The sequence below is a fragment of the Vibrio sp. R10-SG3-ISO10 genome (assembly GCF_059834185.1).
Genome location: NZ_JCBDHG010000018.1, coordinates 1 through 57,671, shown reverse-complemented (window position 1 = coordinate 57,671; position 57,671 = coordinate 1). Strand labels below are relative to the sequence as shown.

The following is a 57,671-nucleotide window of genomic DNA, read 5'->3' as shown; positions in this document are numbered from 1 at the left end:
GTTTCTGGGTGCTCGTACATTACCCACATGATCTTAGCCGCATCCATTGGAGAGCCGCCACCTAGCGCTAGGATAACGTCTGGCTGGAAGCTCTTCATTGCTTCAGCACCTTTCTCAACAACAGATAGAGTTGGATCCGCTTCTACGTCGAAGAATACTTGAACTTCGATGCCTTGAGCTTTCAGTAGTTTTACTACTTCATCAGCGTAACCGTTGTTGAATAGGAAACGGTCAGTAACTAGGAATGCGCGTTTCTTACCTTCTAGGTCGCCAAGAGCGATTGGAAGGCTACCACGACGGAAGTAGATAGACTTAGGTAGTTTGTGCCACAACATGTTTTCAGCTCGCTTCGCTACAGTTTTCTTGTTGATAAGGTGCTTAGGACCTACGTTCTCAGAGATAGAGTTACCACCCCATGAACCACAACCTAGAGTTAGCGAAGGTGCAACGTTGAAGTTGTAAAGGTCGCCGATACCACCGTGAGTCGTTGGGATGTTTACAAGAATACGTGCAGTTTTTAGCTTGTCACCGAAGTAACGGATGCGGTCTGCGTTTGTGTCTTGGTTTGTGTATAGGCCAGATGTGTGACCGATACCGCCGATTTCAACCATAGTTACCGCTTGAGCTACTGCGTCTTCGAAGTCGTCAGCACGGAATAGACCTAGCGTTGGAGATAGTTTCTCGTGAGCGAATGCGTCATCGTAAGAAACTTTACCTAGACCTTCACCAACAAGAACTTTAGTGTCTGCAGGAACTTTAACACCTGCTAGCTCAGCGATTGCTGCTGCTGGTTGACCAACGATTTTAGCGTTAAGTGCGCCGTCGATAAGAAGGACTTTACGTACTTTATCTGCGTCAGCTTTGCTAAGTACAACGGCTTTGTGAGTTGCAAAACGCTCTTTCACTTCGTCGTATACTTCGTCAACTACGATTGCAGCCTGCTCAGAAGCACATACTACGCCGTTATCGAAAGTCTTAGACATTAGGATAGAAGCTACTGCTCGTTTAACGTCAGCAGTTTCGTCGATTACTACAGGAACGTTACCTGCACCAACACCGATTGCTGGCTTACCAGAAGAGTAAGCAGCCTTAACCATACCTGGACCACCAGTTGCAAGGATAAGAGCGATGTCGTCGTGCTTCATTAGACCGTTAGAAAGCTCTACAGATGGCTGATCAATCCAACCGATGATGTCTTTTGGAGCACCCGCTGCTACTGCTGCATCTAGAACCAGTTTCGCTGCATCGTTGGTTGAGTTTTTCGCACGTGGGTGTGGCGAGAAGATGATGCCGTTACGAGTTTTTAGTGAGATTAGAGATTTGAAAATTGCAGTAGATGTTGGGTTAGTTGTTGGTACGATACCACAGATGATACCTACAGGTTCTGCGATAGTCATTGTACCAAGGTTGTCGTCTTCTTCTAAGATGCCACAAGTTTTTTCATCTTTGTATTTGTTGTAGATGAACTCTGACGCGAAGTGGTTTTTGATAACCTTGTCTTCAACAATACCCATGCCAGACTCTTCAACCGCTTGTTGTGCTAGCGGGATACGAGCGTGGTTAGCTGCTAAAGATGCTGCACGAAAGATTGCGTCTACTTTCTCTTGAGAGAAGGTTGCAAACTCTGCTTGTGCCGCTTTAACGCGAGCAACCATTGCATCTAGTTCAGCCATATTAGTTACAGGCATAGTGAATCTCCTAAATTGATAAATATTAAAAACTTTTTAGTAAGGCCACTGTGATTGTTAGAACAGAGTTCTTAGTAAATCGCTTTCAGGACTGAGTATATTATTTCAGGTTATGAAAAAAATTGACCCAGATCAGTTCTGAAAAACTATTTACCCACTTAGTGGTACAAGAATCTCAATTTTTCGTTTAAGTCCATATTTTTCATAGACTTAAATCACAAAATATCATTGAGCATTTTTGCATCAATTGAACAACTAAACTTGCAATCTGACCATATTTTGTAAAAAAGTTTCATTTTCTGACCACAGACTTACATGTAATCCATAAACTTTGTGCTACTGAGAGTATATCCAAAGCGAACTATCTCTCTATATTCGGACTTATTTTTTACTGAAAATGTGCGAATGTTAACGTTTATGTAAAACGCTCATTTTTTCAACCACATTCTACGTAACAAAGTATGTCATTAGTATTTACGTTTTTTTCAATAATAAGATTTTCTCAGTAATGGCATCGTTTTAACTTTAGTTTTTTTCATTCGTTCATGGGCAAATTTTCAACTATATTCCGCATGTAATCCGTTTCCTCTTTTACTTGTGTAGGCACACCGAATGCAAACGTTCGAAATCGCAATCTTTTTGCAGTTTTTTCTCGGTTTAGTAGCAGCTGTCAACCCTGTTGGTATCATGCCGGTCTTCGTCTCTCTCACCGGTCACATGACTCAAGAAGAGAAAAACAAAACGGCAGTGACCGCTAACTTGGCTGTGGCTATTATTCTGGTCGTCTCTTTAATGGCAGGTCAGATGCTACTCGATATGTTTAGCATCTCATTGGATTCGTTCCGTGTGGCCGGCGGATTGCTGCTGCTAAGTATCGCGTTCTCTATGATGAGCGGTAAGCTCGGTGAAGATAAGCAGAACAAACAAGAGAAATCGGAATACGTCAGTCGCGAGCAGATTGGCGTTGTGCCACTTGCAATGCCCCTTATGGCAGGTCCAGGTGCGATCAGCTCAACAATTGTTTATGGCTCTCGCTACCCGAGCATGTTTGATACTGTCGGCATTATAGTCACCATCGTACTGTTCGCATTGTGTACGTGGCTTCTATTCCGTTCTGCTCCATTAATTGTGCGCTTTTTAGGACAAACAGGCATCAACGTAATCACGCGTATTATGGGGCTTATTCTGGGCGCTCTAGGCATTGAGTTTATTGCCAACGGTTTGCGCAATTTGTTCCCAGGGTTAGCTTAAGCACTATATTCAAGTATGATAGAGTGACCTAAATAAATATCGCTCTATCATGCCTAGAAACTCTTTAAAACATCATCTCTACGTCATTATCTTTGGTACCCACACAAAAGCGGGCCGAGCATTTGATCTTGCACTCATAGTAGCGATTTTGGCTTCTCTGGTCGTACTGGTCTTAGAATCTATCCCTTCCGTTAGGGCGGTTTGGGGCACACAACTCCGGTATATGGAATACACCTTTACCGCTCTGTTCACACTTGAATACCTATTAAGGCTTTATTGCTCACCAAAGCCGGTGGCATATGCAAAAAGCTTTTATGGTGTCATCGATTTACTTGCGATTCTCCCTACCTATTTAGCCATCTTCTTCCCGTCAGCATCATTTATGGGAGTAATACGGGCGCTAAGAGTCATGCGGATCTTCCGCGTTTTGAAATTGGTTCGTTACCTACAAGACTCGAATATCTTGCTCAGATCTCTGCTGATGGCAAAGCGTAAGATTTTTATCTTCTTTACCACAGTCGCAATTTTGGTCACCATTTTCGGTGCATTGATTTATGTGATTGAAGGACCACAGAACGGTTTTACCAGCATTCCACAAAGCATCTACTGGGCGATTGTGACAATTACTACCGTCGGTTATGGCGATCTGGTTCCTCAGACAGCACTAGGAAAGGCGATCGCCTCGATGACGATGCTGTTAGGTTACTCCATACTGGCTGTGCCGACGGGTATCATTACTGCGGAACTAAACCAAGAGATGAGCTCACATAAAACCTTAGTTAAGTGTCCTAACTGCATGCAAACAGGTCATGACTCGGATGCACTTCACTGTAAGCATTGTGGTAGTGAACTCGCAGACCCAGATATGCGTGTGGTGCCGGTGGAGAAATCGACTTAACTTAGCGTGCCGTATCGCTGGTCTAAGTATTTGACGGTCAGCCACCCGATGAGCAATGCACTAACCCATGAAGATACGGCAAGCCAACTTAACCAGGTGCTTATCACAAGCGCGCTCGCCAGTAACATACCAATGCAGTACGTCACCCTGGACACTCTTTGGCTGTGGCTATTTGCAGCCCACACAGCCGCTAATATGGTTGCACATGCTGACAGACCAACACCGATCACATCAACGACGAACACAACATCGTGCCACCAGCCCACATAACATTCACCACTACTACCAAAGCCTTTAGGACAAAATAATATCGCGGCCAACGAAATGAGCTCGCCGATCAACATATGAGTAACGAGCCATGCCGCGATCGCCGCAACGACAGCAAGAAAGATACGTGGGATACTCATTGATTACCTTAATAAAAAAGACCCTACTAAAAGAGTAGGGTCTTGATTGATAAAGGCAAATCTAATTGAGGTTAAGCTTTTTCATTCAAGATAATACGTAGCGTACGACGTAACGGCTCAGCCGCACCCCATAGCAGTTGGTCACCAACTGTAAACGCGTTTAGGAAATCATCTCCCATTGCCATCTTGCGTAGACGACCTACTGGAATAGACAAGGTACCTGTTACTTTCGCAGGCGTTAGCTCTTGCGCTGTGATATCACGATCGTTCGGGATCACTTTAACCCAATCGTTGTGCGTCGCGATCATCTCTTCGATCTCGTCCATAGGCACATTTTGCTTCAGCTTGATAGTCAGAGCTTGAGAGTGACAACGCATCGCGCCAATACGAACACAGGTTCCATCAATTGGCACTGGTGCATCACTGAAACCGAGAATCTTGTTCGCTTCAACACCAGCTTTCCACTCTTCTTTACTTTGACCATTGTCACGCTTAACATCAATCCAAGGGATCAGAGAGCCTGCTAGTGGCACACCGAATTTATCCGTAGGGAAAGAGCTGCCGCGCATGGTATCAGCGACTTTCTTGTCGATATCTAGAATTGAACTTGAAGGATTAGCAAGTTCAGAGCTGACGGAATCATTGATCACACCCATTTGCGAGATCAGCTCACGCATGTTTTGCGCACCTGCACCCGAAGCTGCTTGGTAAGTCATCGCGCTGGTCCACTCAACCAGACCTTTCTCAAATAGGCCACCTAAACCCATCAGCATCAAACTCACTGTACAGTTACCACCAACAAAGGTATTTGTACCACCGTGGATACCTTGTTGGATCTGGCTTAGGTTGACAGGGTCTAGTGTAATAATCGAATCTTGCGCCATACGTAAAGTTGATGCGGCATCAATCCAGTAGCCTTTCCAACCTGCTTGACGTAGTGCTGGGTAGACTTTTTCCGTGTAGCTACCACCTTGACAAGTGATCACTGCATCTAGCTGTTTTAGGCTCTCAATATCGAAAGCATCTTGAAGTAGGCCTGCCTCTTTACCTAAGTTAGGTGCAGGAATACCGATCTGAGATGTGCTGTAAAAAACTGGCTCAATAAGGTCAAAATCTTTCTCTTCAACCATTCGCTGCATTAGCACAGAACCCACCATGCCACGCCAACCGACTAAACCTACTCTCATTCTCAACTCTCCGTGTATTCAATTTTAAAAAGGGAATAGCTCAATATTCAATTTTCGCAGCAAAATCTCAAGAGAAAATTGCATCAAATCTGTAACTTTTATTTCTTATTTCGTTAATGCCGACCAGAAGCCTTGTTTTGTCGACTTTTTCACCACTTGTTATTTACCTATACAAAAACGCGCCACAGACAAAACAACAACGAAAAGTTCGTGCCACACAATATTTACAATTAGAAACAACTATCGCGATAAGATTTAACGTTTAACCACATTTTTAACTAGCAATAATTTAATCAACAGACACAACTCACACGAAAGCGACAATTTATCGAAATATAATTCTATCTAATGTAGAGTGCCCTACGTCCTTAAAAAGGGGTTAACACTCCTTCGTAAGCAGAATTGTTCCACTGTTTACATTTGCTAATAAACAATTAAGAGGCTCCGTATGACACAACATACTCCCCGTCTGCCAAGCTTGATGCAGGTTGTTGTCTCCCTTGGGTTATTCTTGCTAATGGCGTTTTCGTTCACCGCCAAACTTGATTTACCCATTCAGCTAGCTCTATACATTGGCTGGTTCATTATCATCGTTTTAGGTATCCGTTTAGGTCACAAATACAAAGAGTTAGAAAAAGCAGCTCTGAACGGAATTTCTAACGGACTAGGTGCCGTACTCATTTTACTTGCCGTTGGTGCTCTGGTCGGTACCTGGATCTCAGGTGGTATTGTTCCAACCATCATCTACTATGGTCTGAAAGCTATCCATCCTTCAATTTTCCTTTTAGCCACGATGATCATCTGTTCTCTAACCGCTCTGGCGACAGGTACATCATGGGGCGCTGCGGGTACTGCTGGTATCGCGATGATGGGTATCGGTCAAGGTCTTGGTGTTCCAGCACCAATTACCGCAGGTGCTGTCCTATCAGGCTGTTACTTCGGCGATAAGATGTCTCCGCTGTCAGACTCAGTTATCTTGGCTTCATCAATGTCTAATGTTGAAGTGGTTGAGCACATTAAAGGCATGCTGCCAGTAGCCCTGATCAGCTACATTATTACCGGTATCATGTTTACTGCGTTTGGCTTCCACTACGCGGGTAACGTTGATATGTCTCAGGTGCAATCTGTTATCCAAGCAATGGAGCAGCAATTCTACATTACGCCTTACTCTTTTGTGCCTGTGGTTATCGTGCTCGGCTTACTCGCAATGCGCATGCCTTCTTTCCCTGTTATCAGCTTTGGCTCACTGCTGGGTATTATCTGGGCAGTAATGATTCAGGACGTAGACTTCCTGCAAGCGTTCAATACCGCTTGGGCACCTTTTGAGATTGAATCTGGCGTTGGTTTCATTGATTCGATTCTTAACCGAGGCGGTATGTCATCAATGCTTGGTTCAGTGGCTGTTATCGTATTTGGTTTGGGTTTCGGCGGCCTACTAGATAAGGTCGGTGTATTAGAAACGATTGCTAAACTGTTTGAGCGTCGCGTTCAAAGCGCTGGTTCTCTAGCGACTAGCACCATTGGTACTGCCTTTATGGGCAACGTATTTGGCTCAGCGATGTACGTATCTCTTATCCTAACACCTAAGATCTGTGCTAAGAACTACGACCGTTTGGGTTATAAACGTAAGAACCTGTCACGTAACGCAGAGTTTGGTGGCACACTGACTTCAGGTATGGTGCCTTGGAGTGACAACGGCATCTACATGGCGAGTATTCTTGGTGTCGCAACCCTCTCTTACGCGCCGTTTATGTGGTTGAGCTTCGTATGTATCATCGTCACCATTATCACATCTTACATGGGTTGGTTTGTTGATAAGTGTGAACCGACGGCGACCGCAGAAGTTGCTGACGAAGAAACAGAGTTAGCTAAGCAAACAGCTTAAAAACACTCAACAAATAGCAAAAGCGCCTCAACTGAGGCGCTTTTTTATTGCTTATCGGTCGACCTTCTTGGCCGCACTCCGTTTACCTAACAGGTAACCTAAGCCTAACGGTGCGAAGAAAATAGCAACGATAAACAACACAAAGTAGATGATAGTGCTCTTAATCAATACCACGAGCTTATCCATCGCAAGAGCAACAACGTCTTGCGAAACTTTATCAATATCTTGGGCAAACTTTTCTCTTTCGGCACTGATGATTAAAGCAATTTCAGCCCGTTCACGGGCGACCATCTGCTCCAACGCCTGACGCTCGGAACTTAATTGCTCCAACCTATCCGCAGTACGATTGTCAATTTCTTGCACTAGCGGCTGCAGTTGAATCGACATTTGACGAGCTAGGTCTTCCATATACTGAGGGTTGTTGTTAACGAAATCTTGGAACGACTCAGAGGTGAGCTGAATACTCTTAAGCGTTTCTGTCAGTTGTTCACCGCTGACACTGCTGTTCATCGCGATAAGCTGCGCTTTCCAAGTCATGAGTTTAGGGGTTTGCTCAGAGACTAAACTCAATCGATCAGACACATCCCCTAGCGCTTCTGGCATAGTCCCGAGGGTTGAAACCGCTTCATCTTCACTAATTTCATGCGCTTGTAACCAAGCACGGTAGGCTGGAGTACGGATAAAAGAGAGATCTTCAAATGGATGAGCGCGAGCAAAATCAGTCACAAACTGCTTCGTCGATTTATAGTGCGTCCCTTTGAACAATGATTTCGCCAGTTTATCGATTTCACTGGTTAGCTGATTGGATACCTGCTGCGCATGTGATGTGGTAAATAGCCCTTTACCTGCTCCCGATACAAAAAACTCATCCATCTGTTCAGTAAACACCCAGGCATCCACTAGCGCAGCGGTAGGGTTCACCTGATAGGTCGACTGTTGAATACCCTCTTCCGCATTTATCTTCCATAACAAAACGTAGGATTGGTGCAACTTATCCTGCGCATCATAGCTAGCAGAGATAGCGTCAGCGGCTTGTTCGACTTGAGAAAAAAACTGTTGAGTGTACTCACGCGTCAGCAAACGCATGTTCAGCTCTTGCTGAGTTAGCGGCGTCGTTTGACTGTCAAGCTTAACCTCAAGCAATGAACAACCACCACTTAACAAGATAGCGGTGAAAAGCCAAACCTTTGCAAAACGGCTCATTTGAATGTTTAACCTCAGATAGACATAAAATACGCGCGATATTCTATACCTTAAAAGTCAGAAAACCGTTAACTATTGATAGTATTGCGCTCTTTTAAGAAAACTCTGGCTTCTTCAATCGCTCTATCGAGACGTATTTTAAGCTCTTCGACACTATTTGCGTCAACGTTATTGGTATCCTTGAGGGCGACTTCAACTTTACCAGCCGCTTCGCGTAACTTAGTGGCACCTAGGTTGCCACCCACCCCTTTTAAGCTATGGGCTTTTCGTTGTGCCTCTTCAGGTGATTCGTTAACTAGCTGAACGATTTTATCCGCATCTCCGGTATGATCTTCAATAAAGACCTCAAGCAACATACAAACAGATTCCATGTCGTTGTTTAACGAATCAAGCATCTTATCGAAATCAATTTCACATTCGCTCGTTTCCGTAATTGTGGTCACAGGCTCGGCTTGTGCAGTCTGTTTCTCGATAACAGGCTCAATAGGTGCTTGTGGTGGGACCACTACGCTGTTTGCAGCTGGTGACGAATTTGTAGCAATTTCTTCAGGTTCGGGGACTGATGGCTTTGCTTTAGTATCATCCTGTTGGGATCGCAAAGTAGTTGGTCTAGTGTCACTCGCACGCAGGAGTGATAAATAACCGCCCAGAATACACAAGGTAAGCAAGATCCCGAGGATAACATGACGAATAAGCAGTTGATCGAACTCACCACGTAACACACTGATCTGATTCAGCACATCGTGAGTTTGCAGTTTCTCAACAATATATCGACCTTGCGCGTAGCCACCTAAGGCAGAAGATACTTGTGCCAAAACCTGTTGTAGGTCTTGGCGCTCTTTAGCCGATAATTGATTAGATTGGGAGTATATATTGTCGAGGTCTCGATAAACTTGGGGGCTAGAGGCGCTATCACCAAACACTGCTTCAAGCACGTTGGTACTAAGGCGGAAGTAAACCACTTCTGTGCTCTGTCCCTGATAGCGCTCACGCATGGTACCAATCTGGTCGACCAAGCTCAGGAGATCAAGGTTGTTATCTAGATAGACTTGGGACTGCTCGATAAAACGATCAGTAGTAAACAATAATCGGTTAATGTCTGGCAATAACCAACTGCTTTGATAGTGGGCATCAAGCTGAAGACGCAGCGCGTAGATAAGCTGCAAGTTAAGAGATTGAGAATCCGCCATGTTTTCTCTATATGGCGAATCAAAAGAAAAAGCATCACGCAATTCTTGGATGCTCGTGCCTAATTCATAGACCTGTTCTTTAGTAGCTTCGATTGAACGGTAACTGCTCGCGATTACAGCAATACTCACAACCCATACTGCTAACAATATCCAGCCAATTTTAAGCGTTTTCCCATCCATGCTCTTGCCTGTAGATAAATCCCTAGTAATACAAGAATATACACTATCAAGCAGAAGTGGAGGACTAACTAGCAAAATGTTGCAGTCAGTCCTATTCTAGAGAGGCTATTTATTACGTGTTAACTGGTCACGTAGATTTGGTGGTGTGCCTTTGATCGTTAACGTATCGGTTTCTGGATCGTAAAAAATACGCTCACCAAGCAATAAACTATCAAAACTTACATTCAGGCCACCGCCCGCACCTACATACTTAGTCAGCTTGCGTACGGCAGTGCGATCACCAGGGAAACTCTCTTCTAGTTCGTAGCCTTGTTCTTGAGTGTAATCCAAGAAGCTAGTGCCATCTTGAGAAGGAGGCAGTTCACCAGACAGTTCACGAACTTGAACTTCATCACCTGATTTTATTTGCTCATTGCAGTAATCCGCGACTTGCTTTTTGTAGCTGATAGCTTCGTCTTTCTCTAACTTAGAGTCTGCACAGAAATCTTCGACCGCTTGCATCAACACTTGGTTTTGTACTTTGGTGTCTAAACCAACTTCTGCCTGTAGGAAATCGAGGAAAAAGTCAGCCACTTTACGACCGACACGACCTTTGATGTAAGCTAAGTAACGGTTTGACTCTTTGTCAGTCTCAAAGCTGGTTAAGTCGATTCGCGCTGCAATATCCATCTTGCTTAAGTCAAGGTAGTCCGTTGCGCTGATCTCTAGACCTTCTGTCACCTTAAGGCTTTGATTTGAAGGAATAATTGCGACAAAAAGATAATCTGTTGCCAGTGACTGATATTCAGCAAAGACTAAGATGCCTTCGTCAGCAAACGGGTATTTTGATAATTCATCTTTAAGGCGGTTAGCACTTAACTGTGAGAAATCGTAAAAGTTTTGATTTCCTTGACGAAGATCTTGCAACCAGTTGTTAAATTCGCTGTCAGACTTAAAAGAACCAAAGCCTTTACCGGCTTTCGAGTTGAACACTCTATGAAGCTCTGCAACTAGGTCTTCGGTCGAAGTATCGTTAGATAGAGACTCTGAACGAAAGTTAACAACTAGTTCATCTGCGTCGTTTTTCTGTAATTGATGTAGGATAACGTTTGAAAGATGAAGGCTCATGATGAAATTTATCGCCGCGTAGGTTTCAGTTGCGTGGCATTGTAGGTTATCATAAGCCGCTTTACTATCATCATTAGAGTCTTTATGCCGATTACATCTAAATACAGCGACGAGCAAGTAGAACAAATCCTTACTGAAGTGGCTGCGGTACTTGAAAAACATGCAGCGGGTCCAGAGCTTGCGTTAATGATTGCTGGAAATATCGCTACCAATGTCTTAAATCAAGATGTTGCTGCTTCACAACGCAAAGCAATTGCTGAAAAATTTGCAGAAGCGCTTGTTTCTTCAATTGAAGATAAAAAACACTAAAAATAATAACGGACAATAGAACACTTACATGGTAGATAACGGAAATACATACGGTGAACGCGTATCGCGTTTAGTGGGATGGGGACACTGGTTCGCCTTTTTCAACATCATCGCTGCAATGCTGATCGGTACCCGTTATATCTCTCAGTCTCCGTGGCCAGAGACCCTACTTGGTCAATTCTACTTGATGATTTCTTGGGTCGGTCATTTTGGCTTCCTTGTATTCGCCCTATACCTGTTGGTTCTATTCCCACTCACCTTTGTCATACCGTCACGAAAACTGTTCCGTTTAGTGGCGGTCTGTTTTGCAACTGTAGGGCTAACGATCCTACTTATCGATACGCAAGCCTACCAAACCATTAACTTGCACCTAACGCCTGTTGTTTGGGAAGTGTTGTTTAGTGATGAAGGTTCGACCATCAGCGTCGACCTACAGCATTTGTTTATTGTCTTACCACTGATATTTTTGCTCCAACTCGCGTTGTCTGAATGGGTATGGCGTAAACAACGTAAACTGTCACACAAGCATGTCGGCCGACCATTATCGGCGCTGTTTTTCGTTAGCTTTATTGCTAGCCACCTTATTTATGTGTGGGCGGATGCCTACTTCTACAATCCGATCACCGCTCAGCGTGCCAATTTCCCTCTTTCCTACCCGATGACGGCGAAGTCATTTATGGAAAGACACGGCTTATTAGATCGTGAAGAATACCTAAAACGCCTTGAACAAAGCCAAGATAGCATTGAGTTAGTAAGCTACCCGCTCGAAACCATCGAGTTTAATCGCCGCGCTAATCCGCTTAATATCCTAGTCGTTAGTGTTAACAACCTGCGATCTGATATGCTGACCGAACAGACCATGCCGGCGACTTACAAATTTGCGCAGAACAACCTGAACTTCACCAACCACTACAGTTCAAGCAACGACTCGTTTGGTGTGTTTGGCTTGTTTTATGGTTTACCAAGCAGCTACTCAAGCAGCATTAAAGCTCAAGGTTCAAAGCCTATCCTGATCGATACCTTACTTGAAAAGCAGTACCAATTTGGTCTGTTTAGTGCAGATAACTTCGACGAACCTCTATACGGTGAAACCGTTTTCCGTGGCATGAACTTCAATGGTATCGCTTTTAATGACGCAAAATCGGCAGATAACCAAGCGATAGATGCTTGGTCTGACTGGGTGCAGCAGCAGGGCAAGAAACCTTGGTTTAGTTACATTGAACTAACCACCGTAGATAATTTCAGTGCCTACAACGACAGCGACCAGCAGTTGCCTACTGGCGAGAAGCTAAAAGCGGGATACAAAAACTCGGTTAGCCAAGCAGACACAGAGCTAAATAATTTGCTTGAGCAAGTAAACGCGCTAGAGCTTGATGAGTCGACAGTGATTGTCATTACCTCTAACCACGCCACTGAGTTTAATGAAACTAAGACGAATAGCTGGGGCTCAAACACCAACTACAGCCAGTACCAGTTAAAGGTTCCTATGATTATTCATTGGCCTGGTAAACTCGCCGGTGAATACAAGCACAGAACCAGCCACCTAGATATGTCAGTCACCCTACTGCAAGATTTGCTTGGTGTATCATCTAACCCAACAGACTTTAGCAGCGGCCGAAATCTATTCGATGAGCGCAAGCGTCGTTGGATTCTAGCAGGTGATTCTCGTGAACTTGCTTTGATTACGGCGAAAAACACCACGGTGATTGATAAGTTTGGTAATTACAAACTGTACGATTCCAATTACCAACGCTTAAAAGATGAAAATCCGACACTACCTGTGTTGATGCAAGGTTTGACTGAGCTGCAACGTTTTTACGCAAAAAGTAACTAAATCATAGCCTTATAGGATTGACCCTCTAATCGTTTAGGTTTAGATTAGAGGCATCGGACTGTAGCGCAGCTTGGTAGCGCACCGTCATGGGGTGTCGGGGGTCGCAAGTTCAAATCTTGTCAGTCCGACCATTACACCTAGAGCCTGTTGTTTTTATAAGCAACAGGCTTTTCTTTTGCCTAGTAATTCGCTTCTAGTAGCAATTTACGCCCTCCCCACTCCTCATAAAGGCTTGCTAGCAAATGGCTGTTTTCACTCCGCCAAATGTTATAAAAGTATAATAAATCGTCGTCTATTCAAGTTTTTACCGCCAAACGCTCATTATTAAAGCAAACAGTAAAATTAGGGGTTTACAACTTTTCTCAACCTCTATATTATTCGCTTCAACAACGGAGAGATGGCTGAGTGGTTGAAAGCACCGGTCTTGAAAACCGGCATACGTTAATAGCGTATCTAGGGTTCAAATCCCTATCTCTCCGCCACATTCAAAACCCTAGTCGAAAGACTGGGGTTTTCTCGTTTTAAAGCAGGAAAACTCGATAGGGATTTATTAAATCCCTAGTTGGGCGCAACTCCGCCACATTCAGTAAAAAAGCCGCTAAGTAATTAGCGGCTTTTTCGTTTCAAATCATTCTAAAGATAATCGATATCTTCATTTTCACCCTGGATATAACTGCCAAGGTGAGTAGAGAAGCATTTGGTCTCTATCAATTCGATAAGCTTATCTTTGAGTTCTGCTGGATACATTCTTTTGCCTGTGAGTTCCGTTAGTGATAGCCACTCGACATCCTGAATATAATCCTCATCGTTTAAGCCCGATAGATTATCGAGGTTCGGAACACCGCAATAAGATTCGATCAAATAGAAGAACTCAGCGTGGTAGCGCTGTTTATACGTTTCGAGAAACTCCCTTACGCAGATAAGCTCTCCAACTTGAACATCTATGCCCGCCTCTTCTTTAAATTCACGAACCACACAGGCTTTCGAGCTTTGATCGCTTGGCTCCATACCACCACCGGGTGGAATCCAATACTCACCGGTAAAGTCTTTCACTTTAACAAGTAGCATTGCACCGTCTTTAATCAGTATTCCTGCAGCTCGAATTCTGTGTTCCATGATAATCCTTTAACTTACGTATACGTTCAGTGCAGCGCGAATAAGCTGCATATGGATTGGGACAAGCGCTTGATGCTCTGTACGATACCCACCTCCAACCACACACGCTATCGGTAACTGTTTTTCCTGAGCCAGTTGAAACATAAACACATCTCGCGTGTAGATAGCGTCACTAGAGATATTCAAATACCCTAGCTCGTCATCTTCATGAATATCAACGCCTGCATCATATAGAATGAGATCGGGCTGATGTAGATTAACAGCCATTTCAACCACCGAGGTGAATGCCTCAAGAAACTCAGCATCCCCCGTTTCTCTGCCTAACGGTACATCAAGATCAGAATCTGGCTTGCGTGCAGGGAAGTTCTTATCACAGTGGAACGAGAGGGTAACTATCGCGTCCTCTTCTTCGCACAGTGTTGCCGTGCCGTCTCCATGATGCACATCGCTGTCAACAATCAATACCTTATCTATCCCTTCAAGAGTCAGTGCCCTTTTGGCTGCCAACACCAGATCGTTAACTAAACAGAAGCCACTACCAAAATCCCTGTGCGCATGGTGATATCCGCCGCTTAAATGGATAGCGACACCATGCTTAACGGCCTGATGAACCGTTTCGCACGTTCCACCTGCGGACGTCAGCGTCCGAGTAATCAGTGTTTCGCTCCATGGAAACCCAATTCGACGCATCTTTGGCGCAGGTAGTTCACCTGACGTAAGAAGTTGTATGTAGTCAGGACAATGAACTTGACTCACTTCCACATAATCAACTGGGGCTGGCTGCACATATTGAAAAGCCTGCTGCCATATTGGGTTTACAGCTCGTTGCTGTTCTATTGCTTCAAACAGCAGTCGATATTTATTGATTGGATAGCGATGCCCGTCAGGCAGCGGCAACTCAGAATAGAGAGAGTGGTAAATCAGAGGAATCATAACAACACAAAGTCCATAAGGTTGGATTCATGGTATCAGCTTGATTTGCGGTTGCAAAACAAGTTAAATGATAATAATTATCAATACAATGCAAGGGACTGATTTTGAATACTCGATACTACTTGTTACTAGGGGTTGCGGCTGGAACTTTATCTGCCCTGTTTTTGTTTCTAGCGATGTTATTAAGCAGTTGGTTTTTGATAAAAATGGTTCTTTCCTAGCCGTATAGAACGTCCTAGATTGTAAGAATTTTACGTTCTATGAAATCTTTCAGCATAGTGAAAGCATTCAAAGCAAGAGGCTTTTTTAAGCGCAAAGCATTTGAATGTAACGTGATATACCTTATAGAAAATCATGAAATGAAAGCGATTTCATTGAATTCATCACCGGTGAGAAATATAGATATCCAATTGTTTTTAATATTAATAAACGACTCATCATTCAAGAGTGTAGTTTCATGACAGTCTCCTCCTAGGCGTGGTGTGAAGCGCTCAAACCTTTTCATCCATTTCATTTTTTAAGATTCCCAATAGAACAAAAACACAATGTCATATAGGGAATTATCATGAAAAAACTTAAGCTATTGCCTATTTCAATTGCAGTGGCAGCTTCGCTTGCTTCCGTCACCTCTTTTGCTACTGAAACTGAACTACAGGCTCTCGAACAACGCATCCAGGAACTGGAAAGCCGGATGCAGACCGATTACGTCAACGACCAGCAACCTGCCGTGCTATCACCTGATATTGAGGTTCCTCTTGGAGTGGTCTTCTCTGGCTATGCTCGCTATGGCGCACATTACCAATCCGGTGACCAGAAATATGTTCAGGTCGATGGTTCATTTAATGGCTCGTCAGCGATTGGTCGTTTAGGCAACGAAGGTAATGGCGGGGAGTTTCAGTTGGCAAAGGTCTTTCAAAGTGACAACGGTGCTATCTGGGATGTTGTCGTGATGTTCGACCATTGGGGCGATGAGGTAAACATCAAAAAAGCCTACGCAGGTGCAACCAATGTATTTGAAAGCCAGCCCAACGCTTATGTATGGGCAGGGCGTGACTTCCACCAGCGTCCACAACAAGGCATTAATGATTACTTCTGGATGATGCACGATGGCCAAGGAGGGGGTATCAACAACCTAGAACTTGGCTCGGTCAAACTTGATTTTGGCGTAGTCGGTGCCGTTGACAGCTGTAGCCCAACGATAGAACCAGGTGCTAATCCTTCAATCAATTGTACTGGTGGTGCGGGTACTGGCGACAGTGGCGCTTACGCTTTCACTTCTAAACTGCATGGTATCAATCTTGGCTTCGCCGACCTTGAACTGTACGCTAACTACGGATTTGATTCAGAAGCGATTGATGATGCAAAGAGCATTAATGCGTACCAACTAGGAGCGGTTTTCTCTCGCCCACATGACAATGGCTCCAACCGACTGGTACTAAGATACTCTGATAACGCGGATAATGGTGTTTTCTGGAAAACCGATAATCTGACGACGCTCTATGCAAGCTTTGAAGGTAATTCTACTCTTGGTGAAAGTGCCGCTGTTGAGTACTTGCTTGCCTACCACGATTATTCAGTCGATGGCTCTTCAAAGGTCGAAGATGAGCGAACCAACTACAGTGCCATCGTTCGCCCTATGTACTTCTGGAATGATGTCCACTCGACTTGGTTGGAAGCAGGTTATCAAGTAGTAGACTACGCCAGAGCCTCTGATGACAACTCTGGTTGGAAAGTGACGCTTTCACAAAACATCGCCTTTGATTGGGGATCTGGTGCACGTCCAATGCTCCGCTTCTACGCAACAGCAGGTGAAGTCGACAATAAAGCAACCGCAACAACAACCGCTAAGCAAGATACCTTTAGCCTAGGCGCCATGTGGGAAGCCTGGTGGTAATCAGCACAATACTGTCCAACTATTTCGCTAGCAATCTAACAATATTCTGCTAGCCGCTTCAACTTAACTCCAAACCATTTGAGCCGCTTTTTAGCGGCTCTTTTTTTGTCGGTAACAAAACCTAGATTCAATCATCTCAGCAATACATTTGTGCATCAAATAACCATTTCATGAAACAGTTTCATGAGGTAGATAGAAACTGCATACCGCTTCATCCTTTGAACAATAAGGCTTTTCAGGGCTTATTTGAGTGTGATTTTTCTCACATAGGCTTTAACTAAGATCTTTAATACTAAGCCTCATGAAAGCGGTTTCGAAAACGTTCATGCGTTTAGGTGAAAAGCAGTTGTAGAGGTAAGTTGTGGCAACCATAAAAGATGTTTCTGAGTATGCAGGCGTTTCTCAAGCGACAGTATCTCGCGTCATCAATGGCACGAGTCGAGTAAGCCATGACAAAAAGCTCAAGGTTGAGAAAGCCATTCAAGTTCTGGGTTACCGCCCAAACTCGATTGCTCAGGCACTCGCATCTAGCCGCACTGGCAGCATTGGCATCATAGTCCCTGAGCTCGGTGGTCCGTTTTATTCTGGCATCCTGCATAGTATTGAAAAAAGGCTACGCCGTTTTGGCTATCACGTAATCGTCACTGCTGGCTCAAATACCGAACAGGGCCAACGTGAGTCGGTGGAATTTCTACTTGGGCGTCGAGTCGATGCAATGATTTTGCACACTCAGCACCTCTCAGATGACTACCTCACAGAGCTTGAAGCAAAAGGAGTGGCTTTGGTTTTGGTCAATCGTTTCGTACCAGAACTAGCACAGAACTGTATCGAAATTGATAACGAATTAGGGGGCCAACTGGCAACCGAATATTTGTTGCGAATGGGGCATCGTGACATTGCATGTATTACCGGCCCTCTGGACAAATCAGATGCACGGGGGCGTCTGCAGGGTTACCGCAAAGCGATTGAAGAAGCGGGACTCCTGTTCGACGAAGCACTGATTTCAGAGGCCGGTTTTACCGAAGAGTCTGGCATAAGCGCAATGCGCAAGCTGCTCAAGCGTGAACGACCTTTTACCGCCGTTTTTGCCAGTAATGATCATATGGCGTTCGGCGCTTTTGAGGTATTGAAAGAGCACAACATTCAGGTCCCAGAACAGGTGTCACTGATTGGCTTCGACGACATTTTGTTTGCTCGTTATATTTCGCCGCCTCTTACAACCGTGAATTTTCCCATTGAGCAGATGAGTGCCGAAGCGGTTCAACTGGTTATTCAAATACTCAACAAAAACAAGCGAGATGTGAGCTTCAAACTGTCACCTACCCTAGTGCCTAGAAGCTCAGTAAAACAACTCTAAATAAAGTCATTTAAGGACAAGAAGATGAAACTAAAAACTTTGACGCTTGCCACTGTCACCGCACTTGGACTTGCTACGACAGTCAACGCCGCCGACTCAAATATTCGCTTTGACGGCTTCCCAGATTTCGATAGCAGTCTCAAGGTTCTACTGCCTGACTTCGAAAAGGAGACAGGAATCAAGGTCGATTATCTGATGAACAATCATGGCGACCACCACACCAAACTGACCACTAACCTTGCGACAGGCTCAGGTGCAGGCGATGTTATTGTCGTTGATGTTGAAAAGATTGGCCCTTTTGTCGCTTCTGGCGGCCTAGTTAACCTATCTGAAAACTATGGTGCCGATAAGTTTGCCGAGAGTTTTGCTCCTTATGCTTGGGCGCAAGGTAAAGGTGCCGACGGTGATGTTTATGGTATGCCTGTCGACCTAGGCCCTGGGGTGATGTACTACCGCAGTGATGTGTTTGCTAAAGCTGGCATTGATGTAAACCAGGCGATCAAAGACTGGGATTCTTACATCAAAGCGGGTGAAGAGCTGAAGAAAAAAGACGTTTACCTGATTGCTTCTGCGGCCGACGTTGCCCAAGCGATTATCTTCACCACAGTGCCTGAAGGAGAAGGGCTCTACTTCGATGCAGACGGTAACCCTGTGGTCACCTCTGAGCGCTTTGTGCATGCATTCGAAGTCGCAAAAGAGATCCGTGAAAAAGGCTTAGATGCGCGAATCTTAGCATGGTCAAACGAATGGTATGAAGGTTTCCGTAATGGCACCTTTGCCACTCAGTTATCTGGTGCATGGCTGCTTGGTCACCTCAATAACTGGATCGCACCTGAAACCGCAGGTAACTGGGGCGTTTCTCACCTGCCAGATGGTATCTATGGTAGCTGGGGTGGATCTTTCCTCTCAATTCCAACTCAGTCAAAACACCAAGATGAAGCGTGGAAACTGATTGAATACATGACAACGCGTCGTGATATTCAACTTAAGCACTTTGAAACCATTGCTGCATTCCCAGCCAACACCCAAACCTACGATGACGCTTTGTTCCAAGAGGAAGTCGAATTCCTCGGCGGTCAAAAAGCCCGTTTGCTGTTTGCTGATGTGGCGAAAAACATCAAGCCTGTTGCTCCGGCTAAAGGTGACCACGTTGCTCGCTCGATAATCTTAGAAAATGCTCTGATGGAAGTGCTTGATGAAGGTAAAGACATCGAAACTGCACTCAAAGAAGCAGAACGCATGATTAAGCGTCGTACACGCAATCTTTAATTGGTTACATATTTGGTAAGAAAGGAAGGCGTACTGCGCCTTCCTGACTAGAGGTCGTTACTATGAATCATGCAGCGAGCAAGGTTATGGAAACATCACAACGCGAAAGCCTTTTTTCTCGCCTGAGTTTGAAAGCGCTTACACCGTATGGATTCCTACTACCGTTTTTGATTATTTTCTCGGTATTTGGGATTTTCCCACTGCTTTTTTCTATCTATCTCTCTTTTCATGAGTGGAACCCGGTCGAAGGCCTTGGCGCCATGGACTATGTGGGGCTAGAGAACTACCACATTGCTCTAACCGACCCTTGGTTGTGGCGCTCATTAAAAAACACACTTTGGCTTGCGATTACGTCAGGAGTGGCACAGCACTTAGTCGCTCTGCCCGTTGCCTACATTTTGGTCTCGATGAGTGATCGTCTTCGCCACTGGCTAACATCCGCGTATTTTCTGCCGTTCATTACCTCGACGGTTGCAGCATCACTGATCTTTTTCAACATGTATTCGCCCAACTCAGGAATCATTAACCAAAGCTTGATGGCATTAGCGGATAGCTCTTTGTTTGGCTGGGCATTTGCTTGGGTAAATGACTACCAACCAATCCGTTGGCTTGATGACGCCACCATGGTGAAACCATCTATCGCAATTATGGTGTTCTGGAAATACACCGGCTTCAACATTGTGCTCTACACAACCGGTTTAATGACGATTCCAAAAGATATTCTTGAAGCCGCCCGTATGGATGGTGCTAACGCTTGGCGTCGCTTCTGGAGTATTTCACTCCCTATGATTCGTCCGTTTATTTTCTTTGCAGTCACCATGACCATCATCGGCAACCTGCAGCTGTTTGAAGAACCGTTCGTGTTAACACGTGGTACGGGTGGTACCGGCCAATCAGGCTTAACCATCTCAATGTACTTGTACAAAGTGGGTTGGGAATGGCTTGAAATGGGCACCGCTTCAGCGATCTCTTGGCTGCTGTTTATGCTGATTGCTGGCTGTACCGCAATTCAATTCTTCTTCTTCGGTAAAAAAGGTCTGGGAGAGCAATAAGATGACGACAAACTCGATAACTTCTCCTCGCTGGCAACCAAGTGATCGTAGCCTAGAGATATTTACCAAGCTGTTGATGGCATTACTTGCTGTAGTCCTGATCGTTTCTGCGATTATGACCGTGTTCCCTTTCCTGTGGTCTGCACTGCTATCCACGCGTGATAGAACGGAGATCTTTGGCTCTGGTATTAGCTTCGCTATCGGCGACAGCTTAGCGGTTAACTACGCCAAGCTATTGGAAATCATGCCATTCTGGCAAGCGATGTTTAACTCAATCTACATCGCATTTTTGGGCACCACGATTTCATTGCTGTTTTGTAGCATGGGTGGCTATGCGTTTGCTGTCTACAAGTTCAAAGGCAAAACCTTGCTGTTTGGTATGTTGGTCGGCTCGATGATGATCCCACCAGTGCTCAGTTTGATCCCCTACTTCATGATCGTCAAATTCCTTGGCTTGCTCGATAACCATCTCGCTGTGTGGCTACCGTTTACCACTACACCATTTGGTATTTTCCTGATGCGACAGCATGTGGTTGCGTCAGTACCTAAGGAGTTGTTAGAAGCAGCTAAGCTAGATGGCGCAGGCGAGTTTAGAACCTACTGGAGTGTTGTTCTGCCACTGATGAAACCCGCTCTAGCAACGCTTGCTATCGTTCAATTCGTTTTCTTCTGGAACATGTTTATGCAGCCTCTGGTTGTACTCACTACTCCAGAAAACTATGTCATTACCCAAGCGCTACGCAGCGTCCAAGGTATCCCAAATACCCCTTGGGGAGCGGTCATGCTAGGTACAACCATTTCGATTCTTCCACTGGTTGTCACTTATCTATTCGCGTCGAAACAAATGATTAGCGGCCTGACGTCAGGCGCTGTTAAAGGCTAAAAGGTTTAAATAACAATGAATAAATTCCAACTTCCTACTGATTCTAAATTACGCAGCCCAGAATTCTTATTTGGCGTCGCCACGTCTTCTTATCAGATTGAGGGTGGCGCTCAACTTGGTGGACGAAGCCCATCTATCTGGGACACCTTCTGCAATAAGCCAGGTGCAGTAGACAACGCAGACAACGGCGATGTTGCCTGTGACCATTTCCATCTTTGGAAACAAGACATTGAGATGATTCAAGGGCTAGGTGTCGACGCATACCGACTGTCTATGGCATGGCCGCGCATCATTCCTCAAGACGGTGTAGTCAATCAAGAAGGGCTAAAGTTCTATGAACAGATCATCGATGAATGTCACGCGCGGGGTCTAAAGGTATTTGTCACACTTTATCACTGGGACCTTCCTCAGTACCTTGAAGATAAAGGTGGCTGGCTGAACCGAGAAACCGCTTACAAATTTGAGCAGTACGCGAACGTAGTCAGTGAGTACTTCGGCGATAAAATCGATTCCTACGCCACGCTTAACGAACCGTTTTGCTCTTCGTATCTAGGTTATCGTTGGGGAATCCATGCGCCGGGTATAAAGGGCGAACGCGAGGGCTTTTTGTCGGCTCACCACCTAATGCTAGCTCATGGCTTAGCGATTCCTCACATGCGTAAGAATGCCCCTAACGCCATGCATGGTTGTGTGTTCAATGCCACACCAGCATACCCATTAAACGATAGCGATGTGGCTGCCGCTGAGTATTCAGATGCGGAAGGTTTCCACTGGTTTATGGACCCAGTCCTGAAAGGCGAATATCCGCAGTTAGTTCTTGAGCGTCAATCTCACAATATGCCGATGATCTTAGAGGGCGATCTCGACATTATCCGCACCGACTTGGACTTTATCGGTATTAACTTCTACACCCGCTGCGTGGTTCGCTTTGATGAAAATGGTGATATCAAAGACGTGCCTCAGCCAGAAAATGAACATACCTTTATCGGCTGGGAGATCTACCCACAAGCACTTACTGATCTGCTACTCCGTCTTAACGACCGTTACGACAACCTGCCACCACTTTACATCACTGAAAATGGCGCGGCTGGTGAAGACAATTGTATTAATGGTGAAGTGAATGACACCCAGCGTGTTAACTATTTCCAAGCACACTTAGAAGCGGTGGATAGCGCTATTAAATCTGGTGTCAACGTACAAGGCTACTTCGCATGGAGCCTAATGGATAACTTCGAGTGGGCATTTGGTTACAAGCAGCGTTTCGGTATCGTGCACGTTGAGTATGAAACCCAAAAACGTACGCTAAAACAGAGCGCCATTGCTTACCGTAACATGCTACTTGAGCGCCGAGAGGAGAATTTGTAATGGCTAAAGTTGAATTCAAAAACATCAAGAAGTCTTACGACGATGTCGAGGTAGTGAAACACTTTGATTTCACCGTCAACGATGGTGAGTTTGTAGTTTTTCTCGGTCCATCTGGTTGCGGCAAGTCAACCACGCTACGCATGCTGGCTGGCCTAGAAAGTATCACTGCTGGCGAGATACTTGTTGGCGATAAGCTGATGAATAAAATCGATGCTAAAGATAGAGACTTAGCGATGGTATTCCAGAGCTATGCACTTTACCCACATATGACGGTATACGAAAACATCGCATTTGCCCTCAAGCTCAAAGGTATGGCAAAAAGCCAGATTGATGTTGAAGTACGTAAAGCGGCAAAAATGTTGGAACTAGAGCCACTTCTCGATCGCAAACCTAAAGAGCTTTCTGGTGGACAGCGCCAGCGAGTTGCAATGGGGCGAGCTATGGTGCGTACACCTAAAGTGTTCTTGTTTGATGAGCCGCTTTCAAACTTAGATGCCAAGCTGCGTGGTACCATGCGCGAAGAGATCAAGCAGCTTCATCGAGAACTACAAACAACCACTATCTACGTCACCCATGACCAAATAGAAGCTATGACACTTGCTGATCGTATTGTCATTCTCAAAGATGGCTATGTCGCACAGGTAGGCACACCAACACAAGTGTTCCAGCAGCCTGCTAATAAGTTTGTTGCCCAGTTCATTGGTAACCCATCGATGAACATGCTTGACGCACAATTGGTTGGCGAAGAAGGCAATTGGCAGATAGAGCTTGGTGATGTTCGCATCCCACTTCCACAACGCTTCCACGCGCATGCTTCTAAAAATCTGGCACTTCACTTCGGTGTTAGGCCAACGGATATCCATCTGCGTGCCGAACAAGTGGACCACGATCGAGTTCTGCCGTTACCGGTCAAGATCAAGGACAAAGAACTGCTGGGCGCAAGCATACTGCTAAAAACGGAAATAGCGGGGCAGCCACTGATGGTAGAAACACAAGCGGCGGAAGTTGATGTCAATGAACTGACTCTGTATCTCGATTTAGATGCGGTTCACCTGTTTGATGCCTTGAGTGAAAATTCACTGGCCACCTTCTAAAAGCGTGAGTAAGCCGATGCTCACTTAAGCATCGGCTTATTAATAGACCTCTCACTTCCCTATCAGCTGTATTGAGCTCTGACTGGGTGTTTTCTATATTCAGTATTTGGCTTGCTTTGTTGTTGGTTCGATGAAATCAAAAAAGAATAATAAATCCCCCTCGATCTATGATGTCGCCAAACTTGCTGGTGTCTCACCCAGTACTGTTTCCCGCTTTCTCAATCGGACAACTTACGTCTCTGATGAAAAAAGCTACAACATTGAGCAAGCAATAAAAACGCTGAGCTATAAGCCTAACTACACCATGAATCAGGGCAGCAACACACGCTCCATGACCATTGGCGTTCTGGTACAAAACCCCGAAAGCCCTCATACAAGCCGTATTCTGAATGACATGGAGAAAGTCCTCAATGCACAAGGCTATTCTCTGGTTATCGCGACCGGACACTGGAAAAACAAACTTGAATCTCATGCTCTCGACTACTTGTCTAAAAGTAATGTTGATGGCGTCATCATTGTCACCGGCAGCCTCACCGAGAAACAAATCCTTGAGTATGCAGAGAACATCCCTGTTGTCGCCGTTGGCTATGATGTGATTGGCGATCGGGTGCGCTGCGTTAACATCGATAACGTACTTGGTGGTTACATGGCGACCTTGCACCTACTTCAACAAGGTCACTTAAACATTGCCCATATTAAAGGTTTGCTCAACCAACCCGATGCGGTCGCACGCTTCGTCGGCTACAAGAAAGCGTTGCAAGAGGCTGGAATCAAGGTTCAGCCAAAACTGATTAAACAAGGCGATTTCAGCAGTGAATGTGGCTATCAACTAACTAAGGAATTGATTGAATCTAAGAGTCACTTCAGTGCCATTTTCGCCGCCAATGACCAAACGGCCTATGGGGCGATCAAAGCCCTGCATGACCACGGTTATCGGGTACCAGAAGATATCTCAGTGGTAGGCTTTGATGATCTTCCGACCTCATTTTACTTTACCCCTGCGCTCACCACGATGCGTCAACCCGTAGAAGAAGTCGGCGTTGTCTGTGCAGAGTCAATTCTTAACTTGTTAAGTGGTAATAGGCATCAAGTTCGCCTGCCACCTATCGAGCTTATTATCAGACAATCGACCAAGTCCCTTTACCGCTAGCTTTCTGATATTCTTCAACAAACACTCTGAGAATATCTAAAGGACTTGCGATGAAAACTGTTGTAATCACCGGAGCTAACCGTGGTATAGGATTAAGCTTAGCGAAAAACTATCTTGCTCTAGGCTGGCAAGTCCACGCCACCTATCGCTCAGAAAGTAGTTCGCTGGAGCTTCTGGAGCTGGAAGGTAACAACCTAACCTGCCACCCATTAGATATAACGGATTATCAAGGACTGAGTGAATTTGCTAATTCATTACCCGCTATCGATTTGCTGATCAACAACGCAGGCTACTACGGACCAAAAGGTTATGGCTTTGGTAGTACCGATGTTGATGAGTGGCGAAAAGTGTTTGAAATCAACACCATTGCACCGTTGAAACTGGCGGAGGCTTTATACCCTAACCTGCAAAAAGGACCGCTAAAGAAAATTGCTTGCCTCTCGTCTAAAGTCGGCAGCATGACTGAGAATACTTCAGGTGGTGGCTACATTTACCGCTCATCAAAAGCAGCCCTCAACTCTGTAGTTAAAAGCTTAAGCAACGATCTGACAGCTGAAGGTTTTACCGTGTTAGCACTTCACCCTGGCTGGGTACAAACTGAAATGGGCGGACCTAATGCGTTGATTGATACCGACACTTCCGCAAAGGGTTTGATCAAAGTGATTGAACAAACAGATCAAGCCTGTTCTGGTCAGTTTATTAACTACAACGGTGATCGTTTACCTTGGTAACTAGGCTATTAAGTTTTATCTAAGTCCGACTAAAATCAAGGTATGAAACAGACACTGCGCACTCTTTTAATTGTTGGCCTAACCATCGGAGTGATTACTGGGTGTAGCGACAATGCACCCGGTGAGCGTTTTGATGACTACTTAACTCGCGTTGCAAGAGTGCAAGACGCACCCAAAGTAAATAAAGATACAGTGAGCTACGCTCAGTTGCCCCGAAAGCGCGATTTATACGTTGACGTGCCTTCTGTCTCTATCGGCCTGCTCGACAGTTACCAATTAAGGCAGTGTGGTTTGTTTAATCTGATAGCGGAGAAGAACTCTGTTTTAGGAAAAGTTGCCGACGAGTTTCGTAATTATGACTACCAAACAGCGTTATTGGATGGCCTCTCTCGCTGCATAAACAGTAACGGCCTAGAACCAGATCTAGTAATGAAACTTGTCGAGATTCAACAACAAAAGCAGTCTCAGTTTGAGGTGCATCACTGGAACCTAATATTTGCTAGTGATGCGATGCAAAAGCAGCTCAGCGGAACTCAGTGGCTAGAACCCAACCTTGGCCAAACAGTGGTTGAAATCAATCAAGCGTTAGCAACTTTGAATCGCGCTTCTGACAGCGTAATTAACCAAGTGATTGACGTTCAAGAGGTTCTTGAGAAAAAGGTTATTGTGGGCAATCTAAGTTACTCTCTCGCGATGGCAACGAGCAAACTAAACCACGTCACCCAGCAACTCACAGAATATGACCACAATATAATCTGCGCTCAAAATCGCGACACCACTAAGTTTAAATATCTAAACAATGTCTTTGAGCAGCAATTTGTGGGTAAGGTGCAACCCTATATGGCTCAGCTCGACGGCTATTATCAGACCCTGTCATCAAACCTAAGTCTGTTTGATCCCAAGCCAAACATTCATAGGTATGTGTATCCGCTAAAGAAACACCATGTGGAGTTTCGTCAAGCTATACGCCGTCACGTCGATTATTGGCAACAACTATTTAAACGCTGTGGGCGCAAAGTAGGTTGATACCAAGCAGAATAAATATCTGATTATACTTGCTGGTTAAAATCGCTGATAGCTGTGTTATAGATTTTGTAGGTAGATCAACTAGCTAGCTGCAATCTATGCCTTGCTCTAAGCGATTTTCCCTGCGCAATTATCTGAACACCTATTTATCCCGATTGGTATTAGACTTCTTAGATGTGGACTTGGCAGAAGATTTCTTACGGTAGCCGCCTTTTTTGCGTTTGTATGCCGGGCGCTCTACTTTAGGTAGGTGACGCAAAGACTCAGGAACCTCTCCGCTACGAACTTGATGCATCAAACCATCAATTCGCTGCTGTAGAGCCTGCATGAAAGGTTGATAGGCTTGGTTACGCTCTGCCATACCCTGCAACTGGTGCTCCCAGTTTGCTGTCATATCTGGAAAGGTCGATTCAGATGGCAATGCATGTATCAAGCCTCTTCCAGCTGGTGTACTGAGAATAGACTTGCCTTGGCGCTGCAATAATTGGCGTTTAAACAGAGTATCAAGGATGCCTGCACGCGTCGCTTCAGTCCCTAAGCCATCGGTCTCTTTAAGTATTTTTTTCAGCTCTTTGTCTTCCACAAAACGGGCTATACCCGTCATTGCCTGAAGTAATGTCGCTTCAGTAAAATGTTTCGGCGGCTCTGTCTTACGATCTTTAATCTCACCTTCTCGGCAGGTTAGAACGCTCCCTTCAGGTAAAGGAGGAACCGCATCAACACTTGCGTCTTCATCATCAACTTTACCCATCAGCTCTTTCCAACCTGCCGATACAAGCTGACGCCCCTTGGCAATAAAGGTTCCACCTGCGATATCAAATACCAGCTTGGCTTCTGCATACACTGCCGCCGGATAGAACTGCATCAAATATTGGCGCGCAATCTGCTGATAAATCTTCATCTCATTGCCAGACAGCCCATTCACTGAAGTCTTTTTCGGCGTAGGGATGATCGCATGGTGAGCATCGACTTTTTTATCATTCCATGCTTTGGATTTAAGGCTCAGATTCGCCCCTGATACTGCACTGCCGAGTTCTTTGGTATTGTTGCTGATCGCATCACAAACACTACTCGCTTGGGAATAATGCTCCATCGGCAAATAACGACAATCAGAGCGCGGATAAGTAATCAACTTGTGCTTTTCATACAGAGACTGACAAGTATCAAGTACCTGCTGCGCACTCATACCAAATCGCTTTGCGGCATCAATTTGCAGAGCAGATAACGAATAGGGCAGTGGCGCTGATTGCTTGGTTTGCTTTTGCTCTGATTCAACCACTTTTGCTGGTTGGTTAGCGATTCGATTAGCGACATTTTCCACCAGCTTACGATTGAGGACCCTACCCTCGTCGTCTTGCCAAGGTTTACACGCGTCACTCGGTTTCCAACGAGCGCGTATATCAAACGCGCTTGAGCCATCTTGATACGGGATAAGAGCGTGAAGAGTAAAATAATCGCGAGGGATAAAGTTCTCTATCTCTTCATCACGGCGAACCACTAAGCCAAGCACTGGAGTTTGCACTCGACCAACGGACAAAACACCTTGATAGCCCGCCTTTTGGCCTAGTAGCGTATAGGCACGAGACATGTTCATGCCATACAACCAGTCTGCTCTAGAGCGCGCTAAGGCAGAAACCGACAACGGCACAAACTCGCGGTTGCTGCGCATTTGGCTTAAGGCGCGCTTGACCGCTGGCAAGTTCAAATCGCTAATCAGCAAACGCTGTGTCGCTTCTTTTTTCGTTTTGCTGACCTTGCAGTAATCGAGCACTTCATCCACCAGTAGTTGCCCTTCCCTATCAGGGTCTCCGGCGTGAACGATATGATTCGCTTCCTTCAAAAGCTTTCGTACTACTGTCAGCTGCTTACTCGCCGACTTTCTTGGTCGTAGCTGCCATTGCTCAGGGACAATCGGTAAATCAGCCAGATTCCACTTTTTATAGCGTTCATCGTAGGCATCAGGCTCGACTTGCTCAAGTAAGTGCCCAATACACCAAGTCACTACGTCGCCATTACCACAACGAATAAAACCCTGATCATTTTTCTTTGGTCCAGGGAGTGCAGCGGCAATTGCGCGGCCAAGGCTTGGTTTTTCAGCAATAAAGAGACGAGACATAAGATAGGGTCTGTTGGCCTTTTGCGGTTAAATTTTGTTCGAGATAAAAGCGTTTTAATCGCGGCGAGAGGTTTGCAGCCTAGTCACTCTAAGCAAAACACCTCTCAACAAAGAGTAAAACGCTTTTAGCCGAACCCTTCGGGCAGCGTTTGTGGTTCCTTTCTGCTGCGTTATCGGCTTATCAGGTAGAGCAACTACAATTCAAAGCCTCTGCCTTGCATAAAAAAACCACAAACTGCTGCAAAAATCAGCTCAAAAGGTCAGCAGACCCTAGAGTCAGACAGATACAATAAGGGCCACATTATCGAATGTGGCCCTTAGAAATCAAGAAAAACTGTAAATTTAAACAGTATTCCTAATGAAGAAAGATTACTCTTCGCTTGTTCCTGCGCGCTCTGCTGCTTCTTTAACTAGAGGCTGCAGTTCACCTTTTTGGAACATTTCGATGATAATGTCACAACCACCGATCAGCTCACCTTCAACCCATAGTTGAGGGAAAGTTGGCCACTGTGCGTATGCCGGTAGCTCTGCACGGATATCAGGGTTTTGAAGAATATCTACGTAAGCGAATTTTTCACCACAAGCCATAAGAGCTTGAGCTGCTTGAGAAGAGAAACCGCAGCTAGGTAGTTTAGGCGAACCTTTCATGTAAAGAAGGATCGAGTTTTCTGCGATCTGCTGTTTGATTTTATCGATAGTTTCCATTGCTTCCTCTTAATGGAGTTACGGCAAATATTCTGCACATTCTAAACCATTAGCACAGAATAAAAAGCCTAATATGAGTAAGGTTATAGTGGACTTCGTGCTTTTTTGAGATTAACTGTCATTATCTAATAAAGAATTTTCATATAGAAATTTACAGCCTGAGCTTTTAATAAAGTAAAAACTTGCTAAACTAGAGCGCAAGTCAGCAAAATGACCATGGTTGGCACTGCGAGCCATGAATTATAAATAACACTGGAAGCAATCGAGAGGGGCAACCCTTTCATATAAATGGAGAATCGAGCAATGGCATTTGAACTACCAGCTCTTCCTTACGCGAAAGACGCACTAGAACCACATATCTCAGCTGAAACTCTAGATTTCCACCACGGTAAGCACCACAACACTTACGTTGTTAAGCTAAACGGTCTTATTCCTGGCACTGAGTTTGAAGGCAAATCTCTAGAAGAAATCATCAAGACTTCTACTGGTGGTGTATTCAACAACGCTGCACAAATCTGGAACCACACATTCTACTGGCACTGTCTAGCGCCAAACGCGGGTGGCGAGCCAACAGGTGCAGTAGCTGACGCTATCAACGCTGCATTCGGTTCTTTCGAAGAGTTCAAAGCGAAATTCACAGACTCTGCGATCAACAACTTCGGTTCTTCTTGGACTTGGCTTGTTAAGAAAGCAGACGGTTCTCTAGAGATCGTTAACACGTCTAACGCAGCAACACCTCTAACAGAAGAAGGTACAACTCCACTTCTTACTGTTGACCTATGGGAACACGCTTACTACATCGATTTCCGTAACGTTCGTCCAGACTACATGAATGCATTCTGGGCACTAGTTAACTGGGACTTCGTTGCAGAAAACCTAGCAAAATAATCCTCCTCCCTAGGATTTAAATTTAGTCATTTTAAAAGCCAGCACTTTGCTGGCTTTTTTTCGTTTCAAGCTATGATTTCCCTAAAGTTTCTCAGTACTAAGTCGCTATAAAAGCAACGAACGAGGAACATCATGCAAATTCACACTTTAGACAAAGCAGCCATCATCAGCGAGCTTCAGTTTGGCACGGGTATTAACCATGCCGTACATGAAGGACGCAGAGCTGACTTCGCGCTAATTTTGTCGATGTTTTCTGACGATGTTCGTGACAATACCCCGCTTGAAAAGGTCGATGAGATAGATACGAGCGAACAAGCACTGCGTAAAAAATTTGAGCTGCAAGCACCGCAACAGCTTCGCTCTGATCAAGACTCTTACCAAGTATCGGCGACGCAAGCTTCCCTATTTCACCGTTCCGGACTCCCTAGTACCAAGCTGAGCCACTACTTAAACCCTGACGCTTTAACTTACCTACCAGAAGACACACATAATCTTCCTGAAGAGGTGTATCACAATCTATCTGGACACCAACGTCGTGCAATGGGAGAGAAAGAGCCAAAAGAGCTAATGCCAATCGATCTTTATAATCAGCTAATAAAAGCTCAGCGTACTTTCCAGATCCAAACCCAAGCTTAAAGGATCGTTTTTGATCACACTTTTCGTGTCTCATTTTTCGGACTTGCTTAACAATAGGCCTGCATAATGTGAATAGCGCCAAATAATCGAACATTATCATACTGAGCGAAGAGTTATTTGACGTTATTCACAACTAAAACACAGCTAATCTACCATGCTATGTGGACATCTTTTAGAGCATGCATTGCTTATGGGGGTAAGCTAATGGATATAAAAAATGCTGTAATTTTAGTGACATCTGCCGGTTCTCAGATCGGAAGCACTCTCGCTTATCACTTTGCTTCGCTTGGTGCGACGCTGGTTTTGTGTGATCGAAAAACACCTCAACTCGCGCAAACCTATCAGCTGTGCCAAGAGATATCAGACAGCGTCTATCAATGCCCTATAGATGATCACTCACTCAGTTCTATCCAATACTTATTCACATTCATGGATCAAACGGTCAAGCGGTCCCCCGACGTTTTGATCAATACGCTCACAGCAGAAGCGATGCCGAATATTTTTGATCATCAAGGCAGTGACCTGTTTACTCAAAGGCTCTCTTTGATGGCTGCGACACTGTTTAGCTTTGGTCAAGCAACCGCCGAAAGAATGCGTGAAGAACAGAAAAACGGTGTGATTGTTAATGTAATTTCTCATCCTGACTATCAGGATATGTCAGGCTTCGACAATGCAACATCGATGGTGGCGGGGTTTACCCAAAGTTGGGCTAAAGAACTCACCCCTTTCAACATTCGCGTTGGAGGCGTTGTCCCTGCTATTGAGCACGATAACTCACACTGGGCAGAAGTGCAGGATGAGTTGATTCGTAATACGGAGTATATCGTCTCTAATGATTACTTTAGTGGCAGAGTGATGGCGGCGTAACAGACACCGCCATTCAACTCTCACATTCAAAGTGATTTCAACACATTCTCTGAAGCTTCTTCTATAAGATCCAATACCAGTTCAAATCCGGCATCCCCGCCATAGTATGGGTCGGGGATTTCTTCATATTCAGAATTGGAATAGTCGAGAAACAGTTTTACTTTGTGCTGCAAATGCTGAGGGCATTGTTGAATTAAATCGGCAAAGTTGTCTCTATCTGCTGCCAAAATCAAATCAAAATCTTCGAAATCACCACTAACCACTTTACGCGAACGAATCCCTTTAAAAGAGTACCCCCTGTGCTCACCGGCTGCTTTTGCTCTTGAATCTGGTGGGTTTCCTTGGTGGTAACCAATTGTTCCTGCCGAATCCACCTCCACAGGAATACCGAGTTGCTGCGATTTTGCTCTAAGAATGGCTTCTCCGGTCGGAGAGCGGCAGATATTCCCCATACACACAACCAATAGCTTCTTCATTTCCTATTCACTCTCTTTTTACAGGTGCTTTCCCATGAAAATCATAGGTTTTTGCACTACTTTGATTGAGCTATCATAGACACAGATTTATTGAATAAAAAAGGATTTACCATGACCTCTGAAACCAACAAAGAAGTGCGTCACAAAGAGCGACAACAAAAAGTGAAAGAGCAAGTCGATGCTCGAATTGCCGCTGCGCAAGAAGAGAAGGGCCTATTCCTAGTAATCACTGGCAACGGTAAAGGCAAATCTACTTCTGGCTTTGGCACGGTTGCACGCGCTGTTGGACATGGTTTGAAGTGTTCGGTGGCTCAATTTATTAAAGGCACCTGGGACAACGGTGAACGTAATCTGCTGGAGAAACTTGGGGTTGAGTTCCAAGTCATGGGAACTGGCTTTACTTGGGAAACCCAAAGTAAAGCACAAGATACCGAAGCGGCGCAAAAAGTGTGGCAAGAGTGTAAACGTATGCTGCAAGACGAATCGATTGATGTCGTACTGTTTGATGAGATGACCTATATGGTCAACTATGGGTACATCGAATTAGATGAACTGGTCGAAGCGCTAAACAACCGTCCTAAGATGCAATCAGTCATCATCACGGGTCGCGGCGCTCATCGCACCTTGACCGAGATGGCTGACACTGTCTCCGAAGTACGTAACGTCAAGCACGCTTTTGAGTCGGGTGTGAAAGCTCTTAAAGGTGTTGATTGGTAATCCAGTTTTAGCCACTAGTGGCTACATCGATACTACTGACCTATGATCTTGATGTTTTGTTTGTGGGGGTAGTGTCCATCCGGCCACTTATGCGTCGGATAGTGATAATCTTTAGATTCCATTAGCGCCACCACCCCAGGTAGCTTATCTGTAAGCTCTGCTCTTGTCTTGAGGCTCAGTTCATCGGAATACAGATCGGCTTTAGAGCCCAAATAACTTGCCGTACTCAAGTAGAAAAACTCAACCGTTTTACATGCACTATCACACGTTGGATCATCATACTGATAGTAGTCGTGCTCATCGGCCATTTTCCACTGTTTGTAGAGCGCACTATTGGTTCGCTTTTGATCGCTAAACAGTTTGGGATACAAAGATTGCCAGCCCGCATTGACGATTAGATGATGGATTTCTTCTTGCGAGGCATCACGGCGATCGCTTGGATTGGTCTCATCGGCTGAAAGATCTTGACCAACGCGCCCTTCAATATCCATTGCATCGAAAGACTCTTCACTAAATCCGCTTTTACTCATGACCAAAACTGCTTGATTTCGGCGTAAGTGATCCAGTAGAGCGGGTTCATCGATAACCCCATCCTGATCATTATCTAACCATTGCGCAGTTACGCTTGCCGCATAAGCGAGCTTCTGTGAATTGACTTTCTGCGTTGCACATAGAGTTACTGCATCAAATACGATCGCTTTATGAGTAAAAAAGGCTGCTGGGCACCCATCGACGCGTGCAGATGTGGTATCAAACTCGCCTGCCGATGCAGTAGACGTCAACGCTGCTGTCATCAGTAGTGATGAATATATTAATGCTTTCATGCTCCCTCCTCTATTGAAAGTACACCTTATCAATGGCGAAAATCATTGACTGTATGAATGTGTCGTAACTTTGTCCAAGTGAGACTGACAGAGGAAAAACAGAGTTAAAAAAACGCGCCATAAATGGCGCGTTTAAAGTTGTCATTGGAAAGACGTTTAGTTAAACAGCCCTTTGATTAAGCTATTAACCGCTTCTTTGGTCTTCTCATCTTTGATTTTTTCACCAAGTTTCTCATCGAGCTTCTTCAATCCACGATCGATCTCTTTCTCAGCTTTTTGCTTAAGTACATCGTCAAAGATAAGTTTGAACTTAGGCTGCGCCCAAGACCCCGAGATATTGATTGGAATTGTCACATCTTTCAGTTCATCAATGTCTTTGCCGCCTTGGCCTTTTAGCGAGCCAACGATAGAAGTACTGACTGTGAAATCAACCGTTTCGTTGAGGTAATTGGCACTGCCGTTACCACGGATGCGTAATAGTGGTGACTGCATATGAAGATCATTAGTAGACACATTGCCTTTGTTCAGCTTTAAGGTTGCTTTCATCGCGCTAAAGTCTGTTTTCTGGACTTCATTGCCACCTTCTAGCTTCTCACCTTTGATCTTGGCGTAATTCTCACGAATTAACTGAGCAACGTTAATGCCGTTCACTGCGCCATCTTCAAAGTTAATGACGATTGTCCCGACTAGATTCTTCTTAATGCCTGTTGGCGTTAAGCTACTACCTTTAACGTCGACATCAATATTGCCCGTACCTTCCAACATATCGTTGTTTGCTACGTCGGTCAGCAGAGGCTGTACTTTTACACCTTTGATGCGTTTTTTCGCGGTGTAGCTTGCTGGTGACTTACGCGCATCTAAACGAGCCGTAGCGCTGATAGAGCCTTGGTACAGGTTTGATGTAAATGACGTCAGTTCTGCCACACCTCGGTTAACTGAGAAACTCGCCTTTACGTTCTCCATTTTGGCGTTGTTAGCTTTGAACTTGTCGATAGTAATCTGACCTTTCACATCCAACGTTTTCAGCGCAGAGAGATCAGGTTCCACTTCTTGAGCAGATTTCTGTGGCGAAGTTTGTGCAGGCTTTTGCTGCGGTGCTTCTGAAGCTGGTTCTGTGTCAGATGGCGCTTGCGCCGGAGTCGCTTTGCCCAATCCTAAAAACTCGTCCAAATCGATATTCGGGCTATGCAAAGCAAATCGAACTTTAGGAATATCACCTAGCGTCACATCAGCTTTACCATCAAACGCCAATGCATTTGCGGTCAGCTTTTCTAGTACAAAGCTTAGGTGGTTCTTAGTCAGGTCAAACGTCAAGTCAGATGCCATATCTACCTTCATAGGTGACTGAGGTAGTGAGTCTCCTTTGAACGTGGCATCTAGTACCATTTGGTTCATCAGTACTTTGCTGATAGCTTGATCTACTTGCAATGAAGCCGATCCCTTCATATCGATATCCAGACCAGCTGCATTACCCACAACGGCATAACTGAGCGCATTGGCTTTATCGAACTCAAACGTTTCTAGCCCAATCTTAGCGCTATCGATTTTAGTTGCAGGATCGCTGAATGTCGCATCAAGGTTGATGTTGCGTAGCGCGTACTCTTTAAAGCCATTTGCTAGCTTAAACTCAGCATCACCTTTGGCAGTAAATTTCTGCTGATTCGCTTCACCTTTGGCAGCGAAATCCGCTTTAGTCCAAGTATCAACTGCAAATTGAGACAGATTCAATGAAACGTCATACAGCTTAGTAAATGAACCCGCTTGCTTATCTTGTATTTCGACCGACGCATTAGAGACTGTAACTCCGGCCAAATTGATTGTCCAAGCCGAAGCGCCACCACTACTTTGAGGTGCTTCTTCTGTTGCAGGCTGCGAACTGCTTTCTGAAGTCGCGGGGGCCGCCGTCGTATCAACTTGAGCCGCTTGCGCTCGAGTTAGCGCATCAATGTTCTTGCTGCCATCAGGTAAGGTTTCTAACGAGAAAGCCGCGCCATCTAGCGTAATGTTGCCGATTTCAAGTTGTTGACTGAACAGTGGCATCACGGATACATCCACACCGACAGTATCCACCTTGAACATATTCAATTGTTCAAAGCCTTTCGGGTTACGAAGCTCGGTTTGACCTAGCTCGAAACCAATCGATGGGAAAAATTGCCAACTGATATCACCATCGATAACAAGGTCAAGACCAGTATGGGTTTTCGCTTGTTCAACAATAAGTGGTTTAAATTGGTTTGGGTTAACTAAAGTGACCAGTGCAATTAGAGCACCGAGAATAACAACCACTGGGATTGCTATGATTAGGAACAGTTTCTTCATCAGCATTATCCTTGCTTGGTGAGCACGCCTCTTCTGCTAAGGGTTAGCTCCAAGTATAAATGATCAGGTAAATATTTATGGCGACCATAAAAAGAAAGTGGCACTAAAAGTGCCACTTATCTCATAAAAAATAAAGTCTTAAGCGTCTTTTCAACGTTAAGCTTTCAAAAGTTTTGCAATATGAGCTTTTAACACATCGATCGCGATGCGGTTTTTACCACCACGTGGAACAATAATGTCTGCGTATTGCTTTGAAGGCTCGATAAACTGCATGAACATAGGACGAACCGTTTCTTGGTACTGCTTCAGCACAGAGTCCATAGTACGGCCGCGCTCTTCAACATCACGCTTAACACGGCGAAGCAGGCAGATATCCAGTGGCGTGTCCATAAATACCGTCGCATGCATCAAGTCACGCAAACGAGGGTCAGTAAGCAGCAAAATACCTTCAAGAATAATGACTTTCTTTGGTGTCATTGTCGTCGTGTTGTCAGTGCGGGTGTGTTCTGTGTAGCTGTACTCAGGTACTTCTACCGCTTGTCCCTTAACTAACTGCTCTAGATGCTCGCACAATAAATCATGATCTAGTGCGCTTGGGTGGTCGTAGTTGGTTTTTACTCGCTCGTCCATACTAAGATGGCCTTGGTCGTTGTAGTAGCAATCTTCCGTAATCACACCAATTTGATGATCGCCCACTTTTTCACGTAGTTCATTGTAAATAGTGCTCGCGATTAAACTTTTTCCAGAAGCAGACGCGCCAGCAATACCTACGATGACGCATTGATTATTATCAGACATTATTCTTGCACCCGATGATTTAGATTGGTGTCATATGCTAATACTAGCAGTGCCTTTCGAGGTGAGACCTGCGTATTAGTATAAATTTAGATAAACCGCCTGATTATAGGGAGTTCAGCCATCGGTTGCCAGTCGCGATTGCCTTGATTTACTTAAATGGAATAAAAGATTTCAGCGCAATCGATTACACTGAATAAGAATAAAAAAGAGCGCTCGTCAGGCGCTCTCATTGCAGTGCATAAAGGTGTTTATTCGACCATGGTAAACATAATCGAGTCGGGTTTAGTTTTCCCTCGCCAATACAATCTGGAACTAACCGCTTCTGCCAAGGCAAGATACTGCTGAGCATGTTCTGATTCTGGTCTCGCAGCAACCGTTGGGATGCCTTTATCGATATCTTCACGCATCTGAATATGAAGTGGAACTTGAGCCAGAAGGTCAAGACCATACTCACTGGCCATTTTCTCTGCGCCACCCGCACCAAAGATATGCTCTTTTTCACCACAATGACTGCAGATGTGATAACTCATGTTTTCTACAAGACCAACGACAGGCACATCAACCTTGTTAAACATTGCTGCACCTTTACGTGCATCAGCTAAAGCTAAGTCTTGAGGAGTCGTCACGATGACCGCTCCGGTTACCGGAACTTGCTGAGCCAGCGTCAGTTGAATATCACCAGTGCCCGGAGGCATATCAATCACTAGGTAATCTAACTCAGGCCACTCAGTTTCATTCAATAGTTGAGCAAGCGCCTTAGCTGCCATCGGTCCGCGCCAAATCGCCGCTTCATCTTTCGATACAAGGTAGCCGATAGAGTGAGTAAAAATCCCATGGGCCGCTATAGGCTGCATCCATTTGTTATCGCGAACTTCAGGTTGTGCATTGGTTTGGCCAAGCATCAGTGGCACTGAAGGACCATAAATATCAGCGTCCAATAGCCCGACTTTGGCTCCGGACTTTGACAAGGCCAGCGCTAAGTTGACCGATGTTGTCGACTTGCCGACCCCACCTTTTGCTGACGTCACCGCAATAACGTTCTTAACCCCTTTAACTGCTGCAGTAACATGGGTTTCGAGAGGTTTCGGGGCAACAACAATGTTGTACGAGAATGAAGCAACCTCACCTTTGTTTTGGGAAGCCTCAATCCAATCAGACAAATCCTGAGTTAACGTATTGGCTGCAAAAGGAATTTCAATAGTAAACTGATTGGCATCAACTGAAACAAAGTTCGCCGTAGACGCCCATTCAGGGGCTAGGCTTGGGTGCTCAAATTGATTTAACCAATTACAGAAATCTTGCTTTGAAGTGAACTGACGCATAGGTCCTCCTTGTGCATCTAATCCTAACACTCCACCAGCCGATACTGAACCCTGAAAAAACTGGGGTTTCCCATATTGGAAGCCTTGGAGTCATTGGTGGGATAAGGTAGTATTACTCTCTATTTTTTTATACATCATTAGAAGCGAATATTAAGTATGGCGACTGATCCAAGAAAACTACTGGTCACTTGTGCCCTTCCGTACGCTAACGGTTCGATTCACCTAGGTCACATGCTTGAACACATTCAAGCTGATATCTGGGTTCGCTACCAACGCCTACGTGGCAACACTGTAAACTTCATCTGTGCTGACGATGCTCACGGCACGCCAATCATGCTAAAAGCACAACAGATGGGAATTACGCCAGAAGAGATGATCGCTGCAGTAAGTGAAGAACACCAAAAAGACTTCGCTGGCTTCGATATTAGCTTCGATAACTACCACAGCACACACTCTGAAGAGAACCGCGAACTGGCTTCGCACATCTACCTTGAGCTTAAGAAAAACGGCTTCATTTCTAGCCGTACGATTTCTCAGCTGTTTGACCCTGAAAAAGAGATGTTCCTACCGGATCGTTTCGTAAAAGGTACCTGTCCTAAGTGTAAATCAGAAGACCAGTACGGAGACAACTGTGACAACTGTGGTGAAACGTACAGCCCAACTGAACTGATTGAACCTAAATCAGCGGTATCTGGCGCAACTCCAGTAATGAAAGACTCTGAGCACTTCTTCTTCGACCTGCCTCAGTTTGAAAGCATGCTACAAGAGTGGACTCGCTCTGGCTCGCTTCAGTCTGAAACTGCAAACAAGATGCAAGAGTGGTTTGAGTCAGGTCTTCAACAGTGGGATATCTCACGCGATGCACCTTACTTCGGCTTCGAAATCCCAGGTGAAAAAGACAAGTTCTTCTACGTATGGCTAGACGCACCAGTTGGCTACATGGCTTCATTCAAGAACCTATGTAACAAGACTGAAGGCCTAGACTTCGATGAGTACTGGAAAAAAGACAGCACAACTGAGCTTTACCACTTCATCGGTAAAGACATTGTCTACTTCCACTCACTGTTCTGGCCTGCAATGCTAGAAGGTTCTGGTTTCCGTAAGCCAAACAACGTATTCGTACACGGTTACGTAACAGTAAACGGCGCGAAGATGTCTAAGTCGAAAGGCACATTCATCAAAGCAGCGACATACCTAGATCACCTAGATCCAGAATGTCTACGTTACTACTACGCAGCGAAACTAAACAGTCGCATTGATGATCTAGACCTTAACCTTGAAGACTTCACTCAGCGCGTTAACGCTGATGTAGTAAACAAGATCGTTAATCTAGCCTCTCGTAACGCTGGCTTCATCACTAAGCGCTTTGAAGGCAAGCTATCTGCTGACTTCGCAGAAACTGAGCTATACAACGAGTTCACTGCGGCTGCAGATCGTATCGCAGAGCTTTACGAAACTCGTGAGTTTGGTCGTGCTATCCGTGAAATCACAGCACTAGCAGACAAAGCAAACCAATACGTTGATGAAAAAGCACCGTGGGTTGTAGCGAAAGAAGAAGGTAAAGACCAAGAGCTACAAGACATCTGTTCTGTTGGTATCAACCTATTCCGCGTTCTAATGACTTACCTTAAACCGGTAATGCCAGAGCTTGCTGCACGTACAGAAGCATTCCTAAACGAGGAACTAACTTGGGAAGGTATCGCTGCACCGCTAACTGGTCACGAAATCACTAAGTTCAAAGCATTGTTCAACCGCATCGATCCTAAGAAGGTTGAAGCTATGATTGAAGCTTCTAAAGAAGACGCAGCAGCAGAAGTTGCAGCAAAAGAGAAAGCAGAAGCTGAAAAGAACAAAGCGAGCCAAACAGAGCTAGACAAAGAACCAATCGCAGATGAGATTGAATTTGACGCGTTCGCAGCAGTGGATATGCGTATCGCACGTATCATCTCTTGTGAAGAAGTGCCAAAAGCAAACAAACTGCTTAAGTTCCAACTAGATATCGGTGGTGAAACTCGTCAGGTATTCTCAGGTATCAAGTCAGCATACAAACCTGAAGAGCTAGAAGGCAAGCTAACCGTAATGGTAGCGAACCTAAAACCTCGTAAGATGAAGTTTGGTATGTCTGAAGGCATGATCCTAGCAGCAGGCCCGGGTGGCAGCGACCTATGGATTCTTGAACCGCACGAAGGTGCACAGCCAGGCATGCGTGTAATGTAAAAAGCATTACGATTATCGAAAGCCCCGCTGATTCAGCGGGGCTTTTTTTGTGCCCTTCTTCACACTTTCAGTGCTATCTTGCACCAATTGAGTTCATTCCAGTGAACCAAAAAGCTATAAACAATTGAATTATATAGATATTATTTTTGGCACCAAACCTGCTCTACCACTTTATAGGTAAACTATAACAAGGAGTTGGTTATGTTTGTGCTCTTTTCAATCATCATTTCTTTTGTCGTGCTAGCGACTTTATTCTACTTTTCGAAAAAGCGACATTCAGGTTTAGAAAGAAAATTTGAGATTTTAATCCTGCTACGGCAGTTACTGTTACTGAGTCGTCAACATAGAGCAATCACCCATCAGGCGTTGACCAGCCACCACTTTGATATTCACCAAAGTCAGCTCGAAGAAAACTACGATGCCATGATGGAGCGCTCGAACGAACTCATCGCCAGTGCTCAGTTTGAAAACAAGCCTATGTACCGAATTCTTCAATTGAAGCTGAAAAAGCTCCACAAAGAATGGGATCAGAGAACTGTGGCCCGTAATCAGGTGATTCATGGTAAGACCATCAGACACTGTATGTTCTTAATGGATGAAATTGCTATCGCATGGTTAATCGAGTCGGGGCGAGAAGATATCAGTGATGAGTACCATATGAACTGGCAGCAGGTACTCGATAGTATGGAGGTCCTAACCCAACTAAGAATTTCGATTCAAGACCTCCACTATCCAGAAGGTATGCTGAGAGTGAAATACTATTGCGATAAAACTAGGCGCAAGCTCAATCAACTATCGCTGATTAGCCCGCTTTCAATTGCTTCCCCAATAAGCTCTAAGGCAATGCATGCGCTTTCAGAAATCAATGCTAGTGATGAAATTTTAATGACAAACGAAGAGCTTTATCAGCTTACGACAGATATTTCGCTGATCATTTCTCAAGTCTACGATCAGATGTTGTCAGATATGACGGAAAGTTTGTATCAACCATTACCGAAACTAGCCTTCAGCTAACCCCTAAGGCTAAGGTGAGACGCTCCACAACACCTTGGCCTTATCTCCAAGCTCATTATAGATTCACCAATACCGCTTCTCTGCTACGCGCTTCTTTCACTAGCCATCTAAACTTGTTAGTAGGCGAATTCTGTATTTTAGGAACTGAGATGAAAAGGATAGCCGTAACGCTGTGTAGTTTGCTCTTAGTTTTTTCTGTTGAAGCAGACAACAAGATAGTTCGATTTGCGGTAGGAGACTGGGCTCCTTACACAAGCTCCTCTGAAAACCCAAGAGAGAAAATCTCCGAGCGCATCGTCATTAGAGCGTACGAAATCCAAGGTTATGAAGTGATTCTAAGTTACTACCCTTGGTCTCGTTCTTTGAGGTTAGCAAAACAAGGCACGTACGACGGAACTTTCCCTTGGATGTTCAATGATGAAAGAGAACAGTCATTCCTATATTCAGACGCCATGTTTAGCCAAAAAGTCGTATTTTTCTCTCATAAAGAGGCAAACTTCTATTGGCAAACGCTGAGTGACTTAACGAACTTTCATATTGGTGCAACACAGGACTACCAAGCAACTCATATTTTAATAACAGCAGGTGTCGAGCCCACAATTGAAAATACCGAGGAAAGCAATTTCGATAAGCTCGCTAAGCATCGTATTGATGCCTATCCAACAGGCCTGATCCGCGGCAAATACCTCATAGAGAAGTTATTATCAAAAGAAGAAGCAAGGGCGATAAGCATTGGTGACAAGCCCTTAGTTGAAGACAATATGTACATAATTTTCTCACGTCAAGACATACAACGCAGTAGAAAGTTAAGCGAAGTCTTTTCTAGAGGGTTAAAAGCGTTAATTGAAAGTGGGGAGTATGAATCGATTATCTTTGATAGTAATCGAATAAATGGAGCAGAAGATTAAACATCTATTCAATAAAGATAAAGCTCCGTAAAGTACGGAGCTTTAAAAGGAAAACTAGCGAGCTTTCTTTACAGCATTTTACGTGCAGCTTCTACCACAACTTTGATAGAGCGCGCTTCTGTCTCTTTTAGTGTAGAGTGATCTGGAATCTCTTTCTGTGTACGGTTGATGATAACACCCGCTACACAGCCTGCTTTAAGACCTGAGCTCGCACACATTGTCAGTAGCGTTGCAGACTCCATTTCGAAGTTAAGAACACCCATGTCTTGCCACTCTTTCATTGAGCCTTGGAAGCGCTTAACAACACGACCAGAGAACGTATCGTAACGCTCCTGACCTGGGTAGAAAGTGTCACTTGATGCTGTAACACCCATGTGAACCGCGGCGCCAGACTCTTCTACAGCTGCTTTCATTGCTGTTGCAACTTCAAAATCAGCGACTGCTGGGAACTCCATAGGAGCAAAGTGTAGGCTTGCGCCATCTAAACGAACCGAACCTGTTGATACGATCATATCACCCACGTTTACGTGTGGTTGAATCGCACCTGTTGTACCAACACGTAGGAAAGTACGAACACCAAGCTGCGCTAACTCTTCAACAGCAATTGACGTAGAAGGGCCGCCGATACCTGTTGAACAAACAACAACTGGTTTGCCGTCTAGTTCAGCACGGTAAAGCGTGTATTCGCGGTGACTTGCTAGGAATACTGGGTTTTCCATTTCTTCTGCAATCTTTTGTACACGCGCAGGGTCACCTGGAATGATCGCTAGTGTTGCGCCAGCAAGATCAGATTCAGTAACACCAAGGTGGAATACAGCTTGAGACATAGGGGGCTCCTTATTGTGGCGTAGTTGGGTTGCACATTAAACAACCGATACGCTCTATAAAATTCATCGGGTACAGGACATACTCTAGCGAACTCCTTGAAGCATTAGAGTGATCATCTTCACAACAACAACCGCAACAAACACCACCATTGCACATAAAAACGGTTTACATCACACTTTTACGCAATATCAAATCATTGGTTGCATAAAAAATAGCCCCTACATCAACAATGCAGGGGCTCTTTGCCGGGGAGATTTATCTAGTCTTGCTTTGACTTAAATTTCAGCAGCCTTAATGCATTAAGAGTCACGATAGCAGTCGCGCCACTATCAGCCAGCACCGCAACCCAAAGTCCAGTGATACCTAACAAACTCGTTACCAAGAACACGCCTTTCAAGCCAAGCGCGAGAGCAATATTCTGGCGAATGTTGTTCAAGGTAGCCCGAGAAAGCTCAATCATTCCAGCTAGTTCAATTAGGCGGTTGTGGGTAATCGCTGCATCAGCGGTTTCTAACGCGACGTCAGTACCTCCTCCCATCGCAATACCAATACTTGAGGCTTTCATTGCAGGGGCATCATTGATGCCATCACCGACCATCGCAACATTACCGTTTGCAGAAAGTTGCTCGACATAGCTGACTTTATCTTGAGGAAGCAGACTTGCCTTATAATCGATGCCAATCATAGAACTGATGGCTAACGCGCTACGCGGATTATCTCCAGTGAGCATAATTGAGTGAATACCCAAATCATTCAGCGCTTTCACTGCTTTGGCAGAATCATCACGCAGAGTATCTTGCCACGCGACCAAACCAATAGCTTTGCGCTTCGCCTCGATAGCAACTACAACCGTCTTTCCTTGACCTTCTAGTTGCTCAATCGTCTCAACCAAAGTGCTAGGTAACGTGATATCCACTTTACTTGGTGCACTCACCTGATACTCAACACCTGATACCACACCGCGCACACCACTCCCGACCAGAGCTTGCTTGTCTTCTGCCTCAACAATCTCTAACTCGAGTTGTTTGGCTTTGTTTACTAGCGATACCGCCAGTGGATGGCTTGACCCCACTTCAATTGCGGCAACTTTTTCTAATAGCGACTGCTCGGTCCAACCCTCTAATGCAACAATATCCGTTACTTCGGGTTTGCCTTTGGTTAGCGTTCCTGTTTTATCAAATGCAATGGTTTCAACGCGACCTAACTGTTCTAACGCTGCACCGCCTTTAATCAAAGCTCCTCGACGAGCGGCGGCGGCTAAGCCAGAAGTGATTGCGGCTGGCGTAGAGATCACTAATGCACAAGGACAAGCAATCAGAAGCAGTGCCAACCCACGATAAACCCAAGTTTCCCAAGGCTGAGCAAATAACAATGGTGGCGTAATGATCACTAATAGTGACACCAGCATCATCAACGGCGTATACCAGCGGCTAAACTTATCCAGAAAACGCTCTAATGGTGCTTTACGAGATTCTGCTTCTTCGATCAAATGGAGAATACGATCGATGGCATTCTCGCCCTGCTTTGAAGTAATGGTGAATCTCACCACTTTATCAACCGCCACCGCGCCTGCCATGACTGAGTCACCTTGATAGCGTTCAACAGGTATCGACTCACCAGTGAGTGCACTTTCATCAAAGCTCGCTACGTCACCGATAAGCTTACCGTCAGCAGGCAATCGTGCACCCGGTGAGACTTCAATTACATCACCAGGGTGTAGTTCACTTGCCGAGACTTCAATGCGCTGACCATTAACGATTTTAATCGCATTTTCAGGAACCAACTCCATTAATGCTTGGACACCACTACGGGCACGTGAAGCAGCAAAGGCTTCTAGCCGTTCACCAATGAGGAACAATAGCAACACCATCGCCGCCTCTACGGTTTCTCCCAAATAGAGCGCCCCAAGTGCGGCAACACTCATCAAGGTTTCTATCGCAAAAGGCGTCCCTGAACGTGCAAGGCTGATGGCTTTTTTACCTATCGGGTATAGTCCCGCCAAGCAGGTAATAACAAACATCCATTCACTAATTTGTGGAAGTGCTGGTTTAATTGCCGCAGCGATCGCCATAGCAGAAGCAATAGCGATAATCTGCGCGTTCTGCTCAAGCACAGACTTCCAACCTGTGGATACTTGTTTTGAAGACTTTGAGTTCGGACTGGTAAAGGTAAATCCAGTATCAAGGATGGTTTGTTCGACTAGCTGGGCAACACCGACGTTATCCGAAGTAATAATGAGTTTTTCGGTCGCAAAAAGGACTTTAGCCTCAACGATGCCATCGACTCGATTAACGGCTGTTTCTACTTTTCGAGCACAGGCTGGACAATCCATCCCCTCAATTTTCCAACTCTGGGTGTAACGCGCAGAGGAACTGGGCTCACCCTCTTCGTCAGCTGGGTCTGCACCACTGCTGCAGCTGTTTGAACTACAACAACTCGACTCGGCACTGGCAACCTCTGCCATTTTAATGGTTGAAATCTTAGGACTAGCGCAAGAGCCTGATTGAGAGGGGTTAGCCGCAACTTTGTCTGAGCGGCATGCTTGATGTTTAGTGCACATATGTTTATCTCCATTCACTGTACACTATGAGTGTAAACCTTGGAGCCTACTCCAAGGTCAAACTTTTTCTGCCGTTTGTTGCGAAATTTCTGTTGTTGCAGCAACGTCATCTATTAAAACCGCATCATGACTACAGAAGGGCTGACTGTTTACACTGGTAATCGAAGGATCTGAAGCTTCATGTTCAAGGCAGGTTGAGCGCATCAAGTCCGAAATATGTTTACGCAGCACAACGATCGCAATCAAACCAAACACTACAGTGCCAATTGCCTGACCGTAAAGCACCCCAAGAGCACCAAACCAGAACGCCCCCAGATGGACAAAGGGTAGAGTTCCCAGCGTCGCTTTGCCTAAGTTCAGGGCCGTTGAGTACAGCGGCTTGCCTAGATTGTTGAACGAGGTATTAGCAACGAACTGTGCGCCGTTGAAAATAAAGCTCACCGCAACATAGGTACAAAACGCCGCAACAATAACTTGCGCATCTCCGTTTAGACTGAACATACGAATAATCAAATCTTGAGCGAAGTAGAGAATGATACAAACAACGATGGTGTAAAGAGTAGTGACAATTAAAGAGTTATTGAGTGTCTCTTTAACTCGATCCATACGCTCAGCGCCGTAGTTTTGACCGATAATCGGCCCAACCGCCCCTGAAAGCGCAAAAATTACCGCAAAACAGACTGGTGTCAGTCGACCTATCACGGCAAACCCAGCAACATAGTTCTCACCGAATTGGGCAATAGCTGAGGTAACAATCGCATTACCAATTGGCGTTGCAATATTGGTGATAATTGCGGGTATCGCAATGGCAATAATAATTTTCAGGTTGCTTAACCACACTTTGTAGTTAAATCTCGCTGCGAGTTTGTGTACACGGATAAGTGGGTAGATTGAGAAAAACAGCACAGTACAGCGAGCAAATACAGACGCAAGTGCCGCACCTTCTACATTCCAACCAAAACCGAAGATGAATATCGGGTCTAGAATCGCATTAACAATACCACCTGCCAGTGTTGCCCACATCGACCGTTTCGCATCGCCCGCCGCACGTAACCCCGCCCCCGCAGCCATAGCCACTGCGATAACAGGACCGCTAGGTAATATGATTCTTAAGTAGGCTTCCGCTCTCTCCGCAGCGATCCCATGAGCACCTATGGCTTGAAGCAACTCTGGAATATAGGCAAACATCACCGCTGCGACTATCACACTGATCGTCACCGCAGTGAACATAATACTTGTGCTCAGTTCACGCGCATGTTGCCGCTGCTTGGCACCAATTGCTTTAGACACCAGCGCCCCCATCGCAATGGAAGTACCGATCGAGATGGAGGTTGAAAAGAAAACTAACGTTCCTGCAAAGCCTACCGCAGCGGCGAGTTCAACCTGACCCAACATACTGATAAACAACATGTCGATAAGGTCGACCACAAATAGTGCCATTAGGCCAACCGACCCTGCCCCCGACATAACCAAAATATGTCGCATGGTTGATCCTTCAACAAATTTGGCACTTTGGTCAGACATTCAGCTCTCCTGTTAGGCTTTGCGCTTAGCAACAAAAAAGAAGAGGTGCAAATGAGCACCTCTTACCTATTTAGTGGATCAATATGTTACACCGGATGTTTAAAGCAATCTTCGATATTTTTACCAATAGCACGTAAAACATCTCTACGTGTGATGATTCCTACTAGTTTACCGGAGTCAATCACAGGATAAACTTTTGGTCGGCCTACTTTCATCATCTCTGCAAGTTCAATAATCGAGGTCTCTGAGGTAACCGACAGCACTTCTGGGTGCATACAGTCTGAGACGATATGGGTGTCTTGGCAGTAATAGCTGACCTTGAGGAGCTTATCGAGTAAGTCCTGACCAGAGAGGAAACCAATCACTTCCTTTTTGTCGTTGAGAACCGGACCGCCCAAGTATTTTGAGTTCATAACCTTTTCTAGAGCGGCACTGAGCGACATCTCCGGCGTGAAGGTTACCGCTTGCAATGTCATATAGTCTTTTACTTTCAATGATTCCATCTGTGTCTCCTTAACGTGCAAGCTTCGCTGCATATATTGTAATTGTTGTCTAATTTCTTGATTTTACTAAATGGAAAACAACAATTTTTACAATAGGTGCTGACTATCACGTTTCACAAACCGCCACTATTCGCATTGCGCCTTAGCATCACGATTAGCCAACCAGCTACTAAACAATGAAACACCAAAAGGCACACAGTAGGTCAGACAAGCCTTCAGCCAGTTAAAGCTCGATGTTCCAAAAATCGCGTCATATTGATTAATGATATTGAGCAAGGTTCCCACCACCAAAGCAATGATGAAGGCTCTTTTAAACACAATCGAATTCATCTTTCATCCTTTAGTGACATGCGTTCCAAGATTAACTGTCTAAACTATAAGTAGCTGCATCATAAAATACATGGGGGATAAGACGTGCACTCTACATTTTCTGCTCAGATCGCCAATAATCCCGATATGATGCACGTTGTGTTTGAATCACTCCCAGAACCGACATTTCTTATCGACAAATCAGGTACCTACGTTGAAGCTTGGGGAGGGAGAGACAAAAGACGTCATCATGACCCTGCCGCGGTGGTTGGCCTCAATCAATATCAAGTGTTACCCGCTGACAAAGCTATTTGGTTTAGCCAAGTCATCGTTGACGTCATTGACAGCCAAACTGCATCCGAGCTTGAGTACAGTTTAGACCCAAAAGATCTGCGCTGCTTTGATGGCGTTGAAGGACCTCAACAGCTTCAACATTTTAGTGCGCTTGTGATCCCATTACCCAATACGTCGCTTGTACTGTGGACGGTGAGAAACATCACTGAATATAAAAGGGCTTTAGATAAGCTGGCTCTCCAGCAGCTAGAGCTCGAAAAGCTGACTTACATCGACCACCTCACCCAAATGTATAACCGCTACGCATTGGACGTGCTTCTGCCAGAAGCGATTGAACTGGCAAAACTGAAATTGATTGGTTCAGCAGTACTGATGATCGATATCGACTGTTTTAAGCAGTACAACGACAGTTATGGTCACTTGAAAGGTGATAAAGCACTCGAAACATTGAGCAACGCAATTCGCGCTTGGGCAAAAAATGATGACCTTTGCTTCCGTTACGGTGGGGATGAGTTTTTGGTATTTATGCCTAATGTTACCGAATCAGGAAGCATCGAACGGGCAGAGTTACTGCAAGAGGTGGTAAAGCAGCTGGCAATCCCTCACCCTTCATCATCCGTCGGTAACAACTTTTCGATTACAATTGGCATTCAACACTGCCATATAGTGCCGCAAAATATGGACGCAGAAAGATTTATTTCGATAGCAGACAAAGCACTCTTCTACGCTAAAGGGCGTCAGCGTGGCTCAATTCATCAATTAACCGACAATAAAAAAAGCTCCTGTTGATAGGAGCTTTACATTTGAACTTGTTTAAGGTTCCTGTTGCCAGCGCTCTGCGGCTTTCGCATCTGAATCTCTCGAATCCACCCAACGGGTTGATTCTGTCGTTCGCTCTTTTTTCCAGAATGGTGCTTTGGTCTTAAGGTAATCCATCACGAATTCACACGCTTCAAACGCCGCACCTCGGTGAGCACTTGAAACACCAACGAAAACTATCTGATCGCCAATATCTAAATCACCGACACGGTGAATGACTCGAATATTGAGAAGCGGCCAACGCTGCTGAGCTTCGTCACAAATTTCACCAAGAGCCTTCTCTGTCATACCTGGGTAATGTTCAAGAGATAGACCAGTGACGTTATCACCTAGGTTCATATCACGTACTTTACCAGTAAAAGTGACAACAGCCCCTGCTGACGTGCCTTGCGCAAGAGCCTCATACTCACTGCCAACAGAAAAATCTTCAAATTGAACTGAAACGCGATTGTCCATGACTACCCCCCAGTTACCGGCGGGAAAAACGCCACTTCGTCACCTGACTGAATTGGGTGCTCAAGAGGAACAATCGATTGGTTCACCGCTGCCAGTAATTTGCCTGGCTCTAAAGCAAGATCCCACTTACCTTCTTGCTCTACCAAGTGACTACGCAATTCTTCTACCGTAGAGAAGTTACCTTCAAGCTGGAGTTCATCCATCCCTACTAATTCACGAGTTTGAGCGAAAAATAGAACCTTAATCATGACTCCACCTTAAAGTGTCCAGATTTACCACCCGTTTTTTCTAGTAAACGGACTTGTCCAATCACCATATCTTTCTGTACCGCTTTACACATATCATAAATGGTTAACGCAGCAACAGAAGCGGCAGTCAGGGCTTCCATTTCAACCCCTGTCTTACCCGCTAACTTACACACAGACTCAATACGAACCATATTTTCAGCTTCGATCGCTTCTAGCTGCACTTCAACTTTTGACAGCAGTAATGGGTGACACAGTGGAATTAAATCCCAAGTTTTCTTCGCTGCTTGAATACCGGCAATGCGCGCGGTCGCAAACACGTCACCTTTATGGTGAGAGCCAGACACGATCAATTGCAAAGTCTCAGGTGCCATATGCACAAAAGCTTCAGCGCGAGCTTCGCGCACCGTCTCTGCTTTGGCCGATACATCAACCATGTTTGCTTCACCAGAAGCGTTGATATGAGTGAATTCGCTCATTAACTGCTCCTAAGATTAAACCGCTAGGTGAGGCATAAAGTTACATGGGCGGTGGCTTGCATCAAGTTGTTGCTTGATGATCTTTGTCCAACCAGTACGGCACGCGCCCGTAGAACCCGGCATAGCAAAAATCACAGTATGGTTAGCAAAACCCGCGATAGCGCGAGATTGAATGGTAGAAGTACCAATCTCTTCATAAGAGACCATGCGGAAAAGCTCACCAAAACCTTCGACTTCTTTGTCAAATAGAGGTTTTAGCGCTTCAGGCGTGCTATCACGAGAAGTAAAACCTGTACCGCCAGTAATCATTACAGCTTGCACATTTTCATCCGCAATCCACTGAGAGACGATAGCGCGAATCTTGTACATATCATCAATAACAATCTTCTTATCGACAATGTTATGACCCGCTTCTTTTGCATTCTCAACTAGGTAGCCACCTGAAGTATCGTTTTCTTCAGTGCGCGTGTCAGAAACGGTTAGAACTGCGATATTTGCTGGTTGAAATTTGCTTTCTGCGTGACCCATTTGTTCACCTATAGTTTTGTCAAAGTCAGTTCATGCTCACTCATACGTGAACACGAAGTTTGATTAATGAAATGTATCAGCCGCCGATCGAGGCCAAGTGCGGAGTCATGCCAGAGTTTCCATCATGGAGGAAATGGCTCACCGACTTGGTCTGCAGCTGCTGTTGAATTCTTTCGATTAGTTCTGGTTCTTGAGCGTCTTGTTGAAGTAAATCGCGTAACTCAACGCCATGATCACCAAACAGACATAAGTGAAGCTTACCTTTAGCGGATACACGCAAGCGGTTACAGCTTTCACAAAAGTCTTTTTCATACGGCATGATCAAACCGATCTCACCTTGATAATCAGGATGGACAAAAACCTGAGCAGGACCGTCGTTCTTATCTCGCACTTTGAGTAGCCAGCCATTGGCTATCAACTGATTGCGAATCGCGACACCGGAAACATGGTGACGTTGGAACAGTTCATCCATTTCCCCGGTTTGCATCAGCTCGATAAAGCGAAGTTGGATTGGACGGTCTTTAATCCAGTTTAGAAAGGCGGGTAACTCGTGCGCATTCAGATCCTTCATCAATACAACATTGACTTTGACCTGGTCGTAACCCACCTCAAAAGCGCGGTCGATGCCCGCCATCACTTGAGTAAATTTATTTTCACCTGTGATTTGATGGAACATGCGAGGATCTAAGCTATCAACGCTGACATTAATATGTGTCAGCCCCGCCTCTTTCCAATCAGCGACTTGCTTTTCCATTCGATAACCGTTGGTTGTCGTCGCCACTTTGCGAATGCCCTGCGTTGAAGCCACGGTATGAATAATATCGTTGAAGTCTTTGCGTAGGCTCGGCTCTCCACCAGTAATTCGTACCTTTGAGGTACCGCAATCGGCAAACGCCCTAACGACACGCTTTATCTCAGGAAGAGCTAAAAAAGACGAGTTTTTTTGCCCGGAAGGCTTATAGCCATCAGGCAGACAATATGTGCATTTGAAGTTACAGACATCTGTAACGGAAAGTCGCAAGTAATAAAACTTACGATGGAATCTATCTTCGAATTGTTGCGCCACGGAACACCTTTCCAAACACGGGAGGCATAATCATTTCCAAGTATGCCCTTGTGACAACATGTCACTGGCTCAATAGGCTTATCACTTTGGACTTAGCTTATAGAGCTCGGAGTTATGGCAACTACCTATCATTTTCGGTAGTGCTGATAAATAAAATACTTAATAATTGTGTGTGATTCTACCCTCAAATTGAAAAAATCGTGCTTGGAGCCCAATTTACCCAATATTGAGTATTGGTTGTTAATGCAATAATCTAAATTGTAGTTGGTTATGAATAAAAAGAAGCTCAGCATGACAATTTACGCTAGCAATAAAGTGGTCGCTGTCGGTGGAGGCCACGGCCTTGGACGTATGCTCGCGGCACTCAAAGATTTTGGCTCAAACGCAACGGGGATTGTTGCCACCACAGATAACGGCGGCTCCACCGGTCGCATTCGCCATTGCCAAGGAGGCATTGCATGGGGTGATACGCGCAACTGTATCAACCAGCTTATCACTGACCCTTCCATCAGTTCGATGATGTTTGAGTACCGCTTCAAAGGTGCCGGTGAACTTGATGGACACAATCTAGGTAACTTGATGCTCACGGCTCTCGACAACCTTTCTGTCCGCCCTCTAGATGCCACAAACCTGATTCGAAATATGCTTAAGGTCGATGTCAATATCATCCCTATGTCTGAACACCCTTCTGATTTGAAAGCACTCGCACCAGATGGACGTTGGGTCACGGGCGAGACCAGTGTTGATGAAATGCCAGAAAAGCTGATTCGACTCGATCTTGAGCCCGAGGTCCCTGCGACCAAAGAAGGTGTACAGGCTATTGAAGAAGCTGACGCGATTATTCTTGGTCCGGGCAGTTTCCTAACCAGTATTATGCCGCCACTGCTGCTACCTGAAGTAGGACGAGCGATTGCAAATAACCGCAAAGCAAAGCTGGTGTTTGTCGAAAACCTTTCCCCAGAGTACGGGCCTGCTGGACATATGACATTACAAGAAAAATTGGAATGGTGTGAACGTTCTTGTCAAGGACGCAAAATAGATGTGGTTTTAGGTGAAGAGCCTCACCCAGAGTTAGAAGGTTGGAATTGTGTGACAACACCGTTAGCTTCACCCAATCGCGACTGGCGTCACGATAGGGCTAAGCTGCAACAGGCCATCGAATGGTTACTGGTTGAATAACTGCTGATATCTCTGCTGGGTTTCACTCAGTAGAGATAACATTTGTTGCTTATTGCTTTCTGACTCAAGGGAAGTACCAGATTTAGCACTAGAGTCTACCTCTACCGAATACGCGCGAAGTGCTTCTGCGCCAAAACTCGCTGCACTGCTTTTTAACGCATGACTTATCTCTTTTAAGTATTGCTCTTGCTCTTGTCCTTCGATTTGCGACAGCTTATTGATATACATTTGCAACTCGTTCAAAAATATTTCAAGCAAAACAGGTACATTTTCCGCGCCAATTTCGCTAGCGAGTCGGTCGATTTTGCTTTGATCTAAGATGTCCACTATTGTACTTCCTTGGCATTCCACGCTTGTAGTTTTCTGTAAATCGTTGATGGGCTTACATCCAAATAGCCGGCAGCTTTAGGGATGTTACCATCACACGCTTTAATGGCTTGTTCTATGGCATTTTTTTCTGTCAGCCACAGAGGAAATATATCTTGTACCGATACTGTTTCGTTTTGCGGCCGAGTCACTCTAATTTCATTTTTTGATGGCTGATTGAGCGGAGGTGGCAGCATGGCTAAATCAATCTCACGGCCATTATTCAACACAACCACATTGCGTAATACGTTTTGCAATTGACGCACATTACCAGGCCATTCGTAGCGCGAGAATCGATCAACGACTTCTGGTGCTAAACGGACAAAATCTTTACCCTCTTCCTTGGACATGAAACCCAGTAGTGAGTAGGCAATCTCGATGATATCGTCGCCACGCTCACGTAGAGGTGGCAAATGCAGAGGAATAACATACAAGCGATAATACAAATCTTCTCGAAAACGCCCTTCTTCCACTTCTTTCCATGGATCTTTATTGGTCGCGCAAACAAATCGCACATCCACGTTCTTCATCTTAGAAGAACCCACTTTTTGGAAAGTACCCGTTTGGATGAAACGGAGTAACTTGGTTTGTAGATCCAAGTCCATCTCACACAGCTCATCAAGGAAAAGTGTTCCACCGTCGGCCAGTTCAGCAGCACCTTGTCGATCGGTCGCCGCTCCTGTGAAAGCACCTTTAACGTGACCAAATAGCTCACTTTCAATCAGATCTTTCGGGATTGCAGCACAGTTGATGGCAATAAACGGTTTATCACCACGTTTACTGGTAGCATGAATCGCTTCAGCACAAACCTCTTTACCCGTACCACTTTCTCCAGTGATAAAGATACTGGCTTTACTGGTCGCTGCAGAGTCAATAGTCCTGTAAACCGCTTGCATCGTTTGACTACTACCGATAAAGCCTTGATAGCCCTGACTACCTGAATTGTCTCCGTCGTTTTTAAGCTTATTCGCTTTACGCAAAGCGTTGTTAACCGTTACACGGAGTCGGTCTGCTTCACAGGGTTTAATTAGGAAGTCTTGCGCGCCATGACGCATTGCTTCAACGGCGGTATCAATAGAACCATGCGCGGTCATAAAGATGACCGGCACATCCGGGTTCTTTTCTTTCACCGCGTGCAAAACATCCATACCTGTCATATCAGGTAACCGAAGGTCGAGCAGGATTAGATCGGGGGTTCTGAAATTGAGACTATCAATGGCATCACGACCGGTGCCAACGATGTTGATATCGATTTGTAGAGGAGTGAGATAAGAACGATACAGCGCCGCGACAGAGGCGGTATCTTCAACCATCAACAAATACTTTGAGTTTTTTGCTTGTGTATTATATTGCATAACCTAGCCAAGGCATTCTTCGCATTTATATAAATAATCGCATTGCGCTTTGCATTATGCAATTTAAAACACAAAATAGTCCTGAATAGGGTGATGAATGACGCATTTTGAGGCCAATTTAGTTTGGCATGCTATATGCTAAATCTACATTGACCCTCATGGGTCACCTAGCCAACTGACGTTGTTAGTGAACTTAGTATTCACAAATTACAGCCAGTAGAACTAAGTTTCTACTGGCTATTTTTTCGCCTTAAATTCGTGTTAGCTATTAACAATAAACTGTTTGCGAAGCTTATCTATCTCATCCCTTTTCTGTGCTGCAAGTTCAAATTCTAAGTCTTGAGCATGTTGATACATCTGCGCTTCTAGCTTACTAATCTCTTTATCAAGTTGTTGAGGTGTCATCACATCGTAGCTCTGCGAAGGCTCAGCCACTTTAGACAATGGCACTGTCTTACTAACGCGTTGCTTCTTACTCTTAGTAATGTCACCTAGCTCCATAATGTCTTTAACATTGCGCTTTAGAGCCTGAGGCTCGATGCCCATCTTCTCGTTGTAAGCTTGTTGTTTTTCGCGACGTCGGTTGGTCTCTCCCATCGCCTTGTCCATCGATTTGGTGATACTGTCCGCGTAAAGAATCGCTTTACCCTCCACATTACGTGCGGCACGACCAATCGTCTGGATGAGTGAACGCTCCGAACGCAAGAAACCTTCTTTATCAGCATCCAAAATCGCTACTAAGGAGACTTCTGGCATATCTAAACCTTCACGGAGTAAGTTGATCCCCACCAGCACATCAAACTCTCCAAGACGCAAGTCGCGAATGATCTCAACCCTTTCCACCGTATCAATATCTGAGTGAAGATAGCGAACCTTTACGTCGTGCTCAGTGAGATATTCAGTTAGATCCTCCGCCATTCTCTTGGTCAGAGTGGTCACTAAAACCCGCTCATCTTTCGCGGCACGAATTCGAATTTCTGAGAGCAGGTCATCTACCTGTGTCGCAACCGGACGTACTTCAAGCTGAGGATCGAGTAAGCCTGTAGGACGAACAACCTGATCAGCGATCTCACCATCAGACTTCTCTAGCTCATAATTACCTGGCGTTGCAGAGACAAATATCGTCTGAGGCGAAATAGATTCGAACTCTTCAAACTTCATAGGTCGATTGTCGAGTGCCGACGGTAGGCGGAAACCAAACTCCACTAGCGTCTCTTTCCGAGATCGATCTCCTTTGTACATTGCGCCGATCTGAGGCACGGTGACATGGGATTCATCAATGATCAGCAAACCATCGTGAGGCAAGTAATCAAACAGGGTTGGTGGCGGCTCACCCTCACTACGACCACTTAGATAGCGTGAGTAGTTTTCGATACCTGAACAAAATCCCAGCTCGTTCATCATCTCAATATCAAACTGAGTACGCTGAGAGATACGCTGCTCTTCGAGCAGTTTGTTGTTATCAAGTAAGTGCTTCTTGCGCCCCTCAAGCTCCACTTTAATGTGCTCTATCGCATCAAGAATTCGCTCTCTCGGTGTGACATAGTGGGTTTTGGGATAAATCGTGTAACGTGCCAAGTCACGCTGTTTGACGGCCCCTGTCAGTGGGTCAAACACACTAATACAATCAATCTCATCATCAAACATCTCGATACGCACCGCATCTTGATCGGATTCAGCCGGAAAGATATCAATCACTTCACCACGTACACGGAACTGACCGCGCTCAAATGCGACATCATTGCGGCTATATTGAAGCTCAGCAAGACGACGCAATATATCACGCTGGTCCATCACATCACCGCGGCGGATATGTAACATCATTTGCAGATAGGATTCAGGGTCACCCAAACCATAAATCGCCGACACGGAAGCAACAATAATCGCATCTTTTCGTTCTAATAGGGCTTTGGTCGCAGAGAGACGCATCTGCTCAATATGCGCGTTAACGGAAGCATCTTTCTCGATAAAGGTATCGGTTGTTGGCACATAAGCTTCAGGTTGGTAGTAATCGTAATAAGAGACGAAGTATTCAACGGCATTGTTAGGAAAGAAAGATTTCATTTCACCGTAAAGCTGAGCCGCTAACGTTTTGTTTGGAGCAAGCAAAATGGCTGGGCGCTGAGCGCTGGCTATCACATTGGCAAGCGTAAAAGTTTTTCCTGAGCCAGTTACACCAAGTAATGTTTGGTGCGCTAAACCAGAATCAAGGCCTTCAAGCAATTGCTCAATAGCGGTGGGCTGATCGCCAGAAGGCTTATAATCAGACACTAAATCAAAAACTTTGCTCATACTTCATCTCTGTCTAGTCATAAGGTTTAGTCACTATTGTGGCTGTATATAT

The 57,671-nt window shown here is 45.1% G+C and carries 52 protein-coding genes, 2 tRNA genes and 1 riboswitch (1 of these 55 running past the window's edge); of the genes, 26 read left to right on the top strand and 28 right to left on the bottom strand.

Features of this window, described 5'->3' with window-relative positions; all coding sequences use genetic code 11:
* Positions 1-1,688, bottom strand: the 5' portion of a protein-coding gene (adhE, locus tag AC6R16_RS09510) for a bifunctional acetaldehyde-CoA/alcohol dehydrogenase (RefSeq protein ID WP_004748499.1). Its footprint begins 1,015 nt before the window's first position; the window shows 1,688 of its 2,703 coding nt (coding positions 1-1,688); it begins with the start codon at positions 1,686-1,688; its stop codon lies off the left edge, out of view.
* Positions 1,689-2,300: 612 nt separating this feature from the next.
* Between adhE and AC6R16_RS09505 the strand changes: the two genes are divergently transcribed.
* Entirely contained in the window at positions 2,301-2,939 is a 639-nt protein-coding gene (locus tag AC6R16_RS09505) for a YchE family NAAT transporter (protein ID WP_500641727.1), read from the top strand.
* Between the two features lie 49 nt (positions 2,940-2,988).
* The gene (locus AC6R16_RS09500; protein ID WP_500641726.1) at positions 2,989-3,837 is read left to right on the top strand and encodes an ion transporter; all 849 of its coding nucleotides are present in this window, start codon (positions 2,989-2,991) and stop codon (positions 3,835-3,837) included.
* On the opposite strand, the gene AC6R16_RS09495 is transcribed toward AC6R16_RS09500, so the two are convergent.
* Both AC6R16_RS09495 and asd read right to left on the bottom strand, forming a co-directional pair.
* Positions 3,834-4,244 (bottom strand): hypothetical protein, encoded by a 411-nt coding sequence (locus AC6R16_RS09495; RefSeq protein ID WP_500674247.1) that lies wholly within the window; start codon positions 4,242-4,244, stop codon positions 3,834-3,836. The genes AC6R16_RS09500 and AC6R16_RS09495 overlap by 4 nt on opposite strands.
* Positions 4,245-4,315: 71 nt before the next feature.
* The gene (asd, locus tag AC6R16_RS09490; protein ID WP_486795466.1) at positions 4,316-5,431 is read right to left on the bottom strand and encodes an aspartate-semialdehyde dehydrogenase; all 1,116 of its coding nucleotides are present in this window, start codon (positions 5,429-5,431) and stop codon (positions 4,316-4,318) included.
* A gap of 448 nt (positions 5,432-5,879) precedes the next feature.
* Here asd and nhaC point away from each other — a divergent pair, with 448 nt between their 5' ends.
* Positions 5,880-7,316 carry a Na+/H+ antiporter NhaC gene (gene nhaC, locus AC6R16_RS09485; protein WP_239853216.1) on the top strand — a complete coding sequence of 479 codons (1,437 nt, stop codon included), beginning with the start codon at positions 5,880-5,882 and terminating at the stop codon, positions 7,314-7,316.
* Between the two features lie 51 nt (positions 7,317-7,367).
* Here nhaC and AC6R16_RS09480 read toward each other — a convergent pair whose 3' ends face one another.
* The 3 genes from AC6R16_RS09480 to yejK all read right to left on the bottom strand — a co-directional run bounded on the left by AC6R16_RS09480 (position 7,368) and on the right by yejK (position 10,996).
* Positions 7,368-8,519: a chemotaxis protein gene (locus AC6R16_RS09480; RefSeq protein WP_500674246.1), complete on the bottom strand. Its 1,152-nt coding sequence runs from the start codon at positions 8,517-8,519 to the stop codon at positions 7,368-7,370.
* A 68-nt stretch (positions 8,520-8,587) separates the two neighbouring features.
* A complete protein-coding gene (locus tag AC6R16_RS09475; protein ID WP_500674245.1) occupies positions 8,588-9,889 on the bottom strand; it encodes an Hpt domain-containing protein in 1,302 nt (433 codons plus the stop codon).
* 105 nt (positions 9,890-9,994) lie between these two features.
* Positions 9,995-10,996, bottom strand: coding sequence for a nucleoid-associated protein YejK (gene yejK, locus AC6R16_RS09470; protein WP_004748487.1), 1,002 nt, complete (start codon positions 10,994-10,996; stop codon positions 9,995-9,997).
* An 84-nt stretch (positions 10,997-11,080) separates the two neighbouring features.
* On the opposite strand from yejK, the gene AC6R16_RS09465 reads away from it, so the two are divergent.
* The 4 genes from AC6R16_RS09465 (at position 11,081) to AC6R16_RS09450 (ending at position 13,621) form a co-directional block, all read left to right on the top strand.
* On the top strand, positions 11,081-11,305 hold the full coding sequence (locus AC6R16_RS09465) for a YejL family protein (RefSeq protein ID WP_004748486.1): 225 nt from the start codon (positions 11,081-11,083) through the stop codon (positions 11,303-11,305).
* Positions 11,306-11,333: 28 nt separating this feature from the next.
* Positions 11,334-13,139: a DUF3413 domain-containing protein gene (locus AC6R16_RS09460; RefSeq protein WP_500641721.1), complete on the top strand. Its 1,806-nt coding sequence runs from the start codon at positions 11,334-11,336 to the stop codon at positions 13,137-13,139.
* Between the two features lie 54 nt (positions 13,140-13,193).
* Positions 13,194-13,270, top strand: a tRNA-Pro gene (locus AC6R16_RS09455).
* 260 nt (positions 13,271-13,530) lie between these two features.
* Positions 13,531-13,621 (top strand) — tRNA-Ser (locus AC6R16_RS09450).
* Between the two features lie 151 nt (positions 13,622-13,772).
* Here AC6R16_RS09450 and AC6R16_RS09445 read toward each other — a convergent pair.
* Entirely contained in the window at positions 13,773-14,255 is a 483-nt protein-coding gene (locus tag AC6R16_RS09445) for an NUDIX domain-containing protein (RefSeq protein WP_500674244.1), read from the bottom strand.
* A gap of 9 nt (positions 14,256-14,264) precedes the next feature.
* Entirely contained in the window at positions 14,265-15,188 is a 924-nt protein-coding gene (locus tag AC6R16_RS09440) for a histone deacetylase family protein (protein ID WP_500674243.1), read from the bottom strand.
* A 565-nt stretch (positions 15,189-15,753) separates the two neighbouring features.
* On the opposite strand from AC6R16_RS09440, the gene AC6R16_RS09435 reads away from it, so the two are divergent.
* From AC6R16_RS09435 to AC6R16_RS09390, 10 genes are all read left to right on the top strand, one after another.
* Positions 15,754-17,082, top strand: a complete 1,329-nt coding sequence (locus AC6R16_RS09435; protein ID WP_500674242.1) for a carbohydrate porin — start codon at positions 15,754-15,756, stop codon at positions 17,080-17,082.
* 361 nt (positions 17,083-17,443) lie between these two features.
* On the top strand, positions 17,444-18,439 hold the full coding sequence (locus AC6R16_RS09430; RefSeq protein WP_008077980.1) for a LacI family DNA-binding transcriptional regulator: 996 nt from the start codon (positions 17,444-17,446) through the stop codon (positions 18,437-18,439).
* Between the two features lie 24 nt (positions 18,440-18,463).
* Positions 18,464-19,708, top strand: coding sequence for an ABC transporter substrate-binding protein (locus AC6R16_RS09425; RefSeq protein WP_500674241.1), 1,245 nt, complete (start codon positions 18,464-18,466; stop codon positions 19,706-19,708).
* Positions 19,709-19,770: 62 nt separating this feature from the next.
* Positions 19,771-20,760, top strand: a complete 990-nt coding sequence (locus AC6R16_RS09420; protein ID WP_008077977.1) for a carbohydrate ABC transporter permease — start codon at positions 19,771-19,773, stop codon at positions 20,758-20,760.
* A gap of 1 nt (position 20,761) precedes the next feature.
* Positions 20,762-21,643, top strand: a complete 882-nt coding sequence (locus tag AC6R16_RS09415) for a carbohydrate ABC transporter permease (RefSeq protein ID WP_500674240.1) — start codon at positions 20,762-20,764, stop codon at positions 21,641-21,643.
* Positions 21,644-21,658: 15 nt separating this feature from the next.
* Positions 21,659-23,008, top strand: a complete 1,350-nt coding sequence (locus tag AC6R16_RS09410) for a GH1 family beta-glucosidase (protein ID WP_500674239.1) — start codon at positions 21,659-21,661, stop codon at positions 23,006-23,008.
* A complete protein-coding gene (locus AC6R16_RS09405; RefSeq protein WP_008077974.1) occupies positions 23,008-24,102 on the top strand; it encodes an ABC transporter ATP-binding protein in 1,095 nt (364 codons plus the stop codon). Before AC6R16_RS09410 ends, AC6R16_RS09405 begins: the two co-directional genes overlap by 1 nt.
* Before the next feature lie 130 nt (positions 24,103-24,232).
* Entirely contained in the window at positions 24,233-25,252 is a 1,020-nt protein-coding gene (locus AC6R16_RS09400; protein WP_500674238.1) for a substrate-binding domain-containing protein, read from the top strand.
* Positions 25,253-25,302: 50 nt separating this feature from the next.
* Positions 25,303-25,983, top strand: coding sequence for an SDR family oxidoreductase (locus tag AC6R16_RS09395; RefSeq protein ID WP_500674237.1), 681 nt, complete (start codon positions 25,303-25,305; stop codon positions 25,981-25,983).
* 42 nt (positions 25,984-26,025) lie between these two features.
* The gene (locus AC6R16_RS09390) at positions 26,026-27,009 is read left to right on the top strand and encodes a DUF3080 domain-containing protein (protein WP_500674236.1); all 984 of its coding nucleotides are present in this window, start codon (positions 26,026-26,028) and stop codon (positions 27,007-27,009) included.
* A 142-nt stretch (positions 27,010-27,151) separates the two neighbouring features.
* Here AC6R16_RS09390 and AC6R16_RS09385 read toward each other — a convergent pair whose 3' ends face one another.
* Together AC6R16_RS09385 and AC6R16_RS09380 are read right to left on the bottom strand one after the other, a co-directional pair.
* Positions 27,152-29,125: a DNA topoisomerase III gene (locus AC6R16_RS09385; RefSeq protein WP_239853237.1), complete on the bottom strand. Its 1,974-nt coding sequence runs from the start codon at positions 29,123-29,125 to the stop codon at positions 27,152-27,154.
* Between the two features lie 369 nt (positions 29,126-29,494).
* Complete coding sequence (locus tag AC6R16_RS09380; RefSeq protein ID WP_004748458.1) at positions 29,495-29,830, bottom strand: Grx4 family monothiol glutaredoxin; 336 nt, start codon at positions 29,828-29,830, stop codon at positions 29,495-29,497.
* 303 nt (positions 29,831-30,133) lie between these two features.
* Here AC6R16_RS09380 and sodB point away from each other — a divergent pair, with 303 nt between their 5' ends.
* The 3 genes from sodB (at position 30,134) to AC6R16_RS09365 (ending at position 32,221) form a co-directional block, all read left to right on the top strand.
* Positions 30,134-30,718: a superoxide dismutase [Fe] gene (gene sodB / locus AC6R16_RS09375; protein ID WP_004748456.1), complete on the top strand. Its 585-nt coding sequence runs from the start codon at positions 30,134-30,136 to the stop codon at positions 30,716-30,718.
* A gap of 132 nt (positions 30,719-30,850) precedes the next feature.
* Entirely contained in the window at positions 30,851-31,354 is a 504-nt protein-coding gene (locus AC6R16_RS09370; RefSeq protein ID WP_239825328.1) for a VC2046/SO_2500 family protein, read from the top strand.
* Positions 31,355-31,558: 204 nt separating this feature from the next.
* A complete protein-coding gene (locus AC6R16_RS09365; protein ID WP_069666881.1) occupies positions 31,559-32,221 on the top strand; it encodes an SDR family oxidoreductase in 663 nt (220 codons plus the stop codon).
* Between the two features lie 26 nt (positions 32,222-32,247).
* Here the strand turns inward: AC6R16_RS09365 and AC6R16_RS09360 are convergent, their stop codons facing one another.
* Positions 32,248-32,697, bottom strand: a complete 450-nt coding sequence (locus AC6R16_RS09360; RefSeq protein ID WP_500674235.1) for a low molecular weight protein-tyrosine-phosphatase — start codon at positions 32,695-32,697, stop codon at positions 32,248-32,250.
* Between the two features lie 111 nt (positions 32,698-32,808).
* On the opposite strand from AC6R16_RS09360, the gene cobO reads away from it, so the two are divergent.
* Positions 32,809-33,414, top strand: coding sequence for a cob(I)yrinic acid a,c-diamide adenosyltransferase (gene cobO / locus AC6R16_RS09355; RefSeq protein ID WP_367937640.1), 606 nt, complete (start codon positions 32,809-32,811; stop codon positions 33,412-33,414).
* Between the two features lie 32 nt (positions 33,415-33,446).
* Here the strand turns inward: cobO and AC6R16_RS09350 are convergent, their stop codons facing one another.
* From AC6R16_RS09350 to apbC, 4 genes are all read right to left on the bottom strand, one after another.
* Positions 33,447-34,238: a hypothetical protein gene (locus AC6R16_RS09350; RefSeq protein ID WP_500674234.1), complete on the bottom strand. Its 792-nt coding sequence runs from the start codon at positions 34,236-34,238 to the stop codon at positions 33,447-33,449.
* A 156-nt stretch (positions 34,239-34,394) separates the two neighbouring features.
* Positions 34,395-36,557, bottom strand: coding sequence for an AsmA family protein (locus AC6R16_RS09345; protein WP_500674233.1), 2,163 nt, complete (start codon positions 36,555-36,557; stop codon positions 34,395-34,397).
* A 156-nt stretch (positions 36,558-36,713) separates the two neighbouring features.
* On the bottom strand, positions 36,714-37,355 hold the full coding sequence (gene udk / locus AC6R16_RS09340; RefSeq protein ID WP_004748444.1) for a uridine kinase: 642 nt from the start codon (positions 37,353-37,355) through the stop codon (positions 36,714-36,716).
* 248 nt (positions 37,356-37,603) lie between these two features.
* Complete coding sequence (gene apbC / locus AC6R16_RS09335) at positions 37,604-38,677, bottom strand: iron-sulfur cluster carrier protein ApbC (RefSeq protein ID WP_500641706.1); 1,074 nt, start codon at positions 38,675-38,677, stop codon at positions 37,604-37,606.
* Between the two features lie 156 nt (positions 38,678-38,833).
* Between apbC and metG the strand changes: the two genes are divergently transcribed.
* The 3 genes from metG (at position 38,834) to AC6R16_RS09320 (ending at position 42,816) form a co-directional block, all read left to right on the top strand.
* Positions 38,834-40,894, top strand: coding sequence for a methionine--tRNA ligase (metG, locus tag AC6R16_RS09330; protein ID WP_500674232.1), 2,061 nt, complete (start codon positions 38,834-38,836; stop codon positions 40,892-40,894).
* Positions 40,895-41,095: 201 nt separating this feature from the next.
* Positions 41,096-41,908, top strand: coding sequence for a hypothetical protein (locus AC6R16_RS09325; protein WP_500674231.1), 813 nt, complete (start codon positions 41,096-41,098; stop codon positions 41,906-41,908).
* A gap of 149 nt (positions 41,909-42,057) precedes the next feature.
* Complete coding sequence (locus AC6R16_RS09320; protein ID WP_500674230.1) at positions 42,058-42,816, top strand: substrate-binding periplasmic protein; 759 nt, start codon at positions 42,058-42,060, stop codon at positions 42,814-42,816.
* A gap of 68 nt (positions 42,817-42,884) precedes the next feature.
* On the opposite strand, the gene udp is transcribed toward AC6R16_RS09320, so the two are convergent.
* From udp to nrtS, 5 genes are all read right to left on the bottom strand, one after another.
* Positions 42,885-43,643: a uridine phosphorylase gene (udp, locus tag AC6R16_RS09315; protein WP_500674229.1), complete on the bottom strand. Its 759-nt coding sequence runs from the start codon at positions 43,641-43,643 to the stop codon at positions 42,885-42,887.
* 260 nt (positions 43,644-43,903) lie between these two features.
* The gene (locus tag AC6R16_RS09310) at positions 43,904-46,204 is read right to left on the bottom strand and encodes a zinc/cadmium/mercury/lead-transporting ATPase (RefSeq protein ID WP_500674228.1); all 2,301 of its coding nucleotides are present in this window, start codon (positions 46,202-46,204) and stop codon (positions 43,904-43,906) included.
* Between the two features lie 57 nt (positions 46,205-46,261).
* Complete coding sequence (locus tag AC6R16_RS09305; protein ID WP_500674227.1) at positions 46,262-47,728, bottom strand: MATE family efflux transporter; 1,467 nt, start codon at positions 47,726-47,728, stop codon at positions 46,262-46,264.
* An 86-nt stretch (positions 47,729-47,814) separates the two neighbouring features.
* Positions 47,815-48,231, bottom strand: coding sequence for a CBS domain-containing protein (locus tag AC6R16_RS09300; protein WP_500641699.1), 417 nt, complete (start codon positions 48,229-48,231; stop codon positions 47,815-47,817).
* A gap of 126 nt (positions 48,232-48,357) precedes the next feature.
* On the bottom strand, positions 48,358-48,561 hold the full coding sequence (nrtS, locus tag AC6R16_RS09295; protein ID WP_500674226.1) for a nitrate/nitrite transporter NrtS: 204 nt from the start codon (positions 48,559-48,561) through the stop codon (positions 48,358-48,360).
* 84 nt (positions 48,562-48,645) lie between these two features.
* On the opposite strand from nrtS, the gene AC6R16_RS09290 reads away from it, so the two are divergent.
* A complete protein-coding gene (locus tag AC6R16_RS09290) occupies positions 48,646-49,623 on the top strand; it encodes a sensor domain-containing diguanylate cyclase (RefSeq protein WP_500674225.1) in 978 nt (325 codons plus the stop codon).
* 24 nt (positions 49,624-49,647) lie between these two features.
* Here AC6R16_RS09290 and moaE read toward each other — a convergent pair whose 3' ends face one another.
* From moaE to moaA, 5 genes are all read right to left on the bottom strand, one after another.
* Positions 49,648-50,109 (bottom strand): molybdopterin synthase catalytic subunit MoaE, encoded by a 462-nt coding sequence (moaE, locus tag AC6R16_RS09285; RefSeq protein ID WP_500641696.1) that lies wholly within the window; start codon positions 50,107-50,109, stop codon positions 49,648-49,650.
* Positions 50,110-50,111: 2 nt separating this feature from the next.
* Positions 50,112-50,357 carry a molybdopterin synthase sulfur carrier subunit gene (gene moaD, locus AC6R16_RS09280; protein WP_500641695.1) on the bottom strand — a complete coding sequence of 82 codons (246 nt, stop codon included), beginning with the start codon at positions 50,355-50,357 and terminating at the stop codon, positions 50,112-50,114.
* Positions 50,354-50,833 (bottom strand): cyclic pyranopterin monophosphate synthase MoaC, encoded by a 480-nt coding sequence (moaC, locus tag AC6R16_RS09275; RefSeq protein ID WP_069666900.1) that lies wholly within the window; start codon positions 50,831-50,833, stop codon positions 50,354-50,356. Before moaC ends, moaD begins: the two co-directional genes overlap by 4 nt.
* Positions 50,834-50,848: 15 nt before the next feature.
* Positions 50,849-51,361 carry a molybdenum cofactor biosynthesis protein B gene (gene moaB / locus AC6R16_RS09270; protein ID WP_004748419.1) on the bottom strand — a complete coding sequence of 171 codons (513 nt, stop codon included), beginning with the start codon at positions 51,359-51,361 and terminating at the stop codon, positions 50,849-50,851.
* Between the two features lie 76 nt (positions 51,362-51,437).
* Positions 51,438-52,427, bottom strand: a complete 990-nt coding sequence (moaA, locus tag AC6R16_RS09265) for a GTP 3',8-cyclase MoaA (RefSeq protein ID WP_004748418.1) — start codon at positions 52,425-52,427, stop codon at positions 51,438-51,440.
* Positions 52,416-52,551, bottom strand: a riboswitch (molybdenum cofactor riboswitch). It overlaps the preceding gene by 12 nt.
* A gap of 167 nt (positions 52,552-52,718) precedes the next feature.
* On the opposite strand from moaA, the gene AC6R16_RS09260 reads away from it, so the two are divergent.
* Positions 52,719-53,606 (top strand): YvcK family protein, encoded by an 888-nt coding sequence (locus tag AC6R16_RS09260; RefSeq protein WP_500641693.1) that lies wholly within the window; start codon positions 52,719-52,721, stop codon positions 53,604-53,606.
* Here the strand turns inward: AC6R16_RS09260 and luxU are convergent.
* The 3 genes from luxU to uvrB all read right to left on the bottom strand — a co-directional run bounded on the left by luxU (position 53,592) and on the right by uvrB (position 57,619).
* On the bottom strand, positions 53,592-53,933 hold the full coding sequence (gene luxU, locus AC6R16_RS09255; protein ID WP_500674224.1) for a quorum-sensing phosphorelay protein LuxU: 342 nt from the start codon (positions 53,931-53,933) through the stop codon (positions 53,592-53,594). The genes AC6R16_RS09260 and luxU overlap by 15 nt on opposite strands.
* The gene (luxO, locus tag AC6R16_RS09250; protein WP_500641691.1) at positions 53,933-55,327 is read right to left on the bottom strand and encodes a quorum-sensing sigma-54 dependent transcriptional regulator LuxO; all 1,395 of its coding nucleotides are present in this window, start codon (positions 55,325-55,327) and stop codon (positions 53,933-53,935) included. The genes luxU and luxO overlap by 1 nt, the downstream gene beginning before the upstream one ends.
* A gap of 261 nt (positions 55,328-55,588) precedes the next feature.
* A complete protein-coding gene (uvrB, locus tag AC6R16_RS09245) occupies positions 55,589-57,619 on the bottom strand; it encodes an excinuclease ABC subunit UvrB (RefSeq protein ID WP_500674223.1) in 2,031 nt (676 codons plus the stop codon).
* Positions 57,620-57,671 lie beyond the last annotated feature (52 nt).

What these genes read in the sequence shown, in the direction of transcription:
- udk (WP_004748444.1), bottom strand. Translation starts at nt 37,355, where the DNA reads ATGTCTGATAATAATCAATGCGTCATCGTAGGTATTGCTGGCGCGTCT.
- AC6R16_RS09425 (WP_500674241.1), top strand. Translation starts at nt 18,464, where the DNA reads ATGAAACTAAAAACTTTGACGCTTGCCACTGTCACCGCACTTGGACTT.
- AC6R16_RS09305 (WP_500674227.1), bottom strand. Translation starts at nt 47,728, where the DNA reads ATGTCTGACCAAAGTGCCAAATTTGTTGAAGGATCAACCATGCGACAT.
- moaE (WP_500641696.1), bottom strand. Translation starts at nt 50,109, where the DNA reads ATGGACAATCGCGTTTCAGTTCAATTTGAAGATTTTTCTGTTGGCAGT.
- moaB (WP_004748419.1), bottom strand. Translation starts at nt 51,361, where the DNA reads ATGGGTCACGCAGAAAGCAAATTTCAACCAGCAAATATCGCAGTTCTA.
- AC6R16_RS09325 (WP_500674231.1), top strand. Translation starts at nt 41,096, where the DNA reads ATGTTTGTGCTCTTTTCAATCATCATTTCTTTTGTCGTGCTAGCGACT.
- nhaC (WP_239853216.1), top strand. Translation starts at nt 5,880, where the DNA reads ATGACACAACATACTCCCCGTCTGCCAAGCTTGATGCAGGTTGTTGTC.
- AC6R16_RS09360 (WP_500674235.1), bottom strand. Translation starts at nt 32,697, where the DNA reads ATGAAGAAGCTATTGGTTGTGTGTATGGGGAATATCTGCCGCTCTCCG.
- sodB (WP_004748456.1), top strand. Translation starts at nt 30,134, where the DNA reads ATGGCATTTGAACTACCAGCTCTTCCTTACGCGAAAGACGCACTAGAA.
- AC6R16_RS09505 (WP_500641727.1), top strand. Translation starts at nt 2,301, where the DNA reads ATGCAAACGTTCGAAATCGCAATCTTTTTGCAGTTTTTTCTCGGTTTA.
- AC6R16_RS09460 (WP_500641721.1), top strand. Translation starts at nt 11,334, where the DNA reads ATGGTAGATAACGGAAATACATACGGTGAACGCGTATCGCGTTTAGTG.
- AC6R16_RS09385 (WP_239853237.1), bottom strand. Translation starts at nt 29,125, where the DNA reads ATGTCTCGTCTCTTTATTGCTGAAAAACCAAGCCTTGGCCGCGCAATT.
- AC6R16_RS09405 (WP_008077974.1), top strand. Translation starts at nt 23,008, where the DNA reads ATGGCTAAAGTTGAATTCAAAAACATCAAGAAGTCTTACGACGATGTC.
- AC6R16_RS09440 (WP_500674243.1), bottom strand. Translation starts at nt 15,188, where the DNA reads ATGATTCCTCTGATTTACCACTCTCTCTATTCTGAGTTGCCGCTGCCT.
- AC6R16_RS09500 (WP_500641726.1), top strand. Translation starts at nt 2,989, where the DNA reads ATGCCTAGAAACTCTTTAAAACATCATCTCTACGTCATTATCTTTGGT.
- AC6R16_RS09410 (WP_500674239.1), top strand. Translation starts at nt 21,659, where the DNA reads ATGAATAAATTCCAACTTCCTACTGATTCTAAATTACGCAGCCCAGAA.
- AC6R16_RS09395 (WP_500674237.1), top strand. Translation starts at nt 25,303, where the DNA reads ATGAAAACTGTTGTAATCACCGGAGCTAACCGTGGTATAGGATTAAGC.
- AC6R16_RS09345 (WP_500674233.1), bottom strand. Translation starts at nt 36,557, where the DNA reads ATGAAGAAACTGTTCCTAATCATAGCAATCCCAGTGGTTGTTATTCTC.
- AC6R16_RS09475 (WP_500674245.1), bottom strand. Translation starts at nt 9,889, where the DNA reads ATGGATGGGAAAACGCTTAAAATTGGCTGGATATTGTTAGCAGTATGG.
- metG (WP_500674232.1), top strand. Translation starts at nt 38,834, where the DNA reads ATGGCGACTGATCCAAGAAAACTACTGGTCACTTGTGCCCTTCCGTAC.
- AC6R16_RS09415 (WP_500674240.1), top strand. Translation starts at nt 20,762, where the DNA reads ATGACGACAAACTCGATAACTTCTCCTCGCTGGCAACCAAGTGATCGT.
- cobO (WP_367937640.1), top strand. Translation starts at nt 32,809, where the DNA reads ATGACCTCTGAAACCAACAAAGAAGTGCGTCACAAAGAGCGACAACAA.
- AC6R16_RS09350 (WP_500674234.1), bottom strand. Translation starts at nt 34,238, where the DNA reads ATGAAAGCATTAATATATTCATCACTACTGATGACAGCAGCGTTGACG.
- asd (WP_486795466.1), bottom strand. Translation starts at nt 5,431, where the DNA reads ATGAGAGTAGGTTTAGTCGGTTGGCGTGGCATGGTGGGTTCTGTGCTA.
- moaC (WP_069666900.1), bottom strand. Translation starts at nt 50,833, where the DNA reads ATGAGCGAATTCACTCATATCAACGCTTCTGGTGAAGCAAACATGGTT.
- AC6R16_RS09420 (WP_008077977.1), top strand. Translation starts at nt 19,771, where the DNA reads ATGAATCATGCAGCGAGCAAGGTTATGGAAACATCACAACGCGAAAGC.
- AC6R16_RS09390 (WP_500674236.1), top strand. Translation starts at nt 26,026, where the DNA reads ATGAAACAGACACTGCGCACTCTTTTAATTGTTGGCCTAACCATCGGA.
- AC6R16_RS09400 (WP_500674238.1), top strand. Translation starts at nt 24,233, where the DNA reads ATGAAATCAAAAAAGAATAATAAATCCCCCTCGATCTATGATGTCGCC.
- udp (WP_500674229.1), bottom strand. Translation starts at nt 43,643, where the DNA reads ATGTCTCAAGCTGTATTCCACCTTGGTGTTACTGAATCTGATCTTGCT.
- AC6R16_RS09260 (WP_500641693.1), top strand. Translation starts at nt 52,719, where the DNA reads ATGACAATTTACGCTAGCAATAAAGTGGTCGCTGTCGGTGGAGGCCAC.
- apbC (WP_500641706.1), bottom strand. Translation starts at nt 38,677, where the DNA reads ATGCGTCAGTTCACTTCAAAGCAAGATTTCTGTAATTGGTTAAATCAA.
- AC6R16_RS09380 (WP_004748458.1), bottom strand. Translation starts at nt 29,830, where the DNA reads ATGGAAACTATCGATAAAATCAAACAGCAGATCGCAGAAAACTCGATC.
- AC6R16_RS09370 (WP_239825328.1), top strand. Translation starts at nt 30,851, where the DNA reads ATGCAAATTCACACTTTAGACAAAGCAGCCATCATCAGCGAGCTTCAG.
- AC6R16_RS09445 (WP_500674244.1), bottom strand. Translation starts at nt 14,255, where the DNA reads ATGGAACACAGAATTCGAGCTGCAGGAATACTGATTAAAGACGGTGCA.
- AC6R16_RS09310 (WP_500674228.1), bottom strand. Translation starts at nt 46,204, where the DNA reads ATGTGCACTAAACATCAAGCATGCCGCTCAGACAAAGTTGCGGCTAAC.
- yejK (WP_004748487.1), bottom strand. Translation starts at nt 10,996, where the DNA reads ATGAGCCTTCATCTTTCAAACGTTATCCTACATCAATTACAGAAAAAC.
- moaD (WP_500641695.1), bottom strand. Translation starts at nt 50,357, where the DNA reads ATGATTAAGGTTCTATTTTTCGCTCAAACTCGTGAATTAGTAGGGATG.
- nrtS (WP_500674226.1), bottom strand. Translation starts at nt 48,561, where the DNA reads ATGAATTCGATTGTGTTTAAAAGAGCCTTCATCATTGCTTTGGTGGTG.
- luxO (WP_500641691.1), bottom strand. Translation starts at nt 55,327, where the DNA reads ATGCAATATAATACACAAGCAAAAAACTCAAAGTATTTGTTGATGGTT.
- uvrB (WP_500674223.1), bottom strand. Translation starts at nt 57,619, where the DNA reads ATGAGCAAAGTTTTTGATTTAGTGTCTGATTATAAGCCTTCTGGCGAT.
- AC6R16_RS09320 (WP_500674230.1), top strand. Translation starts at nt 42,058, where the DNA reads ATGAAAAGGATAGCCGTAACGCTGTGTAGTTTGCTCTTAGTTTTTTCT.
- AC6R16_RS09435 (WP_500674242.1), top strand. Translation starts at nt 15,754, where the DNA reads ATGAAAAAACTTAAGCTATTGCCTATTTCAATTGCAGTGGCAGCTTCG.
- AC6R16_RS09465 (WP_004748486.1), top strand. Translation starts at nt 11,081, where the DNA reads ATGCCGATTACATCTAAATACAGCGACGAGCAAGTAGAACAAATCCTT.
- AC6R16_RS09495 (WP_500674247.1), bottom strand. Translation starts at nt 4,244, where the DNA reads ATGAGTATCCCACGTATCTTTCTTGCTGTCGTTGCGGCGATCGCGGCA.
- AC6R16_RS09300 (WP_500641699.1), bottom strand. Translation starts at nt 48,231, where the DNA reads ATGGAATCATTGAAAGTAAAAGACTATATGACATTGCAAGCGGTAACC.
- AC6R16_RS09480 (WP_500674246.1), bottom strand. Translation starts at nt 8,519, where the DNA reads ATGAGCCGTTTTGCAAAGGTTTGGCTTTTCACCGCTATCTTGTTAAGT.
- AC6R16_RS09365 (WP_069666881.1), top strand. Translation starts at nt 31,559, where the DNA reads ATGGATATAAAAAATGCTGTAATTTTAGTGACATCTGCCGGTTCTCAG.